The organism is Roseateles sp. (assembly GCF_019237615.1).
GTDB lineage: Bacteria > Pseudomonadota > Gammaproteobacteria > Burkholderiales > Burkholderiaceae_C > Pelomonas.
Window position 1 is genome coordinate 1 of the sequence record NZ_JAFAGT010000075.1, and the last position, 44,943, is coordinate 44,943.

The 44,943-nt window shown below is 69.4% G+C and carries 45 protein-coding genes and 2 pseudogenes; 19 read left to right on the forward strand and 28 right to left on the reverse strand.

Features of this window, described 5'->3' with window-relative positions; translation table 11 throughout:
• A partial coding sequence (locus JOY88_RS14970; protein WP_293503428.1) for a hypothetical protein occupies positions 1-216 on the forward strand: 216 nt, incomplete at its 5' end.
• A gap of 204 nt (positions 217-420) precedes the next feature.
• Here the strand turns inward: JOY88_RS14970 and JOY88_RS14975 are convergent.
• The 6 genes from JOY88_RS14975 to JOY88_RS15000 all read right to left on the reverse strand — a co-directional run bounded on the left by JOY88_RS14975 (position 421) and on the right by JOY88_RS15000 (position 7,082).
• On the reverse strand, positions 421-1,932 hold the full coding sequence (locus tag JOY88_RS14975; RefSeq protein WP_293503429.1) for a tripartite tricarboxylate transporter permease: 1,512 nt from the start codon (positions 1,930-1,932) through the stop codon (positions 421-423).
• Positions 1,933-1,943: 11 nt separating this feature from the next.
• Positions 1,944-2,408, reverse strand: a complete 465-nt coding sequence (locus tag JOY88_RS14980) for a tripartite tricarboxylate transporter TctB family protein (RefSeq protein ID WP_293503430.1) — start codon at positions 2,406-2,408, stop codon at positions 1,944-1,946.
• 122 nt (positions 2,409-2,530) lie between these two features.
• Positions 2,531-4,312 carry a type IV pilus assembly ATPase TfpB gene (gene tfpB, locus JOY88_RS14985; RefSeq protein ID WP_293503431.1) on the reverse strand — a complete coding sequence of 594 codons (1,782 nt, stop codon included), beginning with the start codon at positions 4,310-4,312 and terminating at the stop codon, positions 2,531-2,533.
• Between the two features lie 11 nt (positions 4,313-4,323).
• Positions 4,324-5,097: a spermine/spermidine synthase domain-containing protein gene (locus JOY88_RS14990; RefSeq protein ID WP_293503432.1), complete on the reverse strand. Its 774-nt coding sequence runs from the start codon at positions 5,095-5,097 to the stop codon at positions 4,324-4,326.
• Positions 5,094-6,515, reverse strand: coding sequence for an amidohydrolase family protein (locus JOY88_RS14995; RefSeq protein WP_293503433.1), 1,422 nt, complete (start codon positions 6,513-6,515; stop codon positions 5,094-5,096). The genes JOY88_RS14990 and JOY88_RS14995 overlap by 4 nt, the downstream gene beginning before the upstream one ends.
• A 9-nt stretch (positions 6,516-6,524) precedes the next feature.
• Positions 6,525-7,082 (reverse strand): DNA-deoxyinosine glycosylase, encoded by a 558-nt coding sequence (locus tag JOY88_RS15000; protein ID WP_293503434.1) that lies wholly within the window; start codon positions 7,080-7,082, stop codon positions 6,525-6,527.
• 15 nt (positions 7,083-7,097) lie between these two features.
• On the opposite strand from JOY88_RS15000, the gene JOY88_RS15005 reads away from it, so the two are divergent.
• From JOY88_RS15005 to JOY88_RS15015, 3 genes are read left to right on the forward strand one after another with little or no spacing between them, the layout of a single operon-like run.
• Positions 7,098-7,907 (forward strand): mechanosensitive ion channel family protein, encoded by an 810-nt coding sequence (locus JOY88_RS15005; RefSeq protein WP_293503470.1) that lies wholly within the window; start codon positions 7,098-7,100, stop codon positions 7,905-7,907.
• A 12-nt stretch (positions 7,908-7,919) separates the two neighbouring features.
• Positions 7,920-8,738 (forward strand): MOSC N-terminal beta barrel domain-containing protein, encoded by an 819-nt coding sequence (locus tag JOY88_RS15010; RefSeq protein WP_293503435.1) that lies wholly within the window; start codon positions 7,920-7,922, stop codon positions 8,736-8,738.
• A 17-nt stretch (positions 8,739-8,755) separates the two neighbouring features.
• Positions 8,756-9,121 carry a hypothetical protein gene (locus JOY88_RS15015; RefSeq protein WP_293503436.1) on the forward strand — a complete coding sequence of 122 codons (366 nt, stop codon included), beginning with the start codon at positions 8,756-8,758 and terminating at the stop codon, positions 9,119-9,121.
• Here the strand turns inward: JOY88_RS15015 and JOY88_RS15020 are convergent.
• From JOY88_RS15020 to JOY88_RS15040, 5 genes are read right to left on the reverse strand one after another with little or no spacing between them, the layout of a single operon-like run.
• A complete protein-coding gene (locus JOY88_RS15020; RefSeq protein ID WP_293503437.1) occupies positions 9,096-9,929 on the reverse strand; it encodes a TatD family hydrolase in 834 nt (277 codons plus the stop codon). The genes JOY88_RS15015 and JOY88_RS15020 overlap by 26 nt on opposite strands.
• A gap of 25 nt (positions 9,930-9,954) precedes the next feature.
• Entirely contained in the window at positions 9,955-10,434 is a 480-nt protein-coding gene (locus tag JOY88_RS15025) for a T6SS immunity protein Tdi1 domain-containing protein (RefSeq protein ID WP_293503438.1), read from the reverse strand.
• A 20-nt stretch (positions 10,435-10,454) separates the two neighbouring features.
• Positions 10,455-11,309: a formyltetrahydrofolate deformylase gene (purU, locus tag JOY88_RS15030; protein WP_293503439.1), complete on the reverse strand. Its 855-nt coding sequence runs from the start codon at positions 11,307-11,309 to the stop codon at positions 10,455-10,457.
• A 9-nt stretch (positions 11,310-11,318) separates the two neighbouring features.
• Complete coding sequence (gene lolD, locus JOY88_RS15035) at positions 11,319-11,993, reverse strand: lipoprotein-releasing ABC transporter ATP-binding protein LolD (RefSeq protein WP_293503440.1); 675 nt, start codon at positions 11,991-11,993, stop codon at positions 11,319-11,321.
• Positions 11,986-13,242: a lipoprotein-releasing ABC transporter permease subunit gene (locus JOY88_RS15040; protein WP_293503441.1), complete on the reverse strand. Its 1,257-nt coding sequence runs from the start codon at positions 13,240-13,242 to the stop codon at positions 11,986-11,988. The genes lolD and JOY88_RS15040 overlap by 8 nt, the downstream gene beginning before the upstream one ends.
• Before the next feature lie 88 nt (positions 13,243-13,330).
• Here JOY88_RS15040 and JOY88_RS15045 point away from each other — a divergent pair, with 88 nt between their 5' ends.
• The gene (locus JOY88_RS15045; RefSeq protein WP_293503442.1) at positions 13,331-13,855 is read left to right on the forward strand and encodes a histidine phosphatase family protein; all 525 of its coding nucleotides are present in this window, start codon (positions 13,331-13,333) and stop codon (positions 13,853-13,855) included.
• Between the two features lie 163 nt (positions 13,856-14,018).
• Positions 14,019-14,312 (forward strand): GYD domain-containing protein, encoded by a 294-nt coding sequence (locus tag JOY88_RS15050; RefSeq protein WP_293503443.1) that lies wholly within the window; start codon positions 14,019-14,021, stop codon positions 14,310-14,312.
• A gap of 44 nt (positions 14,313-14,356) precedes the next feature.
• Here JOY88_RS15050 and JOY88_RS15055 read toward each other — a convergent pair whose 3' ends face one another.
• The 4 genes from JOY88_RS15055 to JOY88_RS15070 all read right to left on the reverse strand — a co-directional run bounded on the left by JOY88_RS15055 (position 14,357) and on the right by JOY88_RS15070 (position 18,208).
• Positions 14,357-15,196: an HDOD domain-containing protein gene (locus JOY88_RS15055; protein ID WP_293503444.1), complete on the reverse strand. Its 840-nt coding sequence runs from the start codon at positions 15,194-15,196 to the stop codon at positions 14,357-14,359.
• A 73-nt stretch (positions 15,197-15,269) separates the two neighbouring features.
• Positions 15,270-16,556, reverse strand: a complete 1,287-nt coding sequence (locus tag JOY88_RS15060) for a glycerate kinase type-2 family protein (protein WP_293503445.1) — start codon at positions 16,554-16,556, stop codon at positions 15,270-15,272.
• 11 nt (positions 16,557-16,567) lie between these two features.
• Positions 16,568-17,752 carry a urate hydroxylase PuuD gene (locus JOY88_RS15065; protein ID WP_293503446.1) on the reverse strand — a complete coding sequence of 395 codons (1,185 nt, stop codon included), beginning with the start codon at positions 17,750-17,752 and terminating at the stop codon, positions 16,568-16,570.
• 105 nt (positions 17,753-17,857) lie between these two features.
• Positions 17,858-18,208, reverse strand: coding sequence for an XdhC family protein (locus JOY88_RS15070; protein WP_293503447.1), 351 nt, complete (start codon positions 18,206-18,208; stop codon positions 17,858-17,860).
• Positions 18,209-18,240: 32 nt separating this feature from the next.
• Here JOY88_RS15070 and puuE point away from each other — a divergent pair, with 32 nt between their 5' ends.
• The 4 genes from puuE to JOY88_RS15090 all read left to right on the forward strand — a co-directional run bounded on the left by puuE (position 18,241) and on the right by JOY88_RS15090 (position 22,750).
• Entirely contained in the window at positions 18,241-19,206 is a 966-nt protein-coding gene (gene puuE, locus JOY88_RS15075; protein ID WP_293503448.1) for an allantoinase PuuE, read from the forward strand.
• 56 nt (positions 19,207-19,262) lie between these two features.
• Positions 19,263-19,655 carry a DUF2946 family protein gene (locus JOY88_RS15080; protein ID WP_293503449.1) on the forward strand — a complete coding sequence of 131 codons (393 nt, stop codon included), beginning with the start codon at positions 19,263-19,265 and terminating at the stop codon, positions 19,653-19,655.
• A gap of 159 nt (positions 19,656-19,814) precedes the next feature.
• Entirely contained in the window at positions 19,815-22,226 is a 2,412-nt protein-coding gene (locus tag JOY88_RS15085) for a TonB-dependent receptor (RefSeq protein WP_293503450.1), read from the forward strand.
• Positions 22,223-22,750, forward strand: coding sequence for a YcnI family copper-binding membrane protein (locus tag JOY88_RS15090; protein WP_293503451.1), 528 nt, complete (start codon positions 22,223-22,225; stop codon positions 22,748-22,750). The genes JOY88_RS15085 and JOY88_RS15090 overlap by 4 nt, the downstream gene beginning before the upstream one ends.
• Before the next feature lie 380 nt (positions 22,751-23,130).
• On the opposite strand, the gene JOY88_RS15095 is transcribed toward JOY88_RS15090, so the two are convergent.
• Positions 23,131-24,792 carry a delta-60 repeat-containing protein gene (locus JOY88_RS15095; protein ID WP_293503452.1) on the reverse strand — a complete coding sequence of 554 codons (1,662 nt, stop codon included), beginning with the start codon at positions 24,790-24,792 and terminating at the stop codon, positions 23,131-23,133.
• A gap of 17 nt (positions 24,793-24,809) precedes the next feature.
• The gene (locus JOY88_RS15100; protein ID WP_293503453.1) at positions 24,810-25,334 is read right to left on the reverse strand and encodes a c-type cytochrome; all 525 of its coding nucleotides are present in this window, start codon (positions 25,332-25,334) and stop codon (positions 24,810-24,812) included.
• Positions 25,335-25,501: 167 nt separating this feature from the next.
• On the opposite strand from JOY88_RS15100, the gene JOY88_RS15105 reads away from it, so the two are divergent.
• Positions 25,502-26,179, forward strand: coding sequence for a hemerythrin domain-containing protein (locus JOY88_RS15105; RefSeq protein ID WP_293503454.1), 678 nt, complete (start codon positions 25,502-25,504; stop codon positions 26,177-26,179).
• On the opposite strand, the gene JOY88_RS15110 is transcribed toward JOY88_RS15105, so the two are convergent.
• Entirely contained in the window at positions 26,159-27,409 is a 1,251-nt protein-coding gene (locus tag JOY88_RS15110; RefSeq protein WP_293503455.1) for a class I SAM-dependent methyltransferase, read from the reverse strand. The two genes, JOY88_RS15105 and JOY88_RS15110, sit on opposite strands and share 21 nt — an antisense overlap.
• Before the next feature lie 180 nt (positions 27,410-27,589).
• On the opposite strand from JOY88_RS15110, the gene JOY88_RS15115 reads away from it, so the two are divergent.
• The 3 genes and pseudogenes from JOY88_RS15115 to JOY88_RS15125 all read left to right on the forward strand — a co-directional run bounded on the left by JOY88_RS15115 (position 27,590) and on the right by JOY88_RS15125 (position 30,451).
• On the forward strand, positions 27,590-28,261 hold the full coding sequence (locus tag JOY88_RS15115) for a PEP-CTERM sorting domain-containing protein (protein ID WP_293503456.1): 672 nt from the start codon (positions 27,590-27,592) through the stop codon (positions 28,259-28,261).
• Positions 28,262-28,517: 256 nt separating this feature from the next.
• Positions 28,518-29,297: pseudogene (locus JOY88_RS15120) on the forward strand (transposase); the annotation flags it as partial.
• A gap of 68 nt (positions 29,298-29,365) precedes the next feature.
• Entirely contained in the window at positions 29,366-30,451 is a 1,086-nt protein-coding gene (locus JOY88_RS15125) for an IS630 family transposase (protein ID WP_524539226.1), read from the forward strand.
• Here JOY88_RS15125 and JOY88_RS15130 read toward each other — a convergent pair.
• Positions 30,448-31,119: a histidine phosphatase family protein gene (locus JOY88_RS15130; RefSeq protein ID WP_293503457.1), complete on the reverse strand. Its 672-nt coding sequence runs from the start codon at positions 31,117-31,119 to the stop codon at positions 30,448-30,450. The two genes, JOY88_RS15125 and JOY88_RS15130, sit on opposite strands and share 4 nt — an antisense overlap.
• Before the next feature lie 315 nt (positions 31,120-31,434).
• Between JOY88_RS15130 and JOY88_RS15135 the strand changes: the two genes are divergently transcribed.
• Genes JOY88_RS15135 through JOY88_RS15150 form a run of 4 tightly spaced genes read left to right on the forward strand, consistent with a single transcriptional unit; the run spans position 31,435 to position 34,004 of the window.
• A complete protein-coding gene (locus JOY88_RS15135) occupies positions 31,435-31,611 on the forward strand; it encodes a hypothetical protein (protein WP_293503458.1) in 177 nt (58 codons plus the stop codon).
• Positions 31,612-31,642: 31 nt separating this feature from the next.
• On the forward strand, positions 31,643-32,095 hold the full coding sequence (locus JOY88_RS15140) for a GNAT family N-acetyltransferase (protein WP_293503459.1): 453 nt from the start codon (positions 31,643-31,645) through the stop codon (positions 32,093-32,095).
• Entirely contained in the window at positions 32,088-32,747 is a 660-nt protein-coding gene (locus JOY88_RS15145; RefSeq protein ID WP_293503460.1) for an alpha/beta hydrolase, read from the forward strand. Before JOY88_RS15140 ends, JOY88_RS15145 begins: the two co-directional genes overlap by 8 nt.
• A gap of 57 nt (positions 32,748-32,804) precedes the next feature.
• Positions 32,805-34,004 (forward strand): hypothetical protein, encoded by a 1,200-nt coding sequence (locus JOY88_RS15150; protein ID WP_293503461.1) that lies wholly within the window; start codon positions 32,805-32,807, stop codon positions 34,002-34,004.
• Here JOY88_RS15150 and JOY88_RS15155 read toward each other — a convergent pair.
• From JOY88_RS15155 to secA, 6 genes are all read right to left on the reverse strand, one after another.
• Complete coding sequence (locus JOY88_RS15155; RefSeq protein ID WP_293503462.1) at positions 34,001-34,444, reverse strand: GNAT family N-acetyltransferase; 444 nt, start codon at positions 34,442-34,444, stop codon at positions 34,001-34,003. The two genes, JOY88_RS15150 and JOY88_RS15155, sit on opposite strands and share 4 nt — an antisense overlap.
• Entirely contained in the window at positions 34,441-36,570 is a 2,130-nt protein-coding gene (locus JOY88_RS15160; protein ID WP_293503463.1) for a prolyl oligopeptidase family serine peptidase, read from the reverse strand. Before JOY88_RS15160 ends, JOY88_RS15155 begins: the two co-directional genes overlap by 4 nt.
• A gap of 113 nt (positions 36,571-36,683) precedes the next feature.
• Positions 36,684-37,913 carry a bifunctional glutamate N-acetyltransferase/amino-acid acetyltransferase ArgJ gene (argJ, locus tag JOY88_RS15165; protein WP_293503464.1) on the reverse strand — a complete coding sequence of 410 codons (1,230 nt, stop codon included), beginning with the start codon at positions 37,911-37,913 and terminating at the stop codon, positions 36,684-36,686.
• A gap of 466 nt (positions 37,914-38,379) precedes the next feature.
• Positions 38,380-39,051, reverse strand: coding sequence for a PEP-CTERM sorting domain-containing protein (locus tag JOY88_RS15170; RefSeq protein ID WP_293503465.1), 672 nt, complete (start codon positions 39,049-39,051; stop codon positions 38,380-38,382).
• Positions 39,052-39,083: 32 nt separating this feature from the next.
• Complete coding sequence (locus tag JOY88_RS15175; protein ID WP_293503466.1) at positions 39,084-39,620, reverse strand: PEP-CTERM sorting domain-containing protein; 537 nt, start codon at positions 39,618-39,620, stop codon at positions 39,084-39,086.
• Positions 39,621-39,822: 202 nt separating this feature from the next.
• Positions 39,823-42,567, reverse strand: coding sequence for a preprotein translocase subunit SecA (secA, locus tag JOY88_RS15180; protein ID WP_293503467.1), 2,745 nt, complete (start codon positions 42,565-42,567; stop codon positions 39,823-39,825).
• Positions 42,568-42,733: 166 nt separating this feature from the next.
• Here secA and JOY88_RS15185 point away from each other — a divergent pair, with 166 nt between their 5' ends.
• Positions 42,734-43,072: a hypothetical protein gene (locus tag JOY88_RS15185; RefSeq protein ID WP_293503468.1), complete on the forward strand. Its 339-nt coding sequence runs from the start codon at positions 42,734-42,736 to the stop codon at positions 43,070-43,072.
• A 16-nt stretch (positions 43,073-43,088) separates the two neighbouring features.
• Here JOY88_RS15185 and JOY88_RS23210 read toward each other — a convergent pair.
• The 3 genes and pseudogenes from JOY88_RS23210 to JOY88_RS15195 form a co-directional block, all read right to left on the reverse strand.
• Positions 43,089-43,205: pseudogene (locus JOY88_RS23210) on the reverse strand (IS1595 family transposase); the annotation flags it as partial.
• A gap of 196 nt (positions 43,206-43,401) precedes the next feature.
• Entirely contained in the window at positions 43,402-43,827 is a 426-nt protein-coding gene (locus tag JOY88_RS15190; protein ID WP_524539227.1) for an RES domain-containing protein, read from the reverse strand.
• 185 nt (positions 43,828-44,012) lie between these two features.
• Positions 44,013-44,702 (reverse strand): hypothetical protein, encoded by a 690-nt coding sequence (locus JOY88_RS15195; RefSeq protein ID WP_293503469.1) that lies wholly within the window; start codon positions 44,700-44,702, stop codon positions 44,013-44,015.
• Positions 44,703-44,943 lie beyond the last annotated feature (241 nt).

Below are 44,943 nucleotides of genomic sequence, written 5' to 3' on the forward strand. Positions count from 1 at the left end.
GCCACCCTCGAATTCGTCGCTTTCGCAATTCATTCGTCAGCAGCAAAGAGGCGGGATTTTGATCCGCTTTCGCAGCGTCGTCAAGTACTTTTTGAAGATTTCTTTTCGAATCCCCTCGGCACCCAACGAGCAACTCCAGCCCGCCCCCAGGCCTCTCAGCCCGGCTTCGCTTCCCACCTGCCGCACGCCCCTTTCGGTTCGCGCTGCGCTTTGTGATCAGCGAAGCCCGCTACTGTAGCACAGGATTTTTGGGCCGCGCAAGACTTTCTGCGTCGACGCCTGGAGATTCGCCGGGGCCGCCTGGCCGGCGCCCCCTCTACCCCTCTACATAGAGTGGCTTGGATCTCCCGGCGTCACCTGCCCGGTTTCGTGCGCCGGGCAGCTTGAATACCGAGCGACTCCGGCGCCGCAGCAGCCGCCTCAGGTCTCTTCCTGGAAAGCCTCCTCACGCTTGCTCTTGATGGACGGCAGCATCACGACCACGATCATCAGCGCCGCCGCGATCAGCAGGCCTGCCGACAGGGGGCGCGTCAGGAAGGTGCTCCAGTCCCCGCGCGCCAGCAACAGGGCCCGGCGCAGGTTCTCCTCCATCATGGGTCCCAGGATGAAGCCAAGCAGCAGCGGCGCCGGTTCGCAGCTCAGCTTGTAGAAGACATAGCCCAGCAGCGCGAAGACGGCCGTCAGATAGACATCGAAGCTGTTGTTGTTCAGTGTGTAGGCGCCGATGCAGCAGAACACGACGATGGCCGGGAACAGGAAGCGGTAGGGCACCGTCAGCAGCTTGATCCAGATGCCGATCAGCGGCAGGTTCAACACGATGAGCATCAGGTTGCCGACCCACATCGACGCGATCAGGCCCCAGAAGAGCTCGGGATTGCTCGCCATGACCTGCGGGCCGGGCTGTATGCCCTTGATGGTCATGGCGCCCACCATCAACGCCATCACGGCATTGGGCGGGATGCCCAGCGTCAGCATTGGGATGAACGACGTCTGGGCGCCGGCGTTGTTGGCGCTTTCCGGCCCGGCCACGCCCTGGATGGCGCCCTTGCCGAAGGGCACGCGCGGACGGCGCACGGCCTTCTTCTCCAGTGTGTAGGCGGCAAACGAGGCCAGCAACGCGCCGCCACCGGGCAGCACGCCGAGGATGGAGCCCAGCGCCGTGCCGCGCACGACGGAGGGCCAGGCCTCCTTGAAGTCCTCGCGCGTGGGCCACAGGCCTTTCACCTCCTTCACGAAGGTCTCGCGGTGCTCCTCGGGCTGGCCCAGGTTGGCGATGATCTCGCCGAAGCCGAACACGCCCATCGCGATGACGACGAAGCCGATGCCGTCGGCAAGGTCGGGGATGTCGAAGGCGTAACGGGCGCTGCCGGAGATCACGTCGGTGCCGACCTGCCCCAGCAGCAGGCCCAGCACGATCATCGCGATCGCCTTGAGCAGCGACCCCGACGCCAGCACCACGGCACCGACCAGGCCCAGCACCATCAGCGAGAAATACTCGGCCGAGCCGAACCGGGCGGCCAGCTCGGTCAGCGGTGCCGCGAAGGCCGCGATGATGATGGTGCCGACGCAGCCGGCGAAGAAACTGCCAAGGCCGGCGGCGGCCAGCGCCGGGCCGGCGCGCCCCTGGCGCGCCATCTGATAGCCATCTATGGCCGTCACGACCGAGCTCGATTCGCCCGGCACGTTGATGAGGATGGCCGTCGTCGAGCCGCCGTACTGGGCCCCGTAATAGATGCCGGCCAGCATGATGAGGGCCGGTGTCGCGTCCAGCGTGTAGACGGAGGGCAGCAGCATCGCGATAGTCGCGACGGGCCCCAGGCCGGGCAGCACGCCGATCAGCGTGCCCAGCACGGCGCCGAAGAAGGCATAGACCAGGTTCTGCAGGCTCAGCGCCGTCTGGAAGCCCAGGGCGAGATTGTTCAGCAAGTCCATGGCGCCCGCCCTCAGCCGGTGAAGTAGACGGGCCAGAGCGGGATGGTCAGCTTCAGGCCCAGGATGAACAAGGCCCAGCTGCCCACCGTCAGCACGACGCTGCTGACCATTGCGTCGCGCCAACGGAATTCGTCACCGGCCAGCGCCGACAACGCGATGAGCAGCGGCAGCGTGCAGGCCAGGCCCAGGCGCGGCAGGGCGAGGCCGAACAAGGCCACGGCCGCGACGATGGTGACGAGGGGCCGCCAGGCGATGGCGCCAACGGGGTCTCCGCCTTCGGACTCCAGCGTCAGCGCCTTGAACAGCACCAGGCCGCCCAGCAAGGCCAGCAGGATGCCCAGCCCGAACGGGAAGTACCCCGGGCCGGGCCGGGCCGACGTGCCGAAGGCGTACGCGGTCGCGCCCCAGGCAAACACCACGCCCGCCACCAGGAACATCAGCCCGGACCAGAAGTCCCGCTGGCTCTTGATCTTCATCGTCAGTCGCCTCCGGCGCGCCGGAGGCTGCGCTGTAAGTTGCGCGGCGATTCTGGCAGTGGCCCCAGGGCCGCCCGACTGTGGATTACACGTAAGGCCGCCGAGGCCTGCCCGCCCCAGCCCTAGCCTTCCCAGGCCGGTGTGCTGCGCAGCACTTCCTCCACCGTCGTGACGCCTTCGGCCACCTTCATCGCGCCTGCCAGGCGCAGCGGGCGCAGGCCCTCCTGCACGGCCTGCCGACGCAGGGCTGCCAGGTCGCCCACGGCGCCCTTGACACCTTCGCTCACGGTCAGCAACTCATAGAGACCGGCACGGCCACGGAAGCCGGTGTTGCGGCATTCGAGGCAGCCCACCGGCTTGTAGGGCTTCACACCGCCGCCCAGGCGCCAGTGGCGCACCAGTTCGTTGAGACCCTCGCGCGTGACCAGCGGGTCGGGCTGCTTGCAATGCGGGCACAGCGTGCGCACCAGGCGCTGGGCCAGCACGCCGATGACGGTGGCGCTGATCAGGTAGCTCGGCACGCCCAGGTCCATCAGCCGCGTGATGGCCGACACGGAGTCGTTGGTGTGCAGCGTGCTGAAGACGAGGTGGCCCGTCAGCGCGGCCTGGATGGCCATCTCGGCCGTCTCAAGGTCACGGATCTCGCCCACCATGATGATGTCCGGGTCCTGACGCATCAGCGCGCGCAGGCCCTCGGCAAAGCCGAAGTCCAGCACGTTCTGCACCTGGGTCTGGTTGAAGGCCGGCTCGATCATCTCGATCGGGTCTTCGATGGTCGTGACGTTGACCTCGTCGGTCGCCAGCCGCTTCAGCGTGGAATACAGCGTGGTCGTCTTGCCGCTGCCGGTCGGGCCGGTCACCAGGATGATGCCGTGCGGCTGCTTGACCAGGCCCTCCCAGCGGTCGGAGTCGTGCTGGCCGAAACCCAGCGACGACAGATCCTTGACCGCCGTGTCGGGGTCGAAGATGCGCATGACCATCTTCTCGCCGAAGGCGGTGGGCAGTGTCGACAGGCGCATCTCCACCTCGTCGCCGGCCGGGTTGCGCGTCTTGATGCGGCCGTCCAGCGGGCGGCGCTTCTCGACCACGTCCATACGGCCCAGCAGCTTGATGCGCGAGGTCATCGCGCTCATCACCGTGGGCGGAAGCTGGTAGACCGTGTGCAGCACGCCGTCGATGCGGAAGCGGATGACGCCCATCTCGCGGCGCGGCTCCAGGTGGATGTCCGAGGCGCGCTGGTCGAAGGCGTACTGCCACAGCCAGTCGACGACCTGCACGACGCCCTGGTCGTTGGCGTCGAGCTGCTTGTTGGTCCGGCCCAGCTCGACGAGCTGCTCGAAGCTCGCCACCTGGCTCTGCTCGCCGGCCTTGGCCGCGGCGCGCACCGAGCGCGCCAGCGTGAAGAACTCGGTCGTGTAGCGCGCGATCTCCAGCGGGTTGGCGACGACCAGCTTGATGGGCTTGCGCACATGCGACTCGATCTGCGCCACCCAGCTGGTCTCGAAGGGCTCGGACGTCGCGATGGTCACGTCGTTCACGCCGAACTGCACCGGCAGGCAGCGCTTGGCCTCCGCATAACCTATGGACATCACGTCGCCGACGCGGCCCACGTCAACCTTCAGCGGGTCGATGCGCAGATAGGGCAGGCGGGCGCGCACGGCCAGCCATTCGGACAGGGCGTCCACGTCAAGCGGCTTGCCCGTCGACAGCCGCACCAGGCTGGCGTGTCCCAGGCGAACCAGTGGATGCAGCGAGCTGTCGCCCGCGGCGAAGCGCTGCTCGGTGCGCTGCACCTGGGGTTCGTCGATGAGCCCGTCCTCCAGCAGCCAGTGCAGCAGCTGGCGCCAGTCCAGGCGGCCTTCGGTCTTGGCGGGAGGAACCGAGGGCTTGGGCTTGGTCGACATCGAGGCGGGTCTCAGAGGGCGTTGAGGATGCTCATCGGCAGCGGCCTGACGAGCCTGAGCCATTTGCGGGCCGGCAGCTTGAAGCGCGACTCGATGTTAGCCGCGCGCTGCTCCAGCACCTCGCGGTGCGGCACCTGCACACCGCGCGCCGCGACGACGACGGTATTGCCCTCCTTGGTGGGCGCCAGGCTCCAGACCTGGTCCGAGCCAAAGGCGCGGGCAATGCGCAGCGCGCTGCGCGCGAAGCTGGCGCTGCGTCCGAACAGGTTCACCGTCATCAGCCCGCCGTCGGCCAGCACGCCGCGGCAGGCGGCATAGAAAGCCTCGTCGTCCAGCACGGGCGCGGCGGCGTCGTGGTCGTAGAGGTCCACGTTGAGCACGTCCACCGTCTGCAGATGGGCGTCGTCCATGACCCAGCGCGCCGCATCCGCGTTGACGACGCTCAGCCGCGCATCGTCGGCCGGCAGCCGGAACCACTGCCGGCAGGCGGCGATGACCTCGGGGTTGATCTCCACGGCGGTGGTCTGCATCTTCAGCGAGCCATGGCAGAAGCGCGTCAGCGCCGCCGCCCCCAGCCCCAGCTGAACGGCATGCCCCTCGCCCAGCGCGGCCGGGTCACGCCACAGCATCCAGGCGCACATGCGCTGGATGTATTCGAGCTCCAGCTGGTCGGGCTTGCGTATGCGCATCGCGCCCTGCACCCAGATCGAGTCCAGGTGCAGGAAGCGCACGCCGTCGAACTCGCTCAGCGTTGCCGGGCCCCAGGCCTGAGGCTTGGCCCTCATTGCGCCGCCACCCAGTCGCGCACCTCGGCCAGCATCGCGTCCAGGCGCTGGCGGTCCAGCAGCCGGCCGCGCGTCACGACGGCATCGATCTGGCGCGTCGCGGCGATGTCCTCGAGCGGGTTGGCCTTCAACACGACGATGTCCGCCACCTTGCCCCCGGCCAGCGCGCCGTAGCCGTCCTTGCCGAGGAAGCGCGGGCCGGCCACGACGGCCGAGCGCAGCGCCTGCGTCGGCGTCAGTCCGGAGCGCACGTAGACGGCCATCTCGTCGTGCAAGGCCTGACCGGGATAGTCGAAGCTGTTCAGGAAGCCTGCGTCCGTACCGGCGACGATCTCCACACCGGCCTCGGCCAGCAGCGGCAGCAGCCGCGCCGTCTTCTCGTAGCTCGCATGGCGGTAGGCGATGGCATCCGGCCCGTCCAGCGCCGCGCGCTTGACGCGCCAGTCATAGGTCTGGCGCAGCTTGGGACCGATGTACTTCAGATAGTCGTCATTCGCGTGGTCGTCCTGGTCCAGATAGGCCGTGATGCGGATGACCGACAGCGTCGGCACGACGGCCGTGCCGCGCGCGGCCAGGCGCTTGAAGGCGGCGCGGGCCGTGGCCTCGTCGTAGCTGGCCAGGCTCTGCTCGGCGGCCGAGCGCGCCGTGAGGGTGCCGGCGGCCACCTGGGCCGTCAGCTCCGCCTCCTTGGGCGTGGCGGCGCGCAGCAGGTAGTTCAGGTGCTCCAGCGTGCCCAGGCCCGCCTCGGCCGCCTGGTCCAGCGTCACGGCGCCGTGCAGATGCGCGGAACTCGGCAGGCCGCGCGCCCTCGCCTGGCGCAGCGCGTCCAGGTAGATGTCGGCGCGCATCGTGTTCTCGGTGATCTTGACGAAGTCCGCGTGGTCATGGCGCAACTTGTCCAGGGCCTGGCCCACCTCCTGCGGCGTGCCGACCTCCTGCGTGCCCTTCCACAGCGGCTTGTAGCCCTCCAGCTTGGCGCCGGAGGCGAAGATGGTCGGGCCCAGCAGCTTCTTGGCGGAGATCTCGTCGCGCCACTGCAATACCGTGTCACTGAGGTCGCCGGCGCAGTCGCGCACCGTCGTGATGCCGTGCGCCAGGTAGAGCGGCAGCAGATGGCGGTTCTCCTCGATCAGCGCCTCTCCGCCACCGAAGTGGACATGGCTGTCCCACAGGCCCGGGATCAGGTAGCGGCCCTTGAGGCTCAGCGTCTGCCTGGCCTTGTAGCGGCCCAGCCGCTTCGCGTCGACGACGGCCACGATGCGGTCGCCGCGCGTGACGACGGCCTGGCCCGTCACGAGGCGGCCCGCGGCCACGTCGACGACGGTGGCATCGCGCAGGATCAGGTCGGCAGGGATGGCAGGCGCAGCGGCGACGCCGCCCGCCCAGGCCGCGATGGCGGCCATGAACAGTCTCTTCATGCGTGCATCCTAGGCCAGATACGGCGCCAGCCCGGCCCGCCACATGGCCAGCTTGTCGGCCAGGCTCAGGCCGGCATGGGCCGGGCTCGTGGACGGCAGGCGCAGCACCGGCTGGCCCGGCTCGCCCAGGGCCAGCAGCGTCTGCCGGTGGGCCAGCGCACCGTTGCAGGCGATGGCGCGCAACTCCGGCAGACGAGCGACGAGAGCGGCCAGGTCACTCGGCTCGGCGGCTTCTATGGCCGTGTCCAGGCTGCCCTCGCGGCGGCAGGCGGCCACGGCGTCCCACAGCGCGACGCGGTGCCGCCGCAATGCGTCCAGGCGCTCGGCGTAGGGCAGCGCCGCCAGGTCGGCCTGGCCCAGCAGCGCGGCCATCAGCGGCCAGAAGGCGTTGCGCGGATGGGCGTAGTACTGCGCCGCCCGCAGCGAGGCCGCGCCGGGAAAGCTGCCCAGCACCAGCAGCCGGGCCCGCGCGTCGAACACCGGAGCCAGGCCCTGCAGCCGCGCGGGCTCGGGGTTTATGGGATTTGCATGGGTGGCACGGGGTTGAGAGGATGCGGGGGTCTTCAAAGGGAGTAACGAATGATGAACACGGAAGCCGTCTGGCAGTTTCTCAGCACCCAGGGCGTGGACTTCGGGCTCAAGGTGCTGGCCGCCATCGCCGCCTGGGTGGTGGGCCGCTGGCTGATCGCGCTGGCGCTGCGCGTCTTCACGGCGGCGCTGGCGCGCGGCCAGCGCATCGACTCCACGCTGGCGGCCTATCTGCGCTCCATCCTCAGCGTGCTGCTGAACGTCGTCCTCATCCTCGCGATCCTGGACATCTTCGGCGTCAAGACCACCTCCTTCGCCGCGTTGCTGGCCGGCGCCGGGCTGGCCATAGGCACGGCCTGGGGCGGGCTGTTGACCCATTTCGCGGCCGGCGTCTTCATGCAGGTGCTGCGGCCGTTCAAGGTGGGCGACTTCGTGCAGGCCGGCGGTGTGACCGGCACGGTCACCGAGATCGGCCTGTTCGGCACGACGATCGCCACGCCCGACAACGTGCAGACCATCGTCGGCAACAACACCATCTTCAGCGGCGCCATCCAGAACTTCTCCGCCCTGCCCCACCGTCGCGTGGACTGCCTGGCCAAGGTCGCCAACAGCGTGGATCCGCTGGACGCCATCGCGCGGCTGAAGCCCGCCATCGCCGCCATCCCCAACGTGATGGCCCAGCCAGCGCCCGACATCGAGATCCTGCAGTTCACGCCCGAAGGCCCGCTGCTGTGCGTGCGCCCCTACTGCCACACCGACCATTACTGGCAGGTCTATTTCGACGTGCACAAGGCCGTCGTCGCGACCTTCGGCGCCGCCGGTTATCCAGTGCCCGAGACGCCTATCGCACCGCGCAGCCGCTGACGCCGCCAGCCCATGGCTGATCTCGTCGCCCGCGTCGCCGGGTTGTGGCGTTACCCGGTCAAGTCCTGCGCCGGCGAGGCCGTTGACGCGCTGGAGCTGGATGCCGACGGCCGGCCCGAGGGCGAGCGGGGCTGGGCCGTCGTTGATGCGGCCGGCGAGCTGAGCTGGATGGGCGCACAGCCACGCCTGGCCCTCGTGGCCGCCCGGCTGCGGGCCGACGGGCTGACGCTGCTGGCCCAGGGGCGCCTGCTGACCCTGGCAGCCGATGCCGGCGAGGCGGTCCAGATCCGCGCCTGGAACGGCGAACGCCAGGACTTCGACACCCTGCAGGCCTGGGACGCCGGCGACGACGCGGCCGCGCTGCTGCGCGCGACGACGGGTGCGCGTCTGCGCCTCGTGCGCCTGAGCGCCGCAGCCCGGCGCAGTCTGGCCCCGAACGCGCTGCACCTCGTCGGCGACGGCTCGCTACGCGCCTGGCGCGAAGCCCTGGCCCAGCCGCTGAACAAGCCCGCCGAACGCGCCCGGGCCAACCTGCTGCTGCGCGCCGAGGACGGCGGCGAACTGCCGCCCTTCATCGAGGACATCCTCGTCGAGGCCCGCGTCGCGGACGGACCGACGCTGCGCCGCACCTCCGCCTGCGTGCGCTGCACGGTGCCGGCCGTCGACCCGACCAGCGGCAAGCCCCAGCCTGCGGCGCTGGAGGCGCTGACCCTGCTCAGCACCGAGCGGGCACCCGGCGCGCCGGTGCAGTTCGGCATCTATGCCGGCGGCAGCGGCGGCCGACTCAGCGTGGGCGACCGCGTCGAGCTGACCCTGGACTTCGGCGAATGAACACCTTGTCCTCAATCATGAGGAGCATCGTCCTGCCCACCCTGCTCTGCGCTGCACTGGCCTGCCAGGCGGCCGGATCCGACACCGCGGTGGCCGAGCCCGCTGCCGGCCCCGCCTCGACGGTCATCAGCCCGCCCAAGGGCCGTTGCCCGCCCCCGCGCATCGACAAGCTGAGAAAGATGCCCACCGGCGACTTCGACTTCGTCATCCGCTTCCTGGTCAGGGCCGACGGCAGCATAGAGAACGTCCGCGTGGAAGGTGGTCTGGCATCCCGGGATGCCAGGTACGTGGCCCGCGACCTGTTTGACGGCCTGCGCTGCCTGCCGGCCGAGGCCGATCAGGAATACGTGGCGAAATTCAGCACCCGGATGGGGAGCTTCTAGCCAGCCGCGGCAAGGCCGCACGGGCATTGGCCGACGTGACGGCGGCGGCCTCCTCGAGCGTCCAGCCGCGCAGCACAGCCAGGCTCTTTGCGATGCGCGGCAGCTCGGCCGGCTCGTTGCGCGCCTGCCCCGGCGCCGCCTCGCGCTCCGCAGCCGTCTTGTAGAGCCAGTGCGGAGGGATGTCGGGTGCGTCGGTCTCCATGACCAGCGCCGTCTCGGGCACGCTGGCCGCGATGCGGCGGATCTGCAGCGAGCGCTCGAAGGTCAGCGTGCCGCCAAGGCCCAGCTTGAAGCCCAGGTCGATGAAGGCCTGGGCCTGCTGCTCGCTGCCGTTGAAGGCGTGGGCGATGCCACCATGCGGGAACCCGACGCGGCGCAGGCCGGCCAGCAGCTTGTCGGCGCTCCGGCGCACATGCAGCAGCACCGGCAGACCGGCGCGTTTGGCGAGCTTGAGCTGCTCGACGTAGAAATGCTGCTGGGTGTCGGGATCGATGCCCGCGACGAAATAGTCCAGGCCGATCTCGCCTACGGCGACCAGGCGCGGGTCGGCGCGATGCATCTCCAGCGCCTGCGCAAGCTGGTCAAGGTCTCCCGTCGACGCCCGCATCACGCACAGCGGATGGATGCCCAGCGCGTAAGTGAAGTCGTGCTGGATGGCCAGCAGGCGCACGGCATCGAAATTGCCTGCGGCGACGGCCGGGATGACGATCTGCGCGACGCCCGCGGCCCGGGCCCGCGCGACGACCGCGTCACGGTCGCCGTCGAACTCGGCCGCGTCAAGGTGGCAATGGGTGTCTATCCAGGGCACGGCGCAGCCTCAAGGGCCTGAGCGGCTATTCCAGCTTGACCGAGCCGATCGGCGCGCCAGCGGGCAGGTCCTTCACCTGTCGGTGGATCTGGCCCTGGATGGAGAAATGGACCGCCATGTCCGTCGGCTCGTAGTTGTCGGTGCTGAACGTGCCGCCCAGCACCGGGGGCTGGATGAAGCCCCACACCTGGCCCGGCGCAAGCGTGCGGCCGGCTGCCTTCAGCTCCGCAATGGCTTGCACGTCGAACCAGGCCCTGACGAAGCCACCGTCATTGATCAGCTCACCGAACTCATCGGCGCTTTGGGCCACCTGCGTGAGCCGGCCTTCGCCGGCATCCAGCAGATGGACGGAGCCATCCTCCAGGTCCTGCACGAAGGCATTGCCGATTGCCGCGAAGAGGATGGGCAGCCGGTGCTCGCCGATCAGCCAATGCCATTCGACCAGCAGGCTCTCCCGCTGTTCGACGTCGAAATCCGCCGCCAGATCGTTGAACGTGATCGCCATGGGGCCTGCCTCGTCATGCGTCAGCGGAACACCACCGTGCGGTTGCCGTTCAGCAGCACGCGATGCTCCGCATGCCACTGGATGGCCCGGGCCAGCGCCACGCACTCCATGTCGCGGCCAATGCCCACGAGTTGCTCGGGCGGCATGCTGTGGTCAATGCGGGCGACCTCCTGCTCGATGATGGGGCCCTCGTCGAGGTCGCTGGTCACATAGTGGGCCGTCGCGCCGATCAGCTTCACGCCACGCTCGTAGGCCTGATGGTAGGGCCTGGCGCCCTTGAAGCTGGGCAGGAAGCTGTGGTGGATGTTGATGGCCTTGCCCGACAGGTCGCGGCACAGCTCGGGCGACAGGATCTGCATGTAGCGTGCCAGCACGACCAGGTCGATGCGGTTCTCGGCCACCACCTCGCGGATCTTGGCCTCCTGGGCCGCCTTCTGCGCGTCCGTGCCGCCCAGCAGCGGAAAGTGGTGGAAGGGGATATTGTGGGAGGCCGCGAGCTGGTAGAAATCGCGGTGGTTGGACACGATGGCCGGGATCTCTATGGGCAGATGCCCGGTCTGCACGCGGAACAGCAGGTCGTTCAGGCAGTGCCCCAGCTTGGACACCAGCAGCAGCACTCGGGTCTTGCGGGCGCGCGCCACCAGCTCCCAGTCCATGCCGAACTCGGCCGCCAGCGGCTGGAAGGCGGCCTGCAGCGCGGCCTCCTCGGCCCGGGCCTCGAACTCGATGCGCATGAAAAAACGCGCATGGTCCGCGTCGCCATGCTGGTGCGACGTGATGATGTTGCCGCCCTGATTCAGCAGCACGCCGGTGACGGCATGCACGATGCCGGCACGGTCGGGGCAGGAGAGCTTGAGGATGAAACGCGGGGTCATGCGGCGAACTCAAGAAAACTGGCCGGCGACGAGGCGCAACTGCCGGTCGCAGCGCGCCGCCAGGTCGCGGTCATGGGTGACGAGGACGAAGGCCGTGCCGAGCTCGCGGGCGCGCTCCAGCATCAGCTCGAAGACGGCGGCGGCGGTGTCGCGGTCCAGGTTGCCGGTCGGCTCGTCGGCCAGCACACAGGCTGGCCGGGTCACCAGCGCACGCGCGATGGCCACGCGCTGGCGCTCACCGCCCGACAGCTCGGCCGGGCGGTGCTGCACGCGGTCCTTCAGTCCCACGCGGGCCAGCATCTCGGCGGCCGCGGCGCGGGCATCGGCCGGCGTCTGGCGACGCACGCGCAGCGGCATCGCGACGTTGTCCAGCGCCGAGAACTCCGGCAGCAGATGGTGGAACTGGTAGACGAAGCCGAGTTGCTGGTTGCGCCAGCGGCCACGCTGGGCCTCGTCCATGGACGCGAACCCGCGCCCCATCAGCGTGACGCTGCCGGTGGTCGGCACGTCCAGGCCGCCCAGCAGGTGCAGCAGCGTGGACTTGCCCGAGCCGGACGCGCCGATGACGGCCAGCGTCTCGCCGCGCTGGACGGCGAGGTCGACGCCGCGCAGCACGCTCACGTCGAGGCTGCCCTCGTTGAAGCGGCGGGTCAGCCCCGTGGCCTGCAGTATGGGCTCACTCATAGCGCAGCGCCTCCGCCGGTTGCACGCGGCTGGCACGCCAGCTGGGGTAGAGCGTGAAGACCAGCGACAGGGCCAGCGACACCCCCACGATGGGGAGGATGTCGGCCGCCTGCGGGTCGCTGGGCATCTGGCTGATGAGGTAGACGCTGCCCGGCAGGAAGCTGGCATTCAGCAGATGTTCGATGGCCGGCACGATGACGTCGATGTTGAAGGCGATCGCCAGGCCCGCCACCACGCCGGCCAGGGTACCGATGACGCCGGACACCGCGCCCTGCACGATGAAGACGCCCATGATGGAGCGCGGGCTGGCGCCCAGGGTGCGCAGGATCGCGATGTCGCTCTGTTTGTCGGTGACCGTCATGATCAGCGTGGACAGCAGGTTGAACGCCGCCACGGCGACGATCAGCGTCAGCACGATGCTCATCATGCGTTTTTCGATCTGGACGGCGTCGAACCAGACGGCATTGGCGCGAGTCCAGTCGCTGACGCGGATGTCCGGCCCCAGGCGGCCGGACAGGTCCGCGGCCACGGTCCGGGCCTCGTTCACGTCGCGCAGCTTGAGCTGCACGCCGCTGGGGCCGCCGGTACGGAACAGCTTGGCCGCGTCGTCCACATGCACCAGGGCCAGGCCCGAGTCGTACTGGTAATGGCCGGAATTGAAGGTACCCACCACGTTGAAGCTCTTGAGCCGCGGCACCACGCCGGCCGGCGTGACCTGGCCGCCGGGCGCGACGACGGTGATCTTGTCGCCGATGCCCACGCCCAGCTGGCGGGCCAGCTCGCCCCCCAGCACGATGTTCCAGGCGCCCGGCTGCAACTGGGCGAAGGCGCCGTCCTTGAGCTGGGCTCCCAGGCCGGTCACCGTGGCCTCCTCGGCCGGCGAGATGCCGCGGATGATGGCGCCGCGCATGTCCTCGCCGCGGGCGATCAGGCTCTGGCTGGCGACGAAGGGCGCCGCGCCCACGACCTCGGGGTTCTGCCTGGCCTTGGCCGCCGTCGCCTGCCAGTCCGGCAGGGCCTGGCCGCCGGCGTCCAGCAGCTCGATGTGGGCGATGACGTTGAGCATGCGGTCGCGCACTTCCTTCTGGAAGCCGTTCATCACCGACAGCACGACGATCAGCGCCATGACGCCCAGCGCGATGCCCACCATGGACGCGCCCGAGATGAAGCTGATGAAGCGGTTGCGCCGCCCGCCGCGCCCGGCGCGGACGTAGCGCCAGCCGACCTGGAGTTCAAACGGCAGTGGCATGGAGCGGTGCAAAGGCGTGCGGCATGGGGCCGGGATGGTAACTGGCGGGGCGCCATGACAATGACCCCGGCCCCTGCTTGAATTCGCAATGAACGCTTTACTCGCCCTGATCTTCGCCATCGTCCTGGCCCTGCCCGCCCAAGCCATGCCCGACCTCGTCATCCTCGTGCGCCATGCCGAGCGCGCCGCCGAGCCGGCGGCCGACCCCGGCCTCACGCCCGCCGGCGAGCAGCGTGCGCTGGCGCTGGCCCAGGCGCTGGCCGGCACCCGGGTCGACGCCATCCTGACGACCCAGTTCCGCCGCACCCGCGACACCGCCGCGCCGCTGGCCCGGGCCCAGGGCGTCCAGCCACAAGCCATAGAGGCCCGGCGTGGCGCCGCGGCCGAGCATGTGCAGGCGGTGGCCGACGCCGTGCGCGGGCAGGCTGGCACCGTCCTCGTCGTGGGTCACAGCAACACGGTGCCGGCCATCCTGGCCGCGCTGGGCGGGCCGCGGCTGCCCGAGATCTGCGAAACCAGCTTCCACCACATCTTCCTGCTGCGCCCAGGTGCCGGCTGGATGCAGCTGGGCTATGGCGCCCCCGGCGTCGCTCCGGCCGCCGGCTGCCTGTAGTTCATTCTCGGGAGAGGCTCGCACAGCCCGGCCAATCCGGCGTAGGCTGCCACGGCTGCCGCTGACCCGGCAGCCCAGAGCGAGCCGGGCCGGCGCGCGGGACCCGCGACAGCCGCGGCCTCCACCACGGGGTCCCGGCGCAGCGATGCGCGAGGAGACAGCAATGGCGACCTATATCTGCCTGATGAACTTCACGGACCAGGGGGCACGCGCCATCAAGGAGACGGTGCTGCGCTCGGAGGCCGCCCAGAAGGCGGGCAAGGAGTACGGCGTCACCTTCAAGTCCGTCCACTGGACCCAGGGCGCCTATGACATCGTGATCGAGCTCGAAGCCAAGGACGAGGCCGGCATGATGGCCTTCGGCATGGCCATGGCCAGCCTGGGCTTTGTGCGCACGCAGACGCTGCGCGCCTACAACGCCAGCGAGACCAAGGCGTTCATCGCCAAGATGCCCTGAGGGGGGGCGTCGGGCCATGGGCGGGCCGCGCCCATGGCCAGTCCTCAGTGGAGCATCTGTTCCACCTCGGCCGCCGGATCGCCGGCGGCGGCGACCCGGGCGGCCAGAAGCTCCAGATCCAGGTGCAGGTGCTCGATCAGCTCGGGCACCGCCATCTTCAACGCATGCACGGGTTCGTCGTGGTGCTCGGCCGCGTCCGCCAGCACCTCGGCCACGTGCAGCACGGCGGCGATCAGCGAGAAGGGGCGCACGTCCAGGGGCGCGTTGGCATCCCTGAAAGCCGCCACCAGAGCCCGCGGGAAATGCCAATGCGCGGCCAGCGAGGCCGTCACGTCGGCATGCGTGCAGCCGAAGCGGTGCTCCTCCAGCGAGAAGCGGCTGCCCGGCTCGGCGGCGTGGGCCTCGACATCGGCCACCAGATGCGGCTCGTCGATGGCCATCAGCAACTGGCCGGTGCGCAGCATCAGCCCGGCGAGGTAGGCGGTGTCGGCGGTGCCCGCATCGGTGCCCAGCATGCGGGCGAGGATGCGCGCATAGTTGGCCGTGGCCACGCTGTGGCGCCAGAAGCGCGCGCGGTCCAGGCCCTGCACCCGCGGGAAGGCGCCGCTCAGACAGGCCGCCATGGCCAGATTGCGCAGCGTATCCAGCCCCAGCGCATGGGCCGCGTCGACGACGGTAGCGATCTGGTGCGAGGGGCTGTAGTGGGCCGTGTTCGCCAGCCGCAGCACGCGGGCGGTGAGCGTCGAGTCCTTCTCTATCAGTGCCGCGATCTGACCCAGGCCGACGTTGTCGTCGTCAAAGCTCTTGAGCAGCCGCGTGGCCACCTCGGGCATGGTCGGCAAGGCGCTGTGCTTGACGAAGAAACGCTCGGCGGCTGCGGTCATCGCGGACTCCTTCGGACGCTGGGGCGAGCCAGTCTAGGACGAAGGCTTTCGTGACGACAAGGCTTTGCCGGCGCTAAACGATCAGCAATGCACGGAAGTCGTTGACGTTGGTGAAGCTGGGGCCGGACACCAGCAGGTCACCCAGCGGCGCGAAGAAGCTGGCGCTGTCGTGGGCATCCAGCAGGGCCTGCGGGTTCAGGCCCAGCGCGCGAGCGCGGGCGAGGCTGGTGGGCGTCAGCAGCGCCCCGGCATGCGGGCCGACGCCGTCGATGCCGTCGGTGTCGGCGGCCAGCGCGTGGACGCCCGGCTCGCCTTGCAGGGCCAGCGCGCAGCCGAGCAGGAACTCGGTGGCGCGGCCGCCCCGGCCGGCGGGCTGGCCGGCGTCCACGGTGACCGTGGTCTCGCCACCGGACAGAAGGACGCAGGGCTTTGCAAAGGGCTGGCCGTGTCGCGCGACGGCGCGTGCCAGGGCCGCGTGCATGCCGCCGACGACACTCGACTCGCCCTCGATCTCGTCGCTGAGGATGTGCGCCGCGATGCCCTGGACGCGGGCCGCCTCGGCCGCGGCCTCCAGGCTCAGCTGCGGCGTGGCCAGCATGACCAGCGCGTGGCCGGCCAGGCGCGGGTCGCCGGGCTTGGGCGTCTCGAAATCTTCAGACTCCAGGCCCGCGCGCGCGGCAGGCGGCAGCTCGACCCGATAGCGGCGGCAGATGGCCAGCGCGTCGGCGCAGCTCGTCGCATCGGCCACCGTGGGGCCGGAGGCAATGACTTCGGGCAAGTCGCCCGGCACGTCGCTGATGGTCAGCGTCAGCACGCGCGCCGGCGCGCAGGCGGCAGCCAGGCGCCCGCCCTTGATGGCGGAGAGATGCTTGCGCACGCAGTTCATCTCGGCGATGGTGGCGCCGCTGTGCAGCAGTGCGCGGTTGACGGCCTGCTTGTCCGGGAGCGTCAGCCCCGGCGCCGGCAGGCTCATCAGCGCCGAGCCACCGCCGGAGATCAGGCAGATGACGAGGTCGTCCGCCGTGAGGCCCTGCGCCTGCTCCAGCAGCTTTCCGCTGGCGGCCAGGCCGTTGCCGTCCGGCACGGGGTGGGCGGCCTCGACGACCTCCAGCCGGCGCGGCCTGTAGCCCGGCGGCACATGCCCGTAGCGGGTGATGACCAGCCCTGACAGCGGCGCGTCGACCGGCCACGCAGCCTCCAGCGCCTGCGCCATCGAGCCGCCCGCCTTGCCGGCGCCCAGCACCAGCGTGCGGCCTCGCGGGGGCGGCGGCAGCTTCGCGGCCAGCAACCGGTCCGGCAGCGCGCTCGCCACGGCCACGTCGTAGAGCTGGTTCAGCAGCGTGCGGGGGGCGACGCTCATCGCGAGCGCGGTCAGGGTTGCCGGGCCCAGCGGCCGATCAGGGCTCGCTCGTCGTCGGTCATGCCGGTCGCATTGTTGAGCGGCATCGCGCGCTGCACGACCACCTGCTGATAGATCTGGGCCTTGTGCGCGACCAGCCCTTCGGCGCTGTCCAGCCGCACGCCCTTCTGCGCCGCCTCTCCGCTATGGCAGATGGCACAGCGCTGCGCCTCGACGGCCTGCACCTGAGCCAGCGTAACGGCAGACGCGGCCGCTGCCGCGGGCTGCGGCCGGGGGGCCATCCAGGCGACAAGGCCGCCCAGCAGCACGAGGGCCAGCACCACCGCGCCCCAGCTGTTGACACCCTTGTGCCGCTTCACGAAGAAGATGCGGATGGCCACACCCGCGGCCATCAGTACGCACAGCACGGCCCAGTTGTACGGGTGCTGGTGCAGCATGCCGTAATGGTTGCTGAGCATCGCGATCAGCACCGGCAGCGTGAAATAGGTGTTGTGCACGCTGCGCTGCTTGCCCCGCTGGCCATGGAGGGGGTCGACCGTCTCGCCGGCGCGCATCTGCGCGATGACCTTGCGCTGGCCGGGAATGATCCAGTGCGCGACGTTGGCCGTCATCATGGTCGCCAGCGTGGCGCCCACGATGAGGAAGGCCGCCCGGCCGGCGAACAGCTGGCAGGCCAGCCAGCTCGCGGCAACGACGAACACCGCCACGACCGCCATCACGCGACCATCGTTGCCGATGGCGCCGGCCCGGGTGCGGCCCAGCGTCTGGCAGGCGATGTCGTACACCGCCGTGCCGACGACGAGGAAGCCCAGCGCCGCCGCCACGGCCTGCCAGGGAGCGCCCCATGCGTGCACGCGCGGGTCGATCAGCATCTGGCTGGCGTTGCAGAGGTAGAGCACGACGAACAGCGCGAAGCCGCTCATCCAGGTCCAGTAACTCTCCCAGTAGAACCAGTGCAGGTCCCTGGGCAGGTTGGCAGGCGCCACCAGGTACTTCTGCGGGTTGTAGAAGCCGCCGCCATGCACGGCCCACAGCTCGCCGTCCACGCCCTTGGCCTGGAGGTTCTCCGCTTGCGGCTTGACGAGATGGTTGTCCAGCCAGACGAAGTAGAAGGACGCGCCTATCCAGGCGATGACGGTGATGACGTGCAGCCAGCGCAGCAGCAGGTTGGCCCAGTCGAGCAGGTAGATGTCCATGACGCGGTGGTGATCTCGATAGCCCCACCACGGCGGGTGCTGTGGGGCCCGGGGGTCGCGTCCACGGGCCGACGACACCCGACGCCGCTGCGACAGGGCGCCAGTTTATGCAGGCAGTGCCGGGATCTGCGCCAGCACCACCACCGCGACGACCGCCGGCTGCTTGCCCGCGGCGCCCGGCACGCCGACGGGGCAGGCGACGCCGGCCAGGTCGACTCTGGCGCAGGCGATGGCGCCGAACTCCAGGCGCCCGCCGCCCAGCGTGCCGGCGACCGCGGCCACGCCCACGCTCGTCCAGGCCCCGACCTGGCGCGGCACGCTGCCGGTCCTGCGGGCGACGGTGACGAGGATGAGGGCCTCAACGGCCACGGTGGGTCCGGTGGCTGCACCGCGAAGCTGCGGCGTGTGCGGGCTCGCGTCGGCGCCGTCGAGCACGGCGTTTGTCGGTTTGCCCATGGATGGTCCGGTCCTTGGTACAAAGTGCAGGGATGAGCACGCCCCACCAGCCCCGCTATCCCCGAGACCTCGTCGGCTACGGCGAGAACCCACCCCATGCGCAATGGCCAGGCGGCGCGCGCGTTGCCGTGCAGTTCGTACTGAACTACGAGGAAGGCGGCGAGAACTGCGTGCTGCACGGCGATGCCGGCAGCGAGCAGTTCCTGTCCGAGATGGCCAATCCGGCCAGCTACCCGGCGCGCCACCTGAGCATGGAGAGCATCTACGAGTACGGCTCGCGCGTGGGCGTGTGGCGGCTGCTGAAGGAGTTCGAACAGCGCGCGTTGCCGCTGACCGTGTTCGGCGTGGGCATGGCGCTGGAGCGCCACCCCGACGTGACCCAGGCCTTCGTCGAGCTGGACCACGAGATCGCCTGCCATGGCTGGCGCTGGATCCACTACCAGAACATGGAAGAGGACACGGAGCGCGCCCACCTGGCCCAGGCCATGGCGAGCCTGAAGCGCCTCACGCTGGGCCGCGACCCGCATGGCCTGGGCTGGTACACCGGCCGCGACAGTCCCAACACGCGCCGCCTGGTGGCCGACTTCGGCGGCTTCGAGTACGACAGCGACTACTACGGCGACGACCTGCCCTTCTGGCTGCAGGTGCGCAGGACCAGCGGCGAGCTGGCACCACACCTGGTGGTGCCCTACACGCTGGACTGCAACGACATGCGCTTCGCACTGCCGCAGGGCTTCAGCCATGGCGAGCCCTTCTTCGAATACCTGCGCGACTCGTTCGACGTCCTCTACGCGGAGGGCGCCGAGAGCCCGAGGATGATGAGCATAGGCATGCACTGCCGCCTGCTGGGCCGCCCCGGCCGGCTGCGCGCACTGCAGAAGTTCCTCGACCACATCGAAGCGCATGACCGCGTCTGGGTCTGCAGGCGGCTGGACATCGCGCGGCACTGGAAGGCGACCCATCCCTTTGATGCGCGCACCGCCTTCATCTGGGAATGATCCGACTCGGCCTGCTGCATGGCTGAGACGCCGGACCCTGCCTAGAATCCATGCCCATGTCCGGCCTGCCGATCACGACCCGCACCGCCCGCCGCTCGGCGTGGTGGCTGGTGGCCGTGTTCCTGCTCGGCGTGCTGGCGCCCGGCCTCAGCGCGGCGCTGGCGCATGCGCGTGGCGACTTCTCGGCCTGGCAGGATGTCTGCCGCGCGCCGACCGCGACGAACGCGGCCAAGCCCCAGCCCATCGAGGCCGCGCTGGACCTGCTGGCCAAGGGCCATTGCCCGGCCTGCCATATCGGCACGGCCGACCTGGCCAGCCCGCCGGCCGCCGCGGAACCGAACCTGCGCGACGACCTCGTGCTGGAAGCGCCCCAGCGCTTCTGGACCGCGCCTGTCACCGCCCACGCCTGGCGCCCCGCCAGCGCACGCGCCCCACCCGAGCGGGTCTGAGACGGGACCGAGAGCTGGCCATGCGGCCGGTTCGACGCCCGTCCAAGGCTCGGCGGCGTGCCAGCCGTCGGGCCTGAGTCCCCTGCCCTGCCGAGGCTTCCGGCCTCGGCACCCGCCGCCGCCCACACCGGGCGCGACCGACTCAGATCCCGCCTCATCATGATCCAGAAGACTGCCCTTGCGCGCGCGGCTGCGGCCTGCGCCGCGCTGCCACTGCTGGTGCCGGCCGCGGCCCGCGCCTGCGACGACTGCGACTGCGGCGATGACGCGCCCGTCGCCATCACCGCCTCCGCCGGCGAACCGGCCCCCACGCCCACCCGCAACAAGCTGGCCCTGGTGCGGGTTCAGGGCGCTGCCCCCTCGTCGCTGCCCACCAACATCCCGACCACGCGCGAGACCGTCTCGCGGGAAGACATCGAGCGCGGCATCAACGCGACCGATGCCGAGGACGCGCTCAAGTACCTGCCCAGCCTGCTGGTGCGCAAGCGCTACATCGGCGACTACAACCACGCCATCCTGTCCAGCCGCGCCTCGGGCACCGGCAACAGCGCCCGCTCGGCCGTCTATGCCGATGGCATCCTGCTGTCCAACTACCTCGGCAACGGCGTCGGCGGCCTGAGCTTCCCGCCGCGCTGGGGCCTCGTCACGCCCGAGGAGATAGAGCGCGTGGACGTCATGTACGGCCCCTTCTCGGCCGCCTACCCGGGCAACTCGGTGGGCGCGGTGGTGGACTACCAGACGCGCATGCCGACCCGGTTCGAGGCCCACGCCAAGCTCGGCTACAGCTCGCAGTCCTCCGACCTCTGGGGCGCGACGAAGACTTATCGCGCCTGGCAGGCCGGCGCCTCGCTGGGCGACCGCGCGGGCGCCTTCAGCTGGTGGCTCAACGTCAACCGAACCGACAGCGAGGGCCAGCCGCTGACCTTCGCGACCCGCCTGGCCAGCGCGGGCGGCGCCGTCACGCCGGGCAGCGGCGCGGTCCCGGTGACAGGCGCAGTGCTCCAGCCCAACAGCAGCAACCAGCCCTGGTACCTGATAGGCGCGGGCACGCGCTACAGCACCGTGCAGGACCACCTCAAGCTCAAGCTGGCCTACGACCTCAGCCCGACCCTGCGCGCCAGCTACCTGGTGGGCCTGTGGCGCAACGACTCGGACGGCAACTCCGAGAGCTGGCTGCGCGACGCGGCCGGCAAGCCGGTCTATTCGGGCCCCATCGTCATCGACGGCAAGCAGTTCGCGGCACCGACCGGCGGCGACTTCGCCCTCACGCGCGAGCAACTGCGCCACGTCATGCACGGGCTGTCGGTCAAGAGCCACGGCGGTGGCACCTGGGATTGGGAAGTCGCGGCCAGCCTCTACGACTACCAGAAGGACGACAAGCGCCAGAACGACGTGAACAACCGGCAGCCCGGCGCCTGGACGGGCGGCGCCGGCACGCTGGCCGACGGCAGCGGCACGGGCTGGCACACGCTGGCCCTCAGGGGCATCTGGCGTCCCGCCGGCACGGGCCATGTCGTGGACCTGGGCCTGCAGCAGGACAGCTACCGGCTCAGCTACCTGACCTCCAGCATCGCCGGCAACTACCTGAACGACGGCCCGGGCGCGCTGGCCAGCAGGGTCCAGGGCCGGACGCAGCTGCAGGCGGCCTACATCCAGGACGCCTGGCTGCCCGCCCCCGACTGGAGGGCCGTGCTGGGCCTGCGCGCCGAACACTGGCAGGCCTACGACGGCCGCACCGACTTCTCCGCCACGGGGACGCCGCCGCCCAGCGTCTATGCGTCGCGCAGCGAGAACTTCCTGTCGCCCAAGGCCGCGCTGTCCTGGCAGGCCGCGCCCGAGATGGTGCTGAAGGCCTCGCTGGGCCGGGCCGTGCGCATGCCCACAGTCTCCGAGCTCTACGGCGCCACGTCGACGGCGAACTCGCAGTACATCAACGATCCCGGCCTCAAGCCCGAGAAGTCCTGGACGGCCGAGCTGAGCGCCGAGTCCGCCTGGGGGCCGCTGCAATCCCGCCTCACCTTCTTCGCCGAGACGACGCGCAACTCGCTGTACTCGCAGACGGTGTTCGACACCGCCGCCAACCGCAACGTCAGCCGCGTGCAGAACATCGCCCGGATAGGTACCACCGGCCTGGAGGCGACGCTGGGCGCGACCGACTGGCTGCTCAAGGGGCTTGACCTGTCGACCAGCGTCACCTACACGGACTCGAAGATCAAGGCCAACGCCGGCTTCGTTGCCGTGCCGGGCGACACCGTCGGGCGCTGGCAGCCCAACATCCCGCGCTGGCGCGCCACGGCCCTCGCCAGCTGGCGCCTGGACGAGCATTGGAGCGCCAGCCTTGCTGCACGCTACAGCGGCCGCCAGTACCGCACGCTGAACAATGCCGACGTGAACGGCTTCGCCTACATGGGTGTGAGCAAGTACGCCACGGCCGATGTGCGCCTGCTGTGGAAGATAGACCGCCAGTGGAGCGCCGCCTTTGGCATCGACAACCTGAACAACTACAAATACTGGAACTTCCACAACTACCCGCAGCGCAGCTACATGGCCGAGCTGAAGTTCGATCTATGAAGACCCTCCTCACCGTCCCGCTGCTGGCGCTCGCCGGCGCCGCCCAGGCCCACATCACGCTGGACCAGCCCGAGGCGCCGGCCGGCAGCAGCTACCGCGCCGTCTTCAAGGTGGGCCATGGCTGCGAAGGCGGCGCGGCCACCAAGGCCATCGTCGTCACCCTGCCCGGGGGGCTGCGCGGCGCCCGTCCCATGCCCAAGCCCGGCTGGACGCTGACCACCCTGCGCCGTCCGTTGAAGACGCCCCTGGAGAGCCACGGCCAGCCCGTCACCGACGAGCTGGCCGAGGTGCGCTGGACGGCCGACAGCGAGGCCAGCTATCTGCCCGATGCCTGGTACGACGAATTCATCCTGCGCGCCACGCTGCCGTCCGCGCCGGGCGAGCTGACCTTCGCGGTGCGCCAGGTCTGCACCCAGGGTGAATGGTTCTGGGCCGAGCTGCCGACGGCCGACAACCCGAAGCCACGCGCGCCCGCCGTGCGGCTGCGGGTGACGCCCACGCGCGCCGAAGCCCACGCCCACTGAAGCGAAATAAAGCCGGGACCGCCCCGGCTGATCGTGGCTTCGTTCACGGCCGGCTGCGCCGATGATTCATCCCGTCACCAGTGCACGGCCCCCGGCAACGTTGCGGCCCCTGGCGAGGCGGAACGCGATCCGCCCGCGACCACGAAAGCACGAGATCCGGGCCTGCCCGCGTCACCTCCCGGTGTCGCTCCGCTGGCCGCCTGCGCTGTGATGCACGCCGCAGCCCCACGCCCCCTCGCGGGAGCGTCCCGGGCGGCGTGAAGCGCTCTTGCGCCCCGAACGGCTCACGCCGGGCGGGGCGTTTCCTTTGGACTCGAGCCGGGCTCATCCCGGCCGCCCTGCGACCCCGCTCGCCGAGGTCGCTGGTGGGCAGGAGCCCGTCACAGCCAGTGACGCATCAGCACCACGTCGAGGTCGCTGCCGTTGGCCTCGCCGGCCTGAAGCACGCGCACCGTGGGCACGCGCTCGTCGTGCTGCAGCGCCAGCGCGCGGCCGGCGTCGCTCTTGGTGCCGGCGGCCACCGGCGTGACGCGCAGGCCGCCGGGGCCGAAGCCGGTGTCGACGCTGCCATCGGCGTTCAGGCGCAGCAACACGGTGTCGGCGCTGGTGCCGAGGGTGTAGACCCAGCCGCCCAGCAGCAGCTTGCCGTCGGTCTGCTGCACGAGGGCCGTGGCCTCGTCCCAGTTGTCGGCATTGACGACGACCACGCTGCGGCCGCCGGAGCCGAAGCCGGCGTCCAGGCTGCCATCGGGCAGCAGGCGCGCGGCAGCAACATGGTGGTCGCGGTGGCCGGCCAGCACGAGCTTGTTGTCCGCCGTGACAACGATGCCGCGCGCCGCGCCTGTGACGCTGCCGAACAGGCCGTGCACGAGACCGGCCGTACCGAAGCCGGCGTCCAGCGTGCCGTCGTCGCGATAGGCAGCGGCGATGAAGTCGCCCTCGCCGCCGGCCGCGACGATGCGCGCGGCGCCGGCCACGGTCTGCAGCACCAGCGCGTAGACCGTCTCGCTCTTGCCGCCGGCGCCGATCGCGGTCAGCACCTTGCCGCCGTTGCCGAAGCCCGCGTCGAGACTGCCGTTGGGCAGGTAGCGGGCCAGCGCAAAATCGTTGCCCGTGGCGCCCTGGTTGCTGCCGCCGCCGAGCACGATCTTGCCGTCCGGCTGCAGCAGCAGCGCATAGGCCTTGTCGTCGCCGTTGCCGAAGGAGGTCGTCACGCGGCCGCCGGTGCCGAAGCTCGCGTCCAGCGTGCCGTCGGCGTTGTAGCGGGCCAGCGCGAAGTCGTAGCCGCTGGCACCCTGGTCGCTGGTGCCGGCGACGAGGATCTTGCCGTCGGGCTGCACGGCCACGGCCAGCGCCTCGCCGCTGCGGCTGCCGTTGTTGAACGCGGTGCCGACCCTGCCGCCGTTGCCGAAGCTGGTGTCCAGCCCACCGTCGCGCAGGTGGCGCAGCAGCATGAAGTCGGTGCCGGTGGCGCCGCCGCCGAACACGCCGTAGCCGACGACGACGGCCTTGCCGTCGGCCTGCACGGCGACGCCGCGCACATAGTCGTCCGTCAGGCCACCGGGCGTGATGAGGATGCCGCCGCCGAAGCTGGTGTCGATGTCGCCGGCCGCGCCGCGCACGGTGACGGTCAGCGGCTGGGTCTTGCTGGCGCTGCCACCGCTGCCCTTGACGGTGACGCCGGTGGGCAGCGAGTGCGGCGCCGTGGCGCCGGCCTGCAGCGTCAGCGTGCCGGTGTTGCTGCCGGCCGCGACGCTGAGGGCGGCGGCCGTCGCGCCGCTGGGCAGGCCGTCGGCGCTGAACTGGATGGCGTCGGTGAAGCCGGCCTCGCGCTGCACGGTGACGGCGACCGTTGCCTGCCCGCCCTGCCGGACGACGGCCTTGCTGGTGTCGAGCGTGAAGCTGAAGCCGGCGGGTGGCGGCGGGGGCGGGCTGTCCGGCTTGCTGTCGGGCGCCGGAGTGGTGGTGCTGCCACCGCCACAGGCGGTCAGCGCGGCCGCGAGGAACAGCGGGAGTGCGGTGCGGAAAAGCGGGGAGCTCATGTCGGATCCTTGCCTTGTCAGTGCGATGGTGGCGCCAGCGGTGCTGGCACGCGGTTGTGGATGGGCGCCAGCGTGCGCAGGTAGGCGAACACGGCGCGGAGGTCGTCATCCGTCATGTGGCCATAGGCGGCGGGCATGGGCGGCAGCAGCGGCCGCCCCCGGCCGAGGTGGCGGCCGCTGCGCAGCGTCTGCACGAAGTCCTGCTCGCTCCAGCGGCCCAGGCCCGTGTCAGGGTCGGGCGTCAGGTTGGCCGTGAAGCTGACGCCCCAGGGGCCGGCCCAGGCCGTGTTCGTCGCCGAGGACACCACCAGCCACGGCCCCGCCGGCAACACCGGCACGGCCGGCATGGCGAGCGCCTGCGGGTGGCCGGCGAAGGCCAGCGCTTCGTCGGGCTCGGGACCGCGCGGGCCTGGTTTCAGCGGCGTGTGGCAGTCGGCGCAGCCACTGGTGGCAACGAGGTAGCGGCCGCGCTCGATGCGCTCGCGCGGCGCCGCCTGCGCGGCCGTCGCAAGCAGCAGCGCCAGAGGGATCAGCAGTTTCATGGAGGTCTCCGTCGGGTGGAAGTGGCGGCACTGTGCCGAGCCCCCCTCACGCCGCCATCGCTCCGACGGGCCAGCACCGCGCGCCACGGGAGATGGCTCCTCGGAGCGATGGCGGCGCGCGGGCGGGCCTGAACACTGGCGGCCTGTCCTCACACCTGGTGCCCACCATGAACACCCCGAATCGCCACGACCTCTACGCTCCCATCCACAAGGCCCTGCGCCTTTTCATGACCGACACGCTGGCGGTCATGGGCCGGCTGGACCTCGACGACCCGCAGGAACTGGCGGCGGGCCTGGCCCGGCTCGACGCGTTGCTGGACGCGGCCGCGCAGCACCTGCGTCACGAGAACGAGTTCGTGCACCCGGCGCTGGACGCGCACCGCCCCGGCACAAGCGCCACCATCGCGGCCGAGCACCGGGAGCATCTCGACGCCATCGCGGCGCTGCGCGCCGAGGCTGCCACGCTGCGCGCACTGCCCACGGCCGCCGCCGCGCACCGCCTCTACCGCCAGCTCGCCGCCTTCGTCGCCGAGAACTTCGAGCACATGGACGTGGAGGAGACCCGCCACAACCAGGTGCTGTGGGCTGCCTATGGCGACGTCGAGCTGCAGGCCATCGAGGGCCGCATCCATGCCCACGTCGGGCCGCAGGAGATGAGCGTGTGGCTGCGCTGGCTGATCCCGGCGCTGAACCCTGCCGAGCGCGCCGCGCTCATCGGCAGCCTGCCGCCCGAGGCGCAGGCGCCGGTGCTGGACTCGGCCCGGGCGCTGCTGGACGACATGGCCTGGTCCAAGCTGTGCCGCGCGCTGGGGCGGGCGCCGGTGTCAGGTCTGGTCGCGGCCTGAAAGCAACTGCTCCAGCCGCTGCTCGCGCAGCCCATAGAAGCGCTTGATCTCGGCGATCTGTGCCAGCAGCTCGGGCCGTCGCGCGGCCAGCGCCTCGGCCGCGGCACCCTGCGCCTTCACGGCCAGGATCATCTTGTTCTTGCTGGTGTGCTCCAACGCGATGAACTCGAACACCTGGGTGCGGTAGCCCTGGCTCTCCAGCAGCAGCGCGCGCAGCGAGTCGGTCACCATCTCGGCCTCCTGGCCCAGATGGATGCCATGCTGCAGCATGGGCCGCAGCACGGCCGGCAACGTCATCTGCGGACGCAGCTCCTTGTGGCAGCAGGGCGAGCTCATGATGACGCGGGCGCCGGACTGCAGGCCGACGTGCAGCGCATGGTCGGTCGCGATGTCGCAGGCATGCAGCGCGATCATCACGTCCAGCGGCTGCACGGGCTGCGTCCTGACGTCGCCCTGATCGAAGCGCAGGCCGGTCAGGCCCTCGCTGTCGACGATGCCGCCGCACAGCCGGACCATGTCGTCACGCAACTCGATGCCGGTCACGCGTGGCGACAGGTCCCGGGACCGCAGCCAGTCGTGCACGGCAAAGGTCAGATAGCCCTTGCCCGAGCCGAAGTCGGCCACGCGCACCGGGCCCGCCAGCCCCGCCTCCTCGACGGCCGAGGACAGGATCTCGACGAAGCGGTTGATCTGCTTCCATTTGCGCGCCATTGCAGGCACCAGGGCCGGCTCGCCCTTGACGAGATGGGTCAGGCCCAGGGCCGACCAGACGGGGTGGGCGATGTCCAGCGGCCGCTGCTTGGCCTTGTCGTGGGCCGCCGCGGGCGGAGCCTCGGCGGCATCCAGGCGCGTCACGCGCAGCGTCTCGCGGCCCTTGCGGCTGACGGCGAACTGCACCTCCTCGGCCGAGGTATGCAGATGGGCGTTGCGAAAGCGCGCGCCCAGCAGGGCCGCGATCTCCGCCAGGCCCGCCTCGGGCACTTGGTTCTTGGTGACGTCCTTGGTGCGGTGCCGCCACAGGAAGCTCAGCTGGGCCTCGCCGCGCAGCTCGACCAGGCGCACGGTCAGGCGCTCGACCTCGTCTTCGCCGCCGACCGGGCCGGACAACAGCAACTTGCCGAACTGGCCGCCGGCCAGGGCCAGGCGCAGCAGATGCAGAAAGCGCTCGCGGGCGGGCGCGGACGCGACGGGCGGCGGAGTGATCAGCGAGGTGAAGAGCGGTGCAGGCATCGGCCGGGATTGTCCCGGATCGCCCACGCCCCCCTTGTTCGCGGGAAAGATGTCCATTGCTGCACGAATCGCCCCGCCCTCCCCCTGCTGCGCGGGATGCACGACAGGGGGCTTCTTTCTTAGAGTCCCCCCTAACTTGAAGTTGATTTCTGACTTCCAGCTTTTCAGGGAACCCCGAACATGTCCAAGTCCTTGCGCCTCGCCGCCGTCACGCTGCTGACGGCCCTTGCAGCGTCGGCCCATGCCGACTTCGTCACCTCCAGCCAAGGGGTGGGTTTCAACCTTCAGACGCTGAACGCCAACACCTTCACGCTGGACATCCGGAACGCCAACCATGCCACCGGCAACTGGAGCTCCGCGACCAGCCTCGGCTACCTCGGCCTCAAGGGCCTGGGCAATCTGGCCGGCCTGACGGGCGTCAACGTGACCGTGTCGTCCAACGCCGGCGCGCCGGTCACCTGGACGCTGGCGTCCTTCACGGGCGAGCTGGGCGGCCAGGGCTGCAACAAGAACGCCAACTCCGGCGGCATCTGCCTGGATGGCCTGGCCAACCTGCCGCTGGTCAATGACCTGTTTTTCACCATCCAGCTGATGGGCAGCGGCATCAACCTCACCACCGTCACAGCGCCGCAGCTGAAGGTCGGCTTCACCCAGGCGAACAACAGCAAGCCCGTGGGCGACCTGCTGTCGGTCACGATGGCCTATGTCCAGCCGACCGGCGGCGGCGGGTCCAGCGGCAGCCCCAACTCCGGCACCAGCGCCGGCAACAGCGTGCCGGAACCCGCCTCGCTCGCGCTTGCCGGCCTCGCACTGGCAGCGGTCGCTGCGACGCGCCGCCGCCGCCCCGCCTGAGGCCGGTCCCGGGCCACCCGCCCGGGGGGGCCGTATGGCTGCGGCCTCGCGCGCTCGCCGTCTCGTCTTGTCAAGCCTGACAGACGCCAGAATCACGATTTACAGATCCACACGAAAACACCGCTGCGAGCCGCCATTTCCCTTGCCATGAGCCTTCAGCCCCGCTGGCGCGTATACGGTGCCCCGTGGGGGCTTGTCGGACTTTCGAGCCTATCGCAGGGCGTAAGGAGCCGAGCCAGCAGGACTGCCCCCGCCGATGAGCCGCTTCGTTGCTATCGATCGAGACACTGCCTATTTGCTGCCACCCTCGGTAGATGAATGGCTGCCCACTGATCATCTGGCGCGCTTTGTGGTTGAAGTCATCGACCGACTCGATCTGGATGAGCTGACCCGACAGTACTCGGGCAGAGGCTCCGCGGCCCATCATCCGGCGGTGTTGCTGGGGCTGCTGATCTATGGGTACGCCAACGGCGTGCATTCCAGCCGCAAGATCGAGCGGGCGACCTACGACTCGGTGGCGTTTCGCTACGTGGCGGCCAACACGCACCCTGACCACGATACGCTGGCCACGTTCCGGCGGCGCTTCTTGAAGGAGATCGAGGCGCTGTTCGTGCAGGTGCTGGTGCTGGCGCGCGAGATGAAGCTTCTCAAGCTCGGCCACATCGCGCTGGACGGCACCAAGATCAAGGCCAACGCGAGCAAGCACAAGGCCCTGTCGTGGGCGCACGTCAACAAGATCGAGGCGCAGTTGCGCCAAGAGGTGCAGACCCTGCTGACGCTGGCCGAGAAGAGCGACCGCGCGGGCGTGCCCGACGGCATGGACGTGCCCGCCGAGATCGCCCGGCGCGAGGATCGGCTGGCGGCGATCGCGCAAGCCAAGGCCAAGATCGAGCAACGTGGCGCCGAGCGCTACCTGGCCGAGAAGCAAGAGTTCGAGGCCAAGCAGGCCAAGCGCAAGGCTCAGCGCGACGCGGGCAAGAAGCCCCGCGGCACGGATCCCGAGCCGCCGACAGAAGGCCCCAAAGACAGAGCCCAATAGTTCAGGGTGCGAGTCCGCAGGGCTCAAGTCCTGCGGGCTAGTTAGGTTTGCATTGGAGCGAGCAGTTGCGAGTTGCCCAGACGATTGAGCTGAGCCCGGAAGAGGAAGCAGAGCTGACGAAGCTGGCGCGCTCGAAGGTAACGAGCGTGAGGCTGGCGCAGCGCGCGCGCATCGTGCTGCTGGCCGCGAAGGGCCTGCAGAACAAGGACATCGCCGCTGAATTGGGGGTGGGTCGGGTGCAGGTGGCGCGCTGGCGGGATCGCTATGCGCAGGAGCGCCTGCAAGGCATCGAGCACGACCTGCCGCGTGGCGCGCCGGCGGTGAAGGTGGACGTCAACCGGCTGGTGGAGCTGACCACGCAGAGCACGCCCGAGGCGGCCACGCACTGGAGCACGCGCAAGATGGGGGCCGTGCTGGGCGTGAGCGCCAGCACCGTGATGCGGCACTGGCAGGCCAAGGGGCTGAAGCCCCATCTGCTGCGCGGCTTCAAGGTCTCGCGCGATCCCCGCTTCGTCGAGAGGCTCGAAGACATCGTCGGGCTGTACATGTCCCCGCCCGAGCATGCGCTGGTGCTGTGCTGCGACGAGAAGAGCCAGGTGCAGGCCCTGGACCGCACACAGCCGGGGCTGCCTCTGAAGAAGGGGCGCGCGCAGACGATGACGCACGACTACAAGCGCCACGGCACGACCACGCTGTTCGCGGCGCTGAACGTGCTCGACGGCCAGGTCATTGGCCAATGCCAGCAGCGCCACACCCATGCCGAGTGGCTGAAGTTCCTGCGCAAGATCGATCGCGAGACGCCCAAGGACAAGACGCTGCATCTGGTCGCGGACAACTACGCCACGCACAAGCATCCGGCGGTCCAGCAATGGCTGGCCGAGCATCCGCGCTTCAACATGCACTTCACGCCCGCCTCGGCCTCATGGCTGAACATGGTCGAGCGCTTCTTCCGGGATCTCACGAGCGAGCGGCTGCGCCGCGGCGTGTTCGCCAGCGTGCCGGAGCTGGTCACCGCGATCGACGAGTACGTCGCTCATCACAACCATGCCCCCAAGCCCTTCATCTGGACCAAGAGCGCGCGCGACATCCTGCAGAAGGTCATCGGCGCCAACCAGCGCTTAAGTTCCAAACAGAACAAAACGCTGCGCTAGGCGTGCGTCACCAGTCCGCGGGCGTCGGGGGCGTCCAGGTGAGGCAGGGTGTTGAAACTCACCAGGTGATGGCGCCTGGGGTTGAAGGCGAACTCGGTGACGGCAGAGTTGCGAATGCGCAGGTTCAGCTCCACGCAGCTCTCTGGCGGGCAGGCCAGCACCTGGCCGACGGCCGTCGCGATCGGCCCGCCGCTGGACACGATGAGCACATGCCTCCCCACGCCCACGGCCCTCGCGCGATCCAGCGCGCCAGCGATACCGGCCGAGAAGTCGGCATACGCCGGCATGCCCGCCGGCCGGCTCTCGCCGTGCATCCAGGCCAGCAGGCCCTGGCGCAGCAGGCGGAAATGCTGCTTGACGGCCTCTGCGTCCGTCGGTGCGCCCAGCGGCTCGGGATGGATGGCTCTCACGACGGCCTCGCTGTCGTACTCGTTCAGCCCCGGCAGCGCGACCGCCGGCAAGTCCTCGCCATACCCCTCCACGAGGCCCGCCAGCGACTGCGCATGGCGGCGCAGCGTGCCCGTGAAGACGGCGTCGAAGCGCTGGCCGCGCTCGCGCCAGTAGACACCCAGGCGCCGGCATTGCTCGCGGCCCGTGGGGCTGAGTTGGTCGTAGTCGGCCGCGCCGAAGCTGGCCTGGCCGTGGCGGACGAGATAGAGGCTTCCCATGCGCCGGATCATCACGGCTGATGAGCCGTCCGCGTGTCGCGTCATTGACGGCAGCCCTCGGAAACCTAGCATCGGCCAACCATCACCCGCTCGACGCGAGACCCATGCGCACGCATCACATCACCATCTCCGCCCCGGGTCTGACACACGCTGCCGCGACGGCCCAGCCACCGGACACCGAGGGCGAATGGCTGGCCAGCTACTCCATGGGGGACAGGCAACGCCAGGCCGAGGTGATCTTCAAGGGCGACGCAGGCACCTGGATGTCATACAAGCAAGCCGCGCGGGATCGCATCCCCCCGCATCGGCCGGCGCATGCCCATGGTCGTGGAAAGCCGCGAAGGCGACGCGCTGCGGGTGCTGGCGAAGCAGTCGGCCGAGGTCACCGGATGCGCGGACCTCCGGCTGGAGTTGCGCACTGCGGAGGGTCGACTCGAAGGCACGGGGCGCATGGCCGAGGGCGAGACGCGCGTCGTGCTGACGAGAAAGTAGGCGCCCCGGCGCGGCCGCGAGAATGGCGGCCATGACGCTTCGCATCGCCACGCGTGCCGACACTGCCGAACTCTGGCGCGTCCGCTACGCCGTCACAGAGAACACGCTGACGCCGGGCTGCATCTCGGACGCCGAGCTGCACGCCCATCTGGAAGACTTCGGCCGCGGCTGGGTCGTCGAGCTGGCCCCGCTCCCGGACCTGAGGATTGCGGGCTTCGCCATCGGCGACGCCCGCAACGGCAACGTCTGGGCCATGTTCGTGGACCCGATCTGCCACGGCCAGGGCCATGGCCGCGCGCTCCACGACGCGATGGTCGGCTGGCTGTTCTCGACCGGCCTGCAGCGCCTGAGCCTGGGCACCCAGCCCGGCTCGCGCGCCGAAGCCTTCTACCGCCGCGCCGGCTGGCGCGCGCTGCACATCGACGAACACGGCGAGCGCCGCTTCGAGCGCCTTGCCTCCGACTGGAACCCCGCCCATGCTTGAAACCCATGTCATCGAGACCGGCCCCGCGCCCCGCACGACGCTGATCGTGCTGCATGGCCTGGGCGCCGACGGCTTCGACTTCGTGCCCATCTGCAGCGAGCTGGACCTGGGCCGCCTGGGCGCGGTGCGCTACATCTTCCCGCACGCGCCCGAGCGGCCGGTGACGATCAACGGCGGCCATGTGATGCGGGCCTGGTACGACATCCTCGGTACCGACCTCGCACGGCGCGAGGACGAGGCCGGGCTGCGCGCATCGCAGGCCGCCATCGCGGCGCTGGTCGACGGCGAGCGCCAGCGCGGCGTGGCGGCGGAGCGCATCGTCCTCGTCGGCTTCTCGCAGGGCTGCGCGATGGCGCTGATGACGGCGCTGCGCTATCCGGAGCGCCTGGGCGGCGTGGCGGGGCTGTCTGGCTATCTGCCGCTGACCGCGGCGACCGCGGCTGAGCGCTCGGCCGCCAACGCCGACCTGCCCGTCTTCATGGCCCATGGCACGCAGGACCCGGTGGTCGCCCCCGCGCGCGGCATGGCCGGCCGCGATGCGCTGCAAGCCCTCGGGTACGCGGTGGAATGGCATGACTACCCCATGCCGCATTCCGTCTGCATGGAAGAGATCCGGGACCTGAACGCCTGGCTGCTCAAGCAACTGGGCTGACATGACGGTCCTGATCCCGACGCTGCCGTCCGCCGGGCTGGGCGAAGATCGATAAGCATGGAGCGCCTTGCTGAACAGATCGTCGCCTGGCACAACCGCCACCCCCTTGCGCGTCGCATCGCCGTGGGCGACGTGCACACCGTGGGTGTGGTGGCCCTGCCCTTTGTACGCGCGTCCGCCGAGGCCGGCGGGCTGGTCGAGCCGGTCCTCACCGACGCCGTGACCTTCGACGAGCTCGCGGCCGCGCCACGGCCATCGACGCTGGCGCTGCTGTGGCGACGCTGGCGAGGGCTCCTCCGCCTGCCTGGCCGCAAGCCGCGCACGCAATGGCGCGCCTTCAGCGAGAAGTTTCTGCCCGGCACCCGCCTTGCCCGCGTCGAGCGGTTTGCGCTGGCGCATGGATTTGCCGAGGCGCCTGCCGCGCCCGAGGCCGCCCCCTCGCGCGTCGTCGTCGTCGACGAGCGGCTGGCTGCCGCCCACAGCGGCTGGCCCTTCGAGATCTATCTGATGACGGCGGGCGTCGACTTGGGCAGCCACCGCACGCGCGTGCTGGCCGGCCGCGGTATCCCGTCGGAGATTCTCGGCCGCCGGCTGTGGGACCCGCGCCGCCTGGGCGCGGCGGCCGCGCTGCTGGTGCTGCTGGCCCTGGCCGGCACCTGGATGCTGTGGCCGCGCCGTGTGGCTGAAGCCCTGCCGGCTCCTGCCCCGGCGGCCTCGATGCCCGTCCCGGCGTCCGCCGCGGTGCCGGAGATGCCGGTCCCGCCGGCCTCCGAGGCCGCATCGGTGCCGTCGACCGAGCCGGAGCCGGCCGCCAGCGAGCCCGACGCGGCGGCATCGCCGCCCGACATCCGCCCTCGCCTGGTGGAACGCGCCGAAGGCGCGAAACGGCCGCCGCTGCACGCGGCTAGACCGGCCGCGGTACCCGTCGCCAGAGCCCCGGCGCCACCCACGCCGGCTGCCAGCCTGCCCCCTCCGACCGACCCGCGCCTGGCCGGCATGGCCAAGTCGCCAGGGCAGTTCGTCGTCGCGCTCGTCGGCCCGCCGGGCAACAAGGCCGAGGCCGAGGCGCTGCTGAAGAAGATGCAGGCCGGTCTGACGGCCGTGTACGGCAGCCCGCAGTCCTTGCAGAGCGACATCGTCCAGACGCCCGAGGGCTGGCGCGCCACCGTCTGGCCCTTCCCGAGCCGCGAGGAGGCCCAGCTCATCAACGCAACGCTGGTGGCGCGCGGCCTCAGGACCAAGGCGGTGAACTTCTAGGGCCGGCGGCGGATGACGAAGGCGCGCTTGTCGCCGCCGTCGAAGCCGCAGCGCTCGTAGAACGCCCAGACGGCCGGGTCCTTGCGGCTGGTCGTCAGCACGACCTTGTAGCAGCCAGCCTTCCAGGCCTCTTCAAGCGCGTGCCGGATGACCGCCCGGCCATGGCCGCGGTCCCGGTGGTCGGCATGGGTGACGACGTTCTCGATGACGCCGTAGCTGCGGCCGCCACGCGTCAGATTGGGGATGACGGCGAGGTTGCAGCTGGCGACGAGCTGCCCGCCGTCGACAAGCCCGAAATGGCGCAGGCCCGGATGCGCAAACACGGCACGCACCGCCTCGGGTGCAGGCGGCGCGTCGCCGGCGTTCAGATGCTGATAGAGCTGAACGAGGGCGTCGAGGTCGGTGACGCCCAGGTCGCGCAAGGCGACCCCTCGCGTCACTTGACCTCGAGCTTCATCGTGTTGGCGATGAAGGCCAGGATGTCGCTGCGCTCCTCGATGATCTTGGACGTGGGCTTGCCGGCGCCATGGCCGGCATTGGTCTCGATGCGGATCAGCTTGGGTGCCGGGCCGGTGTCAGCGGCCTGCAGCGTGGCGGCGTACTTGAAGCTGTGCGCCGGCACAACGCGGTCGTCGTGGTCGCCGGTCGTGATCAGCACGGCCGGGTACTTGGCGCCGCTCCTGATGTTGTGCAGCGGCGAGTAGGCGTACAACGCCTTGAACATCTCGGGGCTGTCCTTGCTGGTGCCGAAGTCGGTCGCCCAGGCCCAGCCGATCGTGAAGTTCTGGTAGCGCAGCATGTCCATCACGCCGACCTGCGGCACGGCGGCGGCGAACAGGTCCGGGCGCTGGTTGGTGACCGCACCCACCAGCAGGCCGCCGTTGGAGCCGCCGTTGATGGCCAGCGTGGCGGGGCTGGCGACCTTGTTCTTGACCAGCCATTCGCCCGCGGCGATGAAGTCGTCGAAGACGTTCTGCTTGCGCAGCTTGGTGCCGGCCTCGTGCCAGGCCGAGCCGTACTCGCCGCCGCCTCGGATGGAGGCGATGACGTAGACGCCGCCCATCTTCAGCCAGGTGGCCGACGTGACGCCGTAGGCCGGCGTGATGGAGATGTCGAAGCCGCCGTAGCCGTACAGCAGCGTCGGGTTGCTGCCGTCGAACTTCAGGCCCTTCTTCGCGGCTATGAAGATGGGGAAGCGCGTGCCGTCCTTGCTCGTGACGAACTCGCGGCGGGTCTCGAACTCTTCGGTGTCGAAGGCGGTCTTGGGCTTCTTGAACGGCTCGATCTGACCGGTCGCGACGTCGTAGCGGTGGATCTCGGCCGGCGTCGTCAGGCTGGTGTAGCTGAAGAAGGTCTCCTTGCTGTTCCAGCGGCCGCCGAAGCCACCGGCCGTGCCGATGCCGGGCAGCGCCACCTCGGACAGGCGCTTGCCGTCGGCGCCATGCACGCGCACCAGCGTCGCGGCGTCGTGCAGATAGCTCAACAGATAGCGGCCGCCCACTGCCGAGGCGGCGGTCATCGCGTCGGGGCCTTCGGCCACCAGCGTCTCCCAGTTGGCCTGGGCGGGGTTCTTCAGATCGATGGCGACCAGCTTGCCGCGCGGCGCGCCCTTGTCGGTCTTGACAATGAGCTTGCCGCCGATCACGTTGACAGGCGTGTACTGCGCGTCGAAGCCCAGCGCGATGGGCTGGGGCTTGCCGCCCGCGTAGGCACCCTTGGGCAGGGGCAGCACCATGAGGCCGTTCTTGCTGCCGGCGCTCTTCCATATGCTGATGATCAGCAACTCACCGTCGTCGGACACCTGGGCGCCGAAGCCCCATTCCTTGTCCTCGCGGTTCTCGGTCACCAGCAGGTCCTCGCTCTGCGGCGTGCCGAGGCGGTGGTAGTACAGCTTCTGGAAGTAGTTGGCGCCGGTCAGCTTCTCGCCTTCCTTGGGCGCGTCATAGCGGGCGTAGAAGAAGCCCTTGCCGTCGGCCGTCCAGGTGGCGTTGCTGAACTTGACCCATTCGATCTTGTCGGCCAGGTCCTGGCCTGTCGCGAGGTCGCGCACCCGCCAGCTCTGCCAGTCGGAACCGGCGCCTGCGATACCGTAGGCCAGCAGCTTGCCGTCACGCGAGGGCACGACGCCGCTCAGCGCGACGGTGCCATCCTTGCTCATCGCGTTGGGGTCCAGTGCGACGACAGGCGTGTCCTTCAGCGACTTGGCCCAGTAGTAGACGTTCTGCTGCTGCAGGCCGTCGTTGCGGCTCCAGAAATAGCGGCCACCCTCCTCGAAGGGGATGCCGAAGCGCTCGAAGTTGTAGAGCCCCGTATAGATGCGGCGCGCCGGAAGGCGCTGCGGCATCGCCTCGAGGAACTTGTCGGTAACCTCGTTCTGCTTGACGACCCAGGCCTTGGTTTCGGCGCTGTTGTCGTCCTCCAGCCAGCGGTAGGGGTCGGCCACCGAGGTGCCGTGGTAGGCATCGGTCTGCTCGACCTTGCGCGCGACGGGATAGGTCATCGTCTGGGCCTGGACGCCGCTGGCGAGCATGGCGGCGAGGGCGATGGCGGACAGGGTGAGCTTCATCGGACAGGATCCTGGATGCGGGAAAGCGGCGATTCTCGGCGCCGCCAGGCAGCCGGGCCGATGGTCATTCGATGTAACCCCTGACAGCACAAACCCGCAGGGGCGCGTCGGGGTCAGCTTCGGTAGTCGGCGTTGATGCTGACGTAGTCGTGGCTGAGATCGCATGTCCAGACGGTGGCGCTGGCGCCGCCGCGGTTCAGGCCCACGCGGATGGTGATCTCGCTCTGCTTCATGACGCGCTGGCCGTCCGCCTCGCTGTACTCGGGCCGGCGGCCGCCGCGCGTGACGACGTGAACGTCGTCCAGGTGCAGATCGATCAGGCCCTGGTCCAGGTCGGCGATGCCGGCATAGCCCACGGCGGCCAGGATGCGGCCCAGGTTGGGGTCACTGGCGAAGAATGCCGTCTTGACCAGCGGCGAGTGGGCGATGGCGTAGGCCGCCAGCTTGCACTCGGCCTCGTCACGGCCGCCCTCGACGGTGATGGTGATGAACTTGGTCGCGCCCTCGCCGTCGCGCACGATGGCCTGGGCCAGTTCCTGGGCCAGCGACACCAGCGCATCGCGCAACGTCTTGGCATCGGCGCTGTCCAGGGACGTGATCTCGGCATGCGTCGCCTGGCGGCTGGCGATCAGCATGAAGCAGTCGTTGGTGGACGTGTCACCGTCGATGGTGATGCGGTTGAAGGACGCGTCGGCAGCCTCCTTCACCAGCGGCTGCAGCAGGGCCGGCGCGATGTTGGCGTCGGTCGCGACGAAACCCAGCATCGTCGCCATATTGGGGCGGATCATGCCGGCCCCCTTGGAGATGCCAGACAGCGTGACGGGCGCGCCGCCGATCTCGATGCGGCGCGACGCGGCCTTGGGCAGCGTGTCCGTCGTCATGATGCCCGCGGCGGCCTCGGCCCAGTTGTCGGCCTTCAGCGCGGCCAGCGCCGCAGGCAGACCGGCGTTGATGCGGTCCACCGGCAGCGTCTCCATGATGACGCCGGTGGAGAACGGCAGCACCTGCTCGGGCGCGCAGCCGATCAGGTCGGCCAGGGCCTGGCAGGTCTTGCGCGCGCGGGCCAGGCCGTCGGCGCCGGTGCCGGCGTTGGCGTTGCCGGTGTTGATCAGCAGCGCGCGGATGGCCGAGCCGCCGGCCAGATGCTCGCGGCAGACCTGCACCGGGGCGGCGCAGAAGCGGTTGGTCGTGAACACGCCGGCGACGGCCGCGCCCTCGTCCAGGGCGATGACGCTGAGGTCGCGCCGGTTGGCCTTGCGCACGCCGGCCATGGTCACGCCGAGGCGCACGCCCGGCACGGGCAACAGGGTGGCGGGATCGGGAGCGGAGAGATTGACGGGCATGGCGCGCGGGCTCGAGTTGAATGCAGCGCGCGGATTGTAGGAACCCGGCGAGACGGGTCGGCGCGCGATCAGGATGGGGGGAGCCAATGTCGGTCCGCCCCTCCCACGCCACCGGGCATGCGGGTCCGCACCAGGCGGTTCGAGCGCTTGAGGTCAGGAGAGTCGGGGCAAGCCCAGTCGGTCGAGTCAGGCGGTGGTAGGCACGTCGTTGAGAGCCTTGCGGTCATTGGCCCGCTCGCCCTGCTCGGCAGCGCCTTCTATGCGGTTCTTGTTCATCGGCTCGCGATTCACGCTCCACGCTTCCTCCCCACATCCGGTCGCCCTCGTGCAGTTGCGCTTCACTTCGCTCGCTGTGACCAGCTCGCGGGAGGACTTGCACCTCCAGGATGTGCGCCCATGCTGGGCGCACCCAAAAACAAAGGCTCCCGAAGGAGCCTTGGCGCAAGGCCGTACGCGGCCGGTGCGTTCAGTGCACGCGGCGGCGACGCACCACCAGGCCGACAGCGCCGAGGCCGGCCAGCAGCAGCGCATAGGTCTCGGGCTCCGGAACCGGGTTGGCGACAACGAAGTCCTGGTACGTGCCGTTGACCAGCTTAGTCAGCTGGTATTGGGCCGGGCCGCTGTAGTTGCTTGCGGCAAGCAGATAGGAGTTGGCCAGCGCGGCGAAGGATGCATCCTGCGCTTGCGTGCTGGTCTCGCTCAGATACCAGAACTGGAAGCTGCCGCCGGACAGGTCGAACTTCGCGGCGGGCGAGGTTTCTTCCATGATCTTCCAGACCGCGACCTGGAAGGCGGCCTTCTGCTCAGCGGTGGACACCGAGACGTAGCTGCTGGAGAACAGCGACTGCAGCAGGCCTTCCTGCTGAATCGTGAAACTGCCCTTGGTGTAGCTCAGGAAACCGGCCGAGCTTGGTGCATGCCCCTGGGCCAGCTCGACGCAGAAGGCCTCGAAGCTGCTGCCCTGGGTATTGACGAAGGTCATCGCGCCGGTCAGGTATCCGTTCTGTGTGCCGGAGGTCGTGGCGATGATGCCATCGGTCGACTCGTAGCGCACATCCCAGCTATCTGCATAAGCCGCGCCGCTGAGCGTCAGCGCGAGCATCGGTGCGATCAGCCAGTTCGTCTTCTTGCTTGTCATCATGATTGGAGACCGTCGAGGTTCGAAGGAGGTTAGCGGGCGATGCGGCGCCGGGCCAGTGCGAGCCCGGCCAGCGCCGTGCCGACCACGGCCAGCGAGGCCGGCTCAGGCAGGTCGTTGCTCGGGTCACCGAAGTTCACCGTCAGAGTGCCGCCGGCCTTGTCACTTGCCTGGCTACCGGCCACGGTGACGGTCCAGTCACCCGCGCTCAAGAAGACCGGGCTCCAGCTGTAGCTGGTGATGTATTCGGTGATCACGTGGCCCTTGACGACCTTGGACGACTGCTTCGTGTCGATGCCGGCGAAGCCGGTGCCGTCGGCACCCACGCTGAACAGGTATTGCGTGCTCCCGTTGCTGAGCAGGAATGAAATGATCGTCAGGTTGTCGGACGTGCTGCTGATGGACTGCAGCATGCCGGAGAAGCTGGCCGCCTGGTCCAGCGTGAAGCTGTAGCTCTGCGTGAAGGGGCCGGAGCCCGGCGTGAAGCTGCCGTTGACGGGCACCGGAGCGGCCGTGGCCACGCCAGTGGCCAGGGTCAGTGCGGAGAGAACGGCGGTCAACGTCTTCATGGCGGGCTTTCTGTTTCTCGTTCGAGCTCACCCGGAGGGCCACCGGGCACGGGCTGCACTCTAGGGGGCTAGACCCGATCGGCGCACCCCCCATGCATGTGGTCCGAGGCCGCGATTCGTGCGCAAACTCACGCCTAACCCTCAGGATGGGCGGCCCCAACGAAAAACGGGCCGGCGATGCCGGCCTGTCGAGGCAGCCGGATCAGGCCAGCTTGCCGTGGCAGAGCTTGAACTTCTTGCCGCTGCCGCAGGGGCAGGGGTCGTTGCGGCCGACATGGCCGTATTGCTCCAGCAGCGTCGCGGGATCGACGTCCTGGCTGACGGAGCCGTCCTCGTTGGGATGCTGGTAGGTGACGTTGGACACGCCCGCCGCGCGCTGCTCCATCGCCTCCGCGGCCTGGTTGGCCTCTTCCTGGCTCTGGATGCGCACATTCATCAGCGTGCGGGTGACCTCCATCTTCACCAGATCCAGCAACTGCGAGAACAGCTCGAAGGCTTCGCGCTTGTACTCCTGCTTGGGGTTCTTCTGTGCGTAGCCGCGCAGGTGGATGCCCTGACGCAGGTAGTCCAGCGCCGCGAGGTGCTCGCGCCAGCGCTGGTCGATGCTCTGCAGCAGCACCATGCGCATGAAGGGGTTGAACTGCTCGATGCCAACGCGGTCCAGCTTGCCCTGGAACAGCTCGTCGCCGGCCTTGACGACGGCCTCGACGATCTCCTCGTCGTTGATGGAGTCGCTCTTCTTGACGAGGTCCGTCAGCGACAGGTCGATCTGCCACTCGCTCCGCAGCGCCTGCTCCAGGCCGGCGAGGTCCCACTGCTCCTCCAGGCTCTCGGCGGGCACGAAACCACGCACGACGTCGGTCAGCGTGGACTCGCGCAGCGAGGCGATCTGTGCGACCAGCCCCTCGGCCTCGAGGATGTCGTTGCGCTGCTGATAGATGACCTTGCGCTGGTCGTTCGACACGTCGTCGTATTCCAGCAGCTGCTTGCGGATGTCGAAGTTGCGCGCCTCGACCTTGCGCTGGGCGCCTTCGATGCTGCGTGTGACGATGCCGGCCTCGATGGCCTCGCCCTCGGGCATCTTGAGCCGGTCCATGATGGCGCGCACGCGCTCGCCAGCGAAGATGCGCATCAACTGGTCGTCCAGCGACAGGTAGAAGCGCGAGCTGCCCGGGTCGCCCTGACGGCCAGCACGGCCGCGCAGCTGGTTGTCGATGCGGCGGCTCTCGTGGCGCTCGGTCGCGATGATGCGCAGGCCGCCCTCGGCACGCACCTTGTCGTGCAGGCCCTGCCACTCGTCCTTGAGCTGCTGGATGCGGCGCGCCTTCTCGTCGGCCGGAATGGCCTCGTCGGCCTCGATGAACTGGACCTGCTTCTCGACGTTGCCACCCAGCACGATGTCGGTGCCGCGGCCGGCCATGTTGGTCGCGATGGTGATGACGCCAGGCCGGCCGGCCTGCGCGACGATCTCCGCCTCCTTGGCATGCTGCTTGGCGTTCAGCACGTTGTGCGGCAGCTTGGCCTGGTTCAGCAGCTGGGAGATCAGCTCCGAGTTCTCGATGGACGTCGTGCCCACCAGCACCGGCTGGCCGCGCTCGTGACAGGCGCGGATGTCGTCGATGACGGCGTTGTACTTTTCCTTGTCGGTCTTGTAGACCAGGTCCAGCTCGTCCTTGCGGATGGTCGGGCGGTTGGGCGGGATGACGACGGTCTCGAGGCCGTAGATCTCCTGGAACTCATAGGCCTCGGTGTCGGCCGTGCCCGTCATGCCGGACAGCTTGCCGTACATGCGGAAGTAGTTCTGGAAGGTGATGGATGCCAGCGTCTGGTTCTCGGCCTGGATGGCCACGCCTTCCTTGGCCTCGACGGCCTGATGCAGGCCGTCGCTCCAGCGCCGACCCGCCATCAGGCGGCCGGTGAACTCGTCGACGATGATGACCTCGCCGTTCTGAACGACGTAGCTCTGGTCCTTGTGATAGACGTGGTGAGCCCGCAGCGCCGCGTTGAGGTGGTGCATCAACGTGATGTTGGCCGCGTCGTACAGGCTGGCGCCCTCGGGGATCAGGCCGGCCTGGGTGAGCAGGCGCTCGGCCACCTCGTGACCGTCTTCGGTCAGGTGGATCTGGTGCGACTTCTCGTCCACCGTGAAGTCGCCCGGCTCGATGACGCCCTCGCCCGTGCGAGGGTCCAGCTCGCCGATCTGCTTCTTCAGGCCGGGGACGACGGCATTGATGCGCAGGTAGACGTCGGTGTGGTCATCGGCCTGGCCCGAGATGATCAGCGGCGTGCGCGCCTCGTCGATGAGGATGGAGTCCACCTCGTCGACGATGGCGTAGGCCAGGCCGCGCTGCACGCGGTCGGCCGTCTCGTACACCATGTTGTCGCGCAGGTAGTCGAAGCCGTACTCGTTGTTCGTGCCGTAGGTAACGTCGGCGGCGTAGGCGGCCTGCTTCTCCTCACGCTGCATCTGCGGCAGGTTGATGCCCACCGACAGGCCGAGGAAGTTGTAGAGCTTGCCCATCCACTCGGCGTCGCGGCGCGCGAGGTAGTCGTTCACCGTCACGACGTGGACGCCCTTGCCCGTCAGCGCGTTCAGGTAGACCGGCAGCGTGGCCATCAGCGTCTTGCCCTCGCCGGTACGCATCTCGGCCACCTTGCCGGCGTTCAGCACCATGCCGCCGATCAGCTGCACATCGAAGTGGCGCATCTTCAGCGCACGCTTGCTGCCTTCGCGGCAGACGGCGAAGGCCTCGGGCAGGATGTCGTCCACCGTCGCGCCGTTGGCGATGCGCTGCTTGAACTCGACCGTCTGGGCGCGCAGTTCGTCGTCGCTGAAGGCCTCGTACTTCGGCTCCAGCGCGTTGATCTGCTGCACGGTGCGGCGGTAGGTCTTTAGCAGACGCTCGTTGCGGCTACCGAAAATCGAGGTGAGAAGCTTGGGCAACATGCTGCGAAATGGTGTGCTGGCGGGCGCCGGCATGGCCGGCCTGACCGGTGGAGGCGCGAATCTGGGGGCGTGGCGCGGCAATGCAAGGCGGGTTTGCCTGGCCGCGCAAAACGGCGCAGTTTAGCAGTGGGCCATGTCCCGGGCGCCGGCTCACTACACTGCGGCCATGTCCTCCGCGCCCCGCTACATCACCCCAAAACGCGTGCGCGCCACCGTACCCTCGCCCACGCCGGTGGCGGTGGCGCTGCGCACCCATGAGGGCCTGAACCAGCTCAGCGCCCGCCTTGAGGCCTCACGGCGCCGGCTGCGCGTCATCGGCCCGGCCCTGCCCGGCCATCTGCTGGCCAGCGTACAGCCCGGCCCGCTCGACGAGGATGGCTGGAGCCTGCTGGTCGCCAACGCAGCCGTCGCCGCCAAGCTGCGTCACCTGCTGCCACGGCTGGAGGCGCTACTCGGCCAGGCCGGCCTGCCCGGACGCATCCGCATCAAGCTGCTGCAGAGATAGGCAAGCGAGCGCGCCGCGGGCAGCGAAAGCCGCTCGGCCAGCGCGCGCGCCGGATCGCCTCGGCACACTGCACTTCGGCGCCGAAGCTCTTGTGAAGTTCAGGGATTGACGTGCCGAGCTGAAATTGGATCAGGCTGTTGGCCGTGGACGCGCTCCTCAGTGAGACACGCCCAGGCCACGCCCTCACTGGCTCATGGAATGAGCCAGCCAACGCAGGTTTTCAATCAGGTGTCTTTCAGCATGAGAAACACCGCAGGCTCTGTTGAAAAAATCTGGAGGCAGGCCGCGCGAGGTACGGCTCAAAGCAGTTGCGACACTGCTCCCCTCAGTCAGGGCGCGACGCAGTCGATACAAACGGTGTTTCGCAGTCGCCGCAGCCCCGTCCAACCACAGAGACGGTAGTGGGCTGCGGCACCCAGCTTGCCCATGGCCCGGTCGAACACCACGACCGCCTTGCGGTCGTTCAGTTGCCGGGAGACGTAACAAATCCCGTCCACCTGGTCGGGATGTGTGTGGACGGCTGCGGCCCGCTGCTGCGGCAAGTCGTAGGGCATGACCGTGGAAATCGAGCTGTCGCCGACGAGAACCTTCAACGCGGCCCTCGTGAAGTCGGCCAGCTTCAGCATACTGCCCGCCGGAAAGCGCACCATCTGGCGCGACTCGAAGTCCGACTGGGCCACACCGAAGCGACCGCGCACGGGCATTTCGTCGTGAAGAACGGTCTCCGCGACTGCAGTTGGGACATCGAAGCCCAGGTAGCAGGTGCCGAAGACCTGCGCCGGTCGTCGAAGCGATTGGCTCCACTACGCCCGAAGTGAGGCTCGCCGCTGGTGTAACGAGAAATGCGATGGAGCTTGGTCGCGTCGACGTTCTTGATGCGGAGCTTGAGCTTCGCGAACTCCCCGGCCCCAGGCGGAGGCAGCAACTTGGTCACCATGCCTCAGCGTTCCGCATGCCCAGCGGCCGTCTGCTTCACCTTTTCGAAGTCGCCGTCCATCAGAGCCTGAAGAGGCGTGCGAGCGCGGCCCGAATGGGCCTTGGCCAACGAGCCCTTCGGCGTCATGAAGAACAGCCACTTGCTGCCACCAGAGAGGTCGCCCAGCAGCTTGGTCACTGCCTCAACCTGCACACGCTCCAGCGAATCATCAAGGTAGAAAGCCGGGTAGGCTCGAATGCCACCTACCTCAAGATAGAACATGCGCTTGGCGGTGACGGCCTTGCTCAAGGCCTGCCGCGTGATGCCTGCCCGCTCCTGGAACTGGGCGCTCTCCAGCAGCGCCCCCTTTTCCAGCAACCCTTCGAAGGTTGCGCGCACATCGTCGCGAGCAGGTCCAGACGCCGGCTTCTTCACCGCGGCCACTTGCCGCGAAGGAGGCTTAACGGCCTGAGCGTCCGGCTCGACAGCACCTCGGAGTACCTGCAGCTTGGCGCTGATGTTGTCTGCGAGCTGGAACACCTTCTGAATTTCGCGGCGGGCCTCAGGCGCCAGGCGCTTTGCGCCACGGGGACGCTTAAATGCGGAATGTCGTTGTGTCTCGACCAATGCACGCTCGGTAGCGACGAGTTGGTCGAGCAACTTCTGAAGCCGATTGCGCTTCGGCTTGGTAACGGCTTGTGCAGTTGTAGACATGGAGAACTCCCGGACGCCCGTTCACAGCTCACGACAGCCATGTAAACCATGTCAACCATGTCAACCAAGAAAATGGGCAACACCAGTCGTGCTGGCGCCCCGGCGGCCACCCAAACTCCCCCACTGATGGCCACCCCAAATTCCCCCACCCCGGCGCCGTCGCGATGACGAGCTGAGGTCGCCGCACGCGGCGCCGGGCTGACCCGGCAGGACGTTACTTTGCGCCCCCTCTGAAGCCGAG

Excerpts from the sequence above, each read along its gene's own strand:
- JOY88_RS14975 (WP_293503429.1), bottom strand. The coding sequence starts at position 1,932 with ATGGACTTGCTGAACAATCTCGCCCTGGGCTTCCAGACGGCGCTGAGC.
- JOY88_RS14980 (WP_293503430.1), bottom strand. The coding sequence starts at position 2,408 with ATGAAGATCAAGAGCCAGCGGGACTTCTGGTCCGGGCTGATGTTCCTG.
- tfpB (WP_293503431.1), bottom strand. The coding sequence starts at position 4,312 with ATGTCGACCAAGCCCAAGCCCTCGGTTCCTCCCGCCAAGACCGAAGGC.
- JOY88_RS14990 (WP_293503432.1), bottom strand. The coding sequence starts at position 5,097 with ATGAGGGCCAAGCCTCAGGCCTGGGGCCCGGCAACGCTGAGCGAGTTC.
- JOY88_RS14995 (WP_293503433.1), bottom strand. The coding sequence starts at position 6,515 with ATGAAGAGACTGTTCATGGCCGCCATCGCGGCCTGGGCGGGCGGCGTC.
- JOY88_RS15005 (WP_293503470.1), top strand. The coding sequence starts at position 7,098 with ATGAACACGGAAGCCGTCTGGCAGTTTCTCAGCACCCAGGGCGTGGAC.
- JOY88_RS15010 (WP_293503435.1), top strand. The coding sequence starts at position 7,920 with ATGGCTGATCTCGTCGCCCGCGTCGCCGGGTTGTGGCGTTACCCGGTC.
- JOY88_RS15015 (WP_293503436.1), top strand. The coding sequence starts at position 8,756 with ATGAGGAGCATCGTCCTGCCCACCCTGCTCTGCGCTGCACTGGCCTGC.
- JOY88_RS15025 (WP_293503438.1), bottom strand. The coding sequence starts at position 10,434 with ATGGCGATCACGTTCAACGATCTGGCGGCGGATTTCGACGTCGAACAG.
- purU (WP_293503439.1), bottom strand. The coding sequence starts at position 11,309 with ATGACCCCGCGTTTCATCCTCAAGCTCTCCTGCCCCGACCGTGCCGGC.
- lolD (WP_293503440.1), bottom strand. The coding sequence starts at position 11,993 with ATGAGTGAGCCCATACTGCAGGCCACGGGGCTGACCCGCCGCTTCAAC.
- JOY88_RS15040 (WP_293503441.1), bottom strand. The coding sequence starts at position 13,242 with ATGCCACTGCCGTTTGAACTCCAGGTCGGCTGGCGCTACGTCCGCGCC.
- JOY88_RS15045 (WP_293503442.1), top strand. The coding sequence starts at position 13,331 with ATGAACGCTTTACTCGCCCTGATCTTCGCCATCGTCCTGGCCCTGCCC.
- JOY88_RS15050 (WP_293503443.1), top strand. The coding sequence starts at position 14,019 with ATGGCGACCTATATCTGCCTGATGAACTTCACGGACCAGGGGGCACGC.
- JOY88_RS15055 (WP_293503444.1), bottom strand. The coding sequence starts at position 15,196 with ATGACCGCAGCCGCCGAGCGTTTCTTCGTCAAGCACAGCGCCTTGCCG.
- JOY88_RS15060 (WP_293503445.1), bottom strand. The coding sequence starts at position 16,556 with ATGAGCGTCGCCCCCCGCACGCTGCTGAACCAGCTCTACGACGTGGCC.
- JOY88_RS15065 (WP_293503446.1), bottom strand. The coding sequence starts at position 17,752 with ATGGACATCTACCTGCTCGACTGGGCCAACCTGCTGCTGCGCTGGCTG.
- JOY88_RS15070 (WP_293503447.1), bottom strand. The coding sequence starts at position 18,208 with ATGGGCAAACCGACAAACGCCGTGCTCGACGGCGCCGACGCGAGCCCG.
- puuE (WP_293503448.1), top strand. The coding sequence starts at position 18,241 with ATGAGCACGCCCCACCAGCCCCGCTATCCCCGAGACCTCGTCGGCTAC.
- JOY88_RS15080 (WP_293503449.1), top strand. The coding sequence starts at position 19,263 with ATGTCCGGCCTGCCGATCACGACCCGCACCGCCCGCCGCTCGGCGTGG.
- JOY88_RS15085 (WP_293503450.1), top strand. The coding sequence starts at position 19,815 with ATGATCCAGAAGACTGCCCTTGCGCGCGCGGCTGCGGCCTGCGCCGCG.
- JOY88_RS15090 (WP_293503451.1), top strand. The coding sequence starts at position 22,223 with ATGAAGACCCTCCTCACCGTCCCGCTGCTGGCGCTCGCCGGCGCCGCC.
- JOY88_RS15095 (WP_293503452.1), bottom strand. The coding sequence starts at position 24,792 with ATGAGCTCCCCGCTTTTCCGCACCGCACTCCCGCTGTTCCTCGCGGCC.
- JOY88_RS15100 (WP_293503453.1), bottom strand. The coding sequence starts at position 25,334 with ATGAAACTGCTGATCCCTCTGGCGCTGCTGCTTGCGACGGCCGCGCAG.
- JOY88_RS15105 (WP_293503454.1), top strand. The coding sequence starts at position 25,502 with ATGAACACCCCGAATCGCCACGACCTCTACGCTCCCATCCACAAGGCC.
- JOY88_RS15110 (WP_293503455.1), bottom strand. The coding sequence starts at position 27,409 with ATGCCTGCACCGCTCTTCACCTCGCTGATCACTCCGCCGCCCGTCGCG.
- JOY88_RS15115 (WP_293503456.1), top strand. The coding sequence starts at position 27,590 with ATGTCCAAGTCCTTGCGCCTCGCCGCCGTCACGCTGCTGACGGCCCTT.
- JOY88_RS15130 (WP_293503457.1), bottom strand. The coding sequence starts at position 31,119 with ATGGGAAGCCTCTATCTCGTCCGCCACGGCCAGGCCAGCTTCGGCGCG.
- JOY88_RS15135 (WP_293503458.1), top strand. The coding sequence starts at position 31,435 with ATGCCCATGGTCGTGGAAAGCCGCGAAGGCGACGCGCTGCGGGTGCTG.
- JOY88_RS15140 (WP_293503459.1), top strand. The coding sequence starts at position 31,643 with ATGACGCTTCGCATCGCCACGCGTGCCGACACTGCCGAACTCTGGCGC.
- JOY88_RS15145 (WP_293503460.1), top strand. The coding sequence starts at position 32,088 with ATGCTTGAAACCCATGTCATCGAGACCGGCCCCGCGCCCCGCACGACG.
- JOY88_RS15150 (WP_293503461.1), top strand. The coding sequence starts at position 32,805 with ATGGAGCGCCTTGCTGAACAGATCGTCGCCTGGCACAACCGCCACCCC.
- JOY88_RS15160 (WP_293503463.1), bottom strand. The coding sequence starts at position 36,570 with ATGAAGCTCACCCTGTCCGCCATCGCCCTCGCCGCCATGCTCGCCAGC.
- argJ (WP_293503464.1), bottom strand. The coding sequence starts at position 37,913 with ATGCCCGTCAATCTCTCCGCTCCCGATCCCGCCACCCTGTTGCCCGTG.
- JOY88_RS15170 (WP_293503465.1), bottom strand. The coding sequence starts at position 39,051 with ATGACAAGCAAGAAGACGAACTGGCTGATCGCACCGATGCTCGCGCTG.
- JOY88_RS15175 (WP_293503466.1), bottom strand. The coding sequence starts at position 39,620 with ATGAAGACGTTGACCGCCGTTCTCTCCGCACTGACCCTGGCCACTGGC.
- secA (WP_293503467.1), bottom strand. The coding sequence starts at position 42,567 with ATGTTGCCCAAGCTTCTCACCTCGATTTTCGGTAGCCGCAACGAGCGT.
- JOY88_RS15185 (WP_293503468.1), top strand. The coding sequence starts at position 42,734 with ATGTCCTCCGCGCCCCGCTACATCACCCCAAAACGCGTGCGCGCCACC.
- JOY88_RS15195 (WP_293503469.1), bottom strand. The coding sequence starts at position 44,702 with ATGTCTACAACTGCACAAGCCGTTACCAAGCCGAAGCGCAATCGGCTT.